The organism is Paenibacillus sp. cl130 (assembly GCF_900116035.1).
Taxonomy (GTDB): Bacteria; Bacillota; Bacilli; order Paenibacillales; family Paenibacillaceae; genus Paenibacillus; species Paenibacillus polymyxa_B.
This window is the reverse complement of sequence record NZ_FOYG01000013.1, coordinates 1-57,671: the sequence shown is the minus strand read 5'-3', so window position 1 is coordinate 57,671 and position 57,671 is coordinate 1. Positions and strand designations below refer to the sequence as shown.

The 57,671-nt window shown below is 44.9% G+C and carries 52 protein-coding genes and 2 pseudogenes (1 of these 54 running past the window's edge); 45 read left to right on the top strand and 9 right to left on the bottom strand.

Going from position 1 to position 57,671, the window contains the following annotated elements; all coding sequences use genetic code 11:
* From BM358_RS24920 to BM358_RS24890, 6 genes are all read left to right on the top strand, one after another.
* On the top strand, positions 1-80 hold the 3' end of the coding sequence (locus tag BM358_RS24920; protein WP_028542558.1) for a hypothetical protein. 271 nt of this gene lie to the left of the window's left edge; the window shows 80 of its 351 coding nt (coding positions 272-351); the start codon falls outside the window, past its left edge; it ends in the stop codon at positions 78-80.
* A 222-nt stretch (positions 81-302) separates the two neighbouring features.
* Entirely contained in the window at positions 303-671 is a 369-nt protein-coding gene (locus tag BM358_RS24915) for a hypothetical protein (RefSeq protein WP_028542557.1), read from the top strand.
* Between the two features lie 246 nt (positions 672-917).
* Complete coding sequence (locus BM358_RS24910) at positions 918-1,262, top strand: hypothetical protein (protein WP_028542556.1); 345 nt, start codon at positions 918-920, stop codon at positions 1,260-1,262.
* A 140-nt stretch (positions 1,263-1,402) separates the two neighbouring features.
* Positions 1,403-1,921: a hypothetical protein gene (locus BM358_RS24905; protein WP_028542555.1), complete on the top strand. Its 519-nt coding sequence runs from the start codon at positions 1,403-1,405 to the stop codon at positions 1,919-1,921.
* A gap of 361 nt (positions 1,922-2,282) precedes the next feature.
* The gene (locus tag BM358_RS24895; protein WP_049828487.1) at positions 2,283-2,672 is read left to right on the top strand and encodes a hypothetical protein; all 390 of its coding nucleotides are present in this window, start codon (positions 2,283-2,285) and stop codon (positions 2,670-2,672) included.
* A gap of 276 nt (positions 2,673-2,948) precedes the next feature.
* Positions 2,949-3,404 carry an NUDIX hydrolase gene (locus BM358_RS24890; protein ID WP_028542553.1) on the top strand — a complete coding sequence of 152 codons (456 nt, stop codon included), beginning with the start codon at positions 2,949-2,951 and terminating at the stop codon, positions 3,402-3,404.
* Between the two features lie 234 nt (positions 3,405-3,638).
* On the opposite strand, the pseudogene BM358_RS24885 reads toward BM358_RS24890, so the two are convergent.
* Positions 3,639-4,387: pseudogene (locus BM358_RS24885) on the bottom strand (SDR family oxidoreductase).
* 239 nt (positions 4,388-4,626) lie between these two features.
* Between BM358_RS24885 and BM358_RS24880 the strand changes: the two are divergent.
* The 7 genes from BM358_RS24880 (at position 4,627) to BM358_RS24850 (ending at position 9,143) form a co-directional block, all read left to right on the top strand.
* Positions 4,627-5,196 carry a TetR/AcrR family transcriptional regulator gene (locus BM358_RS24880; protein WP_028542552.1) on the top strand — a complete coding sequence of 190 codons (570 nt, stop codon included), beginning with the start codon at positions 4,627-4,629 and terminating at the stop codon, positions 5,194-5,196.
* A gap of 409 nt (positions 5,197-5,605) precedes the next feature.
* Positions 5,606-6,055 carry a GNAT family N-acetyltransferase gene (locus BM358_RS24875; protein ID WP_028542551.1) on the top strand — a complete coding sequence of 150 codons (450 nt, stop codon included), beginning with the start codon at positions 5,606-5,608 and terminating at the stop codon, positions 6,053-6,055.
* Positions 6,056-6,144: 89 nt separating this feature from the next.
* The gene (locus BM358_RS24870; protein ID WP_028542550.1) at positions 6,145-6,558 is read left to right on the top strand and encodes a GNAT family N-acetyltransferase; all 414 of its coding nucleotides are present in this window, start codon (positions 6,145-6,147) and stop codon (positions 6,556-6,558) included.
* A gap of 180 nt (positions 6,559-6,738) precedes the next feature.
* Positions 6,739-7,236, top strand: coding sequence for a GNAT family N-acetyltransferase (locus BM358_RS24865; RefSeq protein WP_028542549.1), 498 nt, complete (start codon positions 6,739-6,741; stop codon positions 7,234-7,236).
* Positions 7,237-7,467: 231 nt separating this feature from the next.
* Positions 7,468-7,863 (top strand): GNAT family N-acetyltransferase, encoded by a 396-nt coding sequence (locus BM358_RS24860; RefSeq protein ID WP_197032089.1) that lies wholly within the window; start codon positions 7,468-7,470, stop codon positions 7,861-7,863.
* A 176-nt stretch (positions 7,864-8,039) separates the two neighbouring features.
* Complete coding sequence (locus tag BM358_RS24855) at positions 8,040-8,495, top strand: DinB family protein (RefSeq protein ID WP_028542548.1); 456 nt, start codon at positions 8,040-8,042, stop codon at positions 8,493-8,495.
* 21 nt (positions 8,496-8,516) lie between these two features.
* Positions 8,517-9,143, top strand: a complete 627-nt coding sequence (locus BM358_RS24850) for a class I SAM-dependent methyltransferase (RefSeq protein WP_028542547.1) — start codon at positions 8,517-8,519, stop codon at positions 9,141-9,143.
* Positions 9,144-9,304: 161 nt separating this feature from the next.
* Here the strand turns inward: BM358_RS24850 and BM358_RS24845 are convergent, their stop codons facing one another.
* Both BM358_RS24845 and BM358_RS24840 read right to left on the bottom strand, forming a co-directional pair.
* The gene (locus tag BM358_RS24845; protein WP_028542546.1) at positions 9,305-10,168 is read right to left on the bottom strand and encodes a sulfurtransferase; all 864 of its coding nucleotides are present in this window, start codon (positions 10,166-10,168) and stop codon (positions 9,305-9,307) included.
* 75 nt (positions 10,169-10,243) lie between these two features.
* Positions 10,244-11,188, bottom strand: a complete 945-nt coding sequence (locus tag BM358_RS24840; RefSeq protein WP_028542545.1) for a DMT family transporter — start codon at positions 11,186-11,188, stop codon at positions 10,244-10,246.
* Between the two features lie 232 nt (positions 11,189-11,420).
* On the opposite strand from BM358_RS24840, the gene BM358_RS24835 reads away from it, so the two are divergent.
* The 7 genes from BM358_RS24835 (at position 11,421) to BM358_RS24805 (ending at position 18,441) form a co-directional block, all read left to right on the top strand.
* The gene (locus BM358_RS24835) at positions 11,421-12,329 is read left to right on the top strand and encodes a hypothetical protein (protein WP_028542544.1); all 909 of its coding nucleotides are present in this window, start codon (positions 11,421-11,423) and stop codon (positions 12,327-12,329) included.
* 212 nt (positions 12,330-12,541) lie between these two features.
* A complete protein-coding gene (gene dapD / locus BM358_RS24830) occupies positions 12,542-13,255 on the top strand; it encodes a 2,3,4,5-tetrahydropyridine-2,6-dicarboxylate N-acetyltransferase (RefSeq protein WP_013311259.1) in 714 nt (237 codons plus the stop codon).
* Between the two features lie 181 nt (positions 13,256-13,436).
* Positions 13,437-14,573 carry an N-acetyldiaminopimelate deacetylase gene (locus tag BM358_RS24825; RefSeq protein ID WP_028542543.1) on the top strand — a complete coding sequence of 379 codons (1,137 nt, stop codon included), beginning with the start codon at positions 13,437-13,439 and terminating at the stop codon, positions 14,571-14,573.
* Between the two features lie 75 nt (positions 14,574-14,648).
* Positions 14,649-15,758, top strand: coding sequence for an ABC transporter ATP-binding protein (locus BM358_RS24820; RefSeq protein ID WP_028542542.1), 1,110 nt, complete (start codon positions 14,649-14,651; stop codon positions 15,756-15,758).
* Positions 15,748-16,560, top strand: a complete 813-nt coding sequence (locus BM358_RS24815; RefSeq protein ID WP_028542541.1) for an ABC transporter permease — start codon at positions 15,748-15,750, stop codon at positions 16,558-16,560. The genes BM358_RS24820 and BM358_RS24815 overlap by 11 nt, the downstream gene beginning before the upstream one ends.
* Complete coding sequence (locus BM358_RS24810; protein WP_013311255.1) at positions 16,550-17,371, top strand: ABC transporter permease; 822 nt, start codon at positions 16,550-16,552, stop codon at positions 17,369-17,371. Before BM358_RS24815 ends, BM358_RS24810 begins: the two co-directional genes overlap by 11 nt.
* Positions 17,368-18,441 (top strand): ABC transporter substrate-binding protein, encoded by a 1,074-nt coding sequence (locus BM358_RS24805; RefSeq protein WP_028542540.1) that lies wholly within the window; start codon positions 17,368-17,370, stop codon positions 18,439-18,441. Before BM358_RS24810 ends, BM358_RS24805 begins: the two co-directional genes overlap by 4 nt.
* Positions 18,442-18,970: 529 nt before the next feature.
* Here the strand turns inward: BM358_RS24805 and BM358_RS24800 are convergent.
* Entirely contained in the window at positions 18,971-20,125 is a 1,155-nt protein-coding gene (locus BM358_RS24800) for an aminotransferase A (protein ID WP_028542539.1), read from the bottom strand.
* 306 nt (positions 20,126-20,431) lie between these two features.
* On the opposite strand from BM358_RS24800, the gene BM358_RS24795 reads away from it, so the two are divergent.
* The 5 genes from BM358_RS24795 to BM358_RS24775 all read left to right on the top strand — a co-directional run bounded on the left by BM358_RS24795 (position 20,432) and on the right by BM358_RS24775 (position 27,343).
* A complete protein-coding gene (locus BM358_RS24795) occupies positions 20,432-23,815 on the top strand; it encodes an S-layer homology domain-containing protein (RefSeq protein ID WP_049828486.1) in 3,384 nt (1,127 codons plus the stop codon).
* A gap of 115 nt (positions 23,816-23,930) precedes the next feature.
* On the top strand, positions 23,931-24,332 hold the full coding sequence (locus BM358_RS24790; protein WP_023989581.1) for a VOC family protein: 402 nt from the start codon (positions 23,931-23,933) through the stop codon (positions 24,330-24,332).
* A gap of 109 nt (positions 24,333-24,441) precedes the next feature.
* Entirely contained in the window at positions 24,442-24,972 is a 531-nt protein-coding gene (locus BM358_RS24785; RefSeq protein ID WP_028542538.1) for a GNAT family N-acetyltransferase, read from the top strand.
* 199 nt (positions 24,973-25,171) lie between these two features.
* A complete protein-coding gene (gene aspA, locus BM358_RS24780) occupies positions 25,172-26,581 on the top strand; it encodes an aspartate ammonia-lyase (RefSeq protein ID WP_013311251.1) in 1,410 nt (469 codons plus the stop codon).
* Positions 26,582-26,755: 174 nt separating this feature from the next.
* Complete coding sequence (locus tag BM358_RS24775; RefSeq protein WP_028542537.1) at positions 26,756-27,343, top strand: restriction endonuclease; 588 nt, start codon at positions 26,756-26,758, stop codon at positions 27,341-27,343.
* Positions 27,344-27,438: 95 nt separating this feature from the next.
* Here BM358_RS24775 and BM358_RS24770 read toward each other — a convergent pair whose 3' ends face one another.
* Entirely contained in the window at positions 27,439-30,615 is a 3,177-nt protein-coding gene (locus BM358_RS24770) for a bifunctional cytochrome P450/NADPH--P450 reductase (RefSeq protein WP_028542536.1), read from the bottom strand.
* 284 nt (positions 30,616-30,899) lie between these two features.
* On the opposite strand from BM358_RS24770, the gene BM358_RS24765 reads away from it, so the two are divergent.
* From BM358_RS24765 to BM358_RS24740, 6 genes are all read left to right on the top strand, one after another.
* Positions 30,900-31,904, top strand: a complete 1,005-nt coding sequence (locus BM358_RS24765; RefSeq protein WP_028542535.1) for a BMP family lipoprotein — start codon at positions 30,900-30,902, stop codon at positions 31,902-31,904.
* 27 nt (positions 31,905-31,931) lie between these two features.
* A complete protein-coding gene (locus BM358_RS24760; RefSeq protein WP_028542534.1) occupies positions 31,932-33,596 on the top strand; it encodes a methyl-accepting chemotaxis protein in 1,665 nt (554 codons plus the stop codon).
* Positions 33,597-33,802: 206 nt separating this feature from the next.
* On the top strand, positions 33,803-36,244 hold the full coding sequence (locus BM358_RS24755; RefSeq protein WP_028542533.1) for an AraC family transcriptional regulator: 2,442 nt from the start codon (positions 33,803-33,805) through the stop codon (positions 36,242-36,244).
* Between the two features lie 129 nt (positions 36,245-36,373).
* Positions 36,374-37,381: a tripartite tricarboxylate transporter substrate binding protein gene (locus tag BM358_RS24750; protein ID WP_023989574.1), complete on the top strand. Its 1,008-nt coding sequence runs from the start codon at positions 36,374-36,376 to the stop codon at positions 37,379-37,381.
* A 48-nt stretch (positions 37,382-37,429) separates the two neighbouring features.
* Positions 37,430-38,431 carry a 2-keto-3-deoxygluconate transporter gene (gene kdgT, locus BM358_RS24745; RefSeq protein WP_028542532.1) on the top strand — a complete coding sequence of 334 codons (1,002 nt, stop codon included), beginning with the start codon at positions 37,430-37,432 and terminating at the stop codon, positions 38,429-38,431.
* A 140-nt stretch (positions 38,432-38,571) separates the two neighbouring features.
* Positions 38,572-38,925: a hypothetical protein gene (locus BM358_RS24740; protein ID WP_013311244.1), complete on the top strand. Its 354-nt coding sequence runs from the start codon at positions 38,572-38,574 to the stop codon at positions 38,923-38,925.
* 83 nt (positions 38,926-39,008) lie between these two features.
* Here the strand turns inward: BM358_RS24740 and BM358_RS24735 are convergent, their stop codons facing one another.
* Together BM358_RS24735 and fdhF are read right to left on the bottom strand one after the other, a co-directional pair.
* A complete protein-coding gene (locus BM358_RS24735; protein ID WP_028542531.1) occupies positions 39,009-39,491 on the bottom strand; it encodes a helical membrane plugin domain-containing protein in 483 nt (160 codons plus the stop codon).
* Between the two features lie 12 nt (positions 39,492-39,503).
* Positions 39,504-42,446 (bottom strand): formate dehydrogenase subunit alpha, encoded by a 2,943-nt coding sequence (gene fdhF, locus BM358_RS24730; protein WP_028542530.1) that lies wholly within the window; start codon positions 42,444-42,446, stop codon positions 39,504-39,506.
* A 640-nt stretch (positions 42,447-43,086) separates the two neighbouring features.
* Between fdhF and moaA the strand changes: the two genes are divergently transcribed.
* From moaA to BM358_RS24690, 8 genes are all read left to right on the top strand, one after another.
* Positions 43,087-44,100 carry a GTP 3',8-cyclase MoaA gene (moaA, locus tag BM358_RS24725; protein ID WP_023989570.1) on the top strand — a complete coding sequence of 338 codons (1,014 nt, stop codon included), beginning with the start codon at positions 43,087-43,089 and terminating at the stop codon, positions 44,098-44,100.
* Positions 44,101-44,140: 40 nt separating this feature from the next.
* Positions 44,141-44,953, top strand: coding sequence for a formate dehydrogenase accessory sulfurtransferase FdhD (fdhD, locus tag BM358_RS24720; RefSeq protein ID WP_023989569.1), 813 nt, complete (start codon positions 44,141-44,143; stop codon positions 44,951-44,953).
* Positions 44,954-45,086: 133 nt separating this feature from the next.
* On the top strand, positions 45,087-45,335 hold the full coding sequence (locus BM358_RS24715) for a MoaD/ThiS family protein (protein ID WP_028542528.1): 249 nt from the start codon (positions 45,087-45,089) through the stop codon (positions 45,333-45,335).
* A 55-nt stretch (positions 45,336-45,390) separates the two neighbouring features.
* On the top strand, positions 45,391-46,122 hold the full coding sequence (locus BM358_RS24710) for a molybdenum cofactor biosynthesis protein MoaE (RefSeq protein WP_028542527.1): 732 nt from the start codon (positions 45,391-45,393) through the stop codon (positions 46,120-46,122).
* Positions 46,123-46,184: 62 nt separating this feature from the next.
* A complete protein-coding gene (locus BM358_RS24705; protein ID WP_028542526.1) occupies positions 46,185-47,264 on the top strand; it encodes a thiazole biosynthesis adenylyltransferase ThiF in 1,080 nt (359 codons plus the stop codon).
* A gap of 103 nt (positions 47,265-47,367) precedes the next feature.
* Positions 47,368-48,189 (top strand): molybdate ABC transporter substrate-binding protein, encoded by an 822-nt coding sequence (gene modA, locus BM358_RS24700; RefSeq protein WP_023989565.1) that lies wholly within the window; start codon positions 47,368-47,370, stop codon positions 48,187-48,189.
* Between the two features lie 27 nt (positions 48,190-48,216).
* Positions 48,217-48,882 carry a molybdate ABC transporter permease subunit gene (modB, locus tag BM358_RS24695; RefSeq protein WP_028542525.1) on the top strand — a complete coding sequence of 222 codons (666 nt, stop codon included), beginning with the start codon at positions 48,217-48,219 and terminating at the stop codon, positions 48,880-48,882.
* Positions 48,883-49,110: 228 nt separating this feature from the next.
* Positions 49,111-50,646: a choice-of-anchor Q domain-containing protein gene (locus BM358_RS24690; protein ID WP_028542524.1), complete on the top strand. Its 1,536-nt coding sequence runs from the start codon at positions 49,111-49,113 to the stop codon at positions 50,644-50,646.
* A 234-nt stretch (positions 50,647-50,880) separates the two neighbouring features.
* Here BM358_RS24690 and BM358_RS24685 read toward each other — a convergent pair whose 3' ends face one another.
* Positions 50,881-52,191: an amidohydrolase family protein gene (locus tag BM358_RS24685; RefSeq protein WP_023989563.1), complete on the bottom strand. Its 1,311-nt coding sequence runs from the start codon at positions 52,189-52,191 to the stop codon at positions 50,881-50,883.
* 156 nt (positions 52,192-52,347) lie between these two features.
* On the opposite strand from BM358_RS24685, the gene BM358_RS24680 reads away from it, so the two are divergent.
* Both BM358_RS24680 and BM358_RS24675 read left to right on the top strand, forming a co-directional pair.
* Positions 52,348-52,776: a MarR family winged helix-turn-helix transcriptional regulator gene (locus tag BM358_RS24680; RefSeq protein WP_023989562.1), complete on the top strand. Its 429-nt coding sequence runs from the start codon at positions 52,348-52,350 to the stop codon at positions 52,774-52,776.
* Positions 52,777-52,895: 119 nt separating this feature from the next.
* On the top strand, positions 52,896-53,243 hold the full coding sequence (locus BM358_RS24675) for a Na-translocating system protein MpsC family protein (protein ID WP_013311231.1): 348 nt from the start codon (positions 52,896-52,898) through the stop codon (positions 53,241-53,243).
* A gap of 104 nt (positions 53,244-53,347) precedes the next feature.
* Here the strand turns inward: BM358_RS24675 and BM358_RS24670 are convergent, their stop codons facing one another.
* A complete protein-coding gene (locus tag BM358_RS24670; RefSeq protein ID WP_028542523.1) occupies positions 53,348-53,776 on the bottom strand; it encodes a DUF4395 domain-containing protein in 429 nt (142 codons plus the stop codon).
* 247 nt (positions 53,777-54,023) lie between these two features.
* On the opposite strand from BM358_RS24670, the gene BM358_RS24665 reads away from it, so the two are divergent.
* From BM358_RS24665 to BM358_RS24650, 4 genes and pseudogenes are all read left to right on the top strand, one after another.
* Positions 54,024-54,761, top strand: coding sequence for a tRNA(His) guanylyltransferase Thg1 family protein (locus BM358_RS24665; protein WP_028542522.1), 738 nt, complete (start codon positions 54,024-54,026; stop codon positions 54,759-54,761).
* A gap of 2 nt (positions 54,762-54,763) precedes the next feature.
* Positions 54,764-55,216 (top strand): AAA family ATPase, encoded by a 453-nt coding sequence (locus BM358_RS24660; protein ID WP_028542521.1) that lies wholly within the window; start codon positions 54,764-54,766, stop codon positions 55,214-55,216.
* A gap of 10 nt (positions 55,217-55,226) precedes the next feature.
* A pseudogene (locus BM358_RS24655) lies at positions 55,227-56,056 on the top strand (siderophore biosynthesis protein).
* Between the two features lie 166 nt (positions 56,057-56,222).
* Positions 56,223-57,583 (top strand): IS1182 family transposase gene (locus BM358_RS24650; protein ID WP_091002014.1). Its coding sequence is split into 2 segments (ribosomal slippage): positions 56,223-56,790 and positions 56,790-57,583, totalling 1,362 coding nucleotides; the frame shifts between segments, so codons are not numbered across the junction.
* Positions 57,584-57,671: the final 88 nt, after the last annotated feature.

Here is a 57,671-nt window from a genome sequence, read left to right as displayed (position 1 = left end):
TTATAGACAAGGCAGCAAGACTAGCTGGATTAGAAATTGAGGAAGATCAAGATATTACAGAAGAATGGAGAGAATGGTGATGGTGAATTAAACAGGATTTCTAAGTAGATTCAATGAATTCATGGTACCTTTGTATAACATCACATCCAAGCATCGTCGCATTCGCTCCTCGGTTCGGCAGAAGTTGAGAAGCCATGAAGTAGAATCAGCCGAACATATCCGGCATACGCCGGACGTCTTGAATTCAGAAACGTTACGTGAAATCAGCTAGGTATAAAAGATTATATTTAGGAGCAAGTACTATGGAGCGAATTTACAAGCATATCAAGGAATACACAGATCAGGAAACAAAAGATATTTTAACTCGTCAAGAAGTAGAAGAACTTATATATTTACCACTTTCAGTTGGAATGTATCATCACAATTGGAAGTTTGCTCAAGATATATGTCTTAAATCAGCGCAACATGATAATCCAAATGTAAGAGCGAATTCTGTATTGGGATTAGCACATATAGCAAGAACTAAAAAACAGTTAGATAAAAGACTAGTAAAACCAATCATTTTGAAAGAATTAAAAAATAATATAGAACATAAAGGAATAATATTAGATGCTATAAGTGATATAAATTTATTCATGAAGTGGGAACTAGCAAGGAAGCATAATTATTAGTTGGCTCGAAGAAGAATTGACCTCATATAACATCGCATCTACGCTGCGGGCGTTGCCCTTGATTCACTAGAAGTGGAAAGCAGAGAAGCCGGGATCAACTCACAACCCTGCGAAGCTAAGTCCGTTGGAACCGGCACTTTGCGCCTTAAGCCTCTCGGATTCGTAGATACAAGAAGGTTATGTGAAAGGGAAGCAAAAATTAGTTTTTAAAACAGCTAAAAAAATCCAAAAGGGGGGAATAGCACAATGAAGTTTAGTCATAATAAATTATCCTGTGACACCGAGATTTATTACAAAGATAAGGACATAATAGTTAGATATTTCGATAGCTCCAAAGAACAAGAAGAAGATGACATAATAAATTTAGTTATAGTTGACCCTGGGTATGGCTATCTTTGTTTGAAATATAAAGGAGATGCAGCACTCTTAAGTGGATTTCTAGATGAAGATGTTTTCTCATCAGATGACTATATAGATGCAGCAATTAGTTTTATTGAAGTCTTAAGTCCAAATTCAAAGTATGTTTATACCCCATATCATATTACACTCTTTAAACAAACCGGTTTTATTGAATACAATGGAGAATACTAAAATAGACTGTAGAAAATTCGAAGAAGACATCCCCATCATATAACATAATATTCAAGTTGCGTCTCCTTCGGAGCCTAGGTCTGCGAGTTGGGTTTCATGCATACAGGAATGTTATTAGAAAGACTATGAGGAGGGAAAAAATGAAGCTATTTCATGGAGAACAAGTCTTAATTAAAGAAAACAATCTCTTACAGCCACAAATACATACTCCTCTTGGAATAATTGAATTTTCACTCACAGTCTCTGATCACTTCTATCATCCAGAACAAAGTTATAAACTCAAAAATGGTGGGTCATTATATAAATATTATTATGATTCATTTGATTGTGAGCTAGTTGTCTGTAGACCCAAGCTCAATCTCGCTTTACATCTGACAGTAGAAGAATGTTGGGGAGCAGTATTTAGAATAAAGCCTCATGCGAACACTCAAATAAGTACGTGCAGCTTTTCTGCTTCTTGGAAGGAGGGTTACAGTTGGACAGATTATGGATCTAATACTGGGGAAGATCTTGAAGCTGTCGAATACGAGAATCAGGTATACCGTTTACACTTGGGGACACAAGACGGGGATATGTTAATGGCAAGAAGAAATCAAGGAGATATGATTCCTAAATCGCTATGTTTAAACTTGACTTTGAAAAGCACGGTTTTATCCTAAGTTCTGATAAAGGCATTAAAATTCCTATGATACTAATTGATTCTAATGAGATATGTCAAGTACATTTTTTAGTTGCTTGGAATAAGAATATCAAAGAGGATGTTTCAACGTGGTTGGCTGTGGACCAGTTCTCAAATAAAATATTAAAGGGAGAAGAAATTTTGTAAATATCCTCAAAGTTGTCATAGTCCATCTGATAACATAGTGTCACACATCGGCATACGCCCTCGGCCCGGCAGAAGGATTTCGGAAAAGGAGATCACTGTAGGACACCTGAGCATTCGCTGGGATCGTGAATGTAGAATCGTTAGATGAAAGCCCCCGAATAAATAAAACCATCTAAAAAGGATGAAAAGAAAAAGTGATAAAATCTATTAGTATTGATGAATGGATTGGGACCACATTCAATGAAGAAATAGTTATGAATCCTACGTGGGCAGACACTTTAAGTTTTTTGAAAAAACTCGATGGAGATAAATTTACATTAGTTTTTTTTGAGGTATCAGATACAGATTCAGCATTGGTTGGAGGCGGACCGGAATATTTTATAGTGTCTATTACAATTGATGGTAATATATATACTCTTATGAACGATAAACAGGGAAACGGTGAAATTCATCTGGTTGCTGGTGGCCAGTTAGGCAATTATTGCGATAACATTTGTATAGAATTAATTCCTATGCTTGAAGTAATAAAGTATTTTTATGAAACTGGAAAACTACTCGAAACACATAAATGGAAACGAGAATAATAATTACTTAACTCGAAAAAAGTCAACGTTATCTAACATAGCATTCAACTCATCTGGCCGGGACAAGCCCGACCCTTAGCCCGGAAGATGCATTTCGGAAGGGCGGATTCACCGGAAACATTCAACCGGCTAAGTGGCAGAGCCACCCAGACTACGTACCTTATCCATTGACGAAAGTAGATTTTAGAAGTGAATCCGTCATATAACGTTAAATTCAAGCAGTGGCTCCTAACGGAGCCTTGGTCTGTTAAAGGATCTCAAAGGGGCGTGAAGATATTGAATTACATAAAAGAATTAAGAGAGTTAGTAGGTACCCGACCTATAATTATGGCAGGAGCATGTGTGATTCTCATAGATGATGAGGGACGATTATTATTGCAGCAAAGAACTGACAATGGTCTATGGGGATTACCAGGAGGTTCAATGGAGCCTGGTGAGAATATGAAGGAGGTTGCAAGCCGGGAACTTTTTGAAGAGGTAGGCTTAGAAGCCGAAGAGTTAGAATTACTTGATATATTTTCAGGCCCGGAACTCTACTATCGATATCCGCATGGAGATGAAGTATATAACGTAGTTGCAGCTTATATATGTAAAGAATACAGTGGAATAATTAAAGGTGATGAAGCTGAAGTACAAGATATACGATTTTTTGATTTAAACAAGATACCCAACCAAATAAGTCCTCCCGACCTACCGATAATAACAAGATTTTTAAATGAAGTAAGATCATGAAAACATTTTTTTAGTAAATTGAGAATGTCCCCGACATCACCTAACAAAGGGCTGTTTGAACTGCGGGAATATTGTGAAATCAACATAATTATTTAAGAGGTAAACATGGGTGTGACCGCTTGGCGTGTATTCTTGCTTCACGAGCAAGTTGCAATAAAAATGAACATGAAGTAGACGGAACTGAGTGTTTACTTCATGTTCGCCTAAATTTTTGAGAATTGAATTACAGATGGATCAATGGATCTTTGGAGGTTCGGAATTCATCGTATCGTTAAGCTGGGTCACAAAAACATTTTCGTTCGGACCAGGGTTATTTCGAAATATTTTCGCTTCTTCCACTAGAACTTCGTCTGTATCCGTGCCAAGTATCTTTATTGTTGCATCAATGAATGAAGTAAGTGGCATCGCCCGTGGTTCATCGTTGTTGCTTTGAACCCATGGGGGCACAATTTCTATTACTTTTACCGATGTGTCTTTAAGCATGTACCTTTGGGACAGCGTATAGGTATGAAGTGCTGCTTTCGTCGCGGAGTATACAGCAGTTGTTGCTAATGGTACATATCCGAGTATTGAAGTCGTGTTGATGACAACCGCTTCTTCTTTGGACTTCAAATGCTCGATGAATGCAGAAGTCAACCGAATGGGACCTAGCAAGTTTGTAGTGACAGTCGAAATTAAAACATCTTCATCGATCACGCCCGCCGCGTCATCGGACTGTATGATGCCAGCGTTGTTAATCAAGACATTAACATCCGGGTATTCTCGATTAACTGCTTGGCGGCCGCCTCTATGCGGGCAGGATCTTGTACATTCAATTCCACTGCGGACATGCCGGGATTCGCTTTGATCGTCTCCTCCAGACGCTCTTTACGTCGACCGGAGATAATAACTTTGTTTCCAAGATTGTGGAGAGCTTCTGCTAACGCACGTCCAATTCCCGAACCGCCGCCTGTAATAAAAATCGTGTTTCCTGTAAGTTTCAATTTTTAAACCCTCCTAATTCATTGTAAATTAAATTATCCAAAGATTGTAAAACAATAGCTTTCATAAGTATGGCTCCTCTAAAATTGAACATATGTTGAATCATCAACATAAATTTTATAAAGTGAATGTATCAGAGCGGTATATGGGGTTCAATGGTTAAAACAAGCGTGGTTGTTGATTTTTCAACAGAGGACTTCGAAATGTTCATTTTTTCGGATGGTGCAAAGGGGAGAAGGATATGGACAGGCGTATTCAAAAATCGAGGCAAGCCATTATTGATGCTTTTATGAGGCTGATGTCAGAAAAGGAATCCGAGAGAATTACGATCAATCAAATTGCGGAGGAAGCGAATGTCAATCGCGGAACGGTTTATTTGCATTTCGCTGACAAGTACGATCTGCGTGATCAATGCATGGAAGCTCAAATTAACGAGTTACTACGCAATTTTATGTCTGAAGATAACTTCTTTCATCTCCCTTCCAAAACCGCATTACTGCGTACGTTTGAATATTTGGAGCAGCATGCTTCATTCTATTCTAGAATGCTGACGAACAAGGGAAGTACGATTTTTCGGAACCAAATGGAGACAATGTTTTGGCAAAGTCTGAGCGAGCATCTGGATTCGATCAACCTCGATCAGGAAATGAACAGGGACATTACGGTGCAATTTTTAATTTCAGCGGCAGTGGGGGTATTGGAATGGTGGATTACCCATTCGATGCCATATCCGGCATCGGTCATGGTTGAACAATTTTGGAATTTGCTGAACCGTGGTGTCGAGGGACACGAACGAACATCGTCCATTTGAGTCTCTAATTTAGAGGCTTTATACACAAACGTTATCAGAAATTCTTGAATTACTAAAACATAATAATAAGATTTCAAAAGTACTAAAAACTATAGTATAAAGAACACGAAAGATCTGGAGGTCATTTTATGGATATACTCTTTGCCAATTGGAATTAATATAATTCGAAAAGATGCATATGAACTAATAATCAAACTACAAAATGGAAAAAGACCATATAAGAAAATTCGCTGATAAAAAAATTTGCCCATTGATTTTGAATGCATAGTGAAGAAGTTCGGTAACTTCTGATAACATAATATTCAAGCATAAGAATCCTCACGGAGCCTTAGCCTGTTGGGATGGAGTTCGAGGAGGCATTTCAGCAGACAACCCCGGAAAAAATAAAAAGACAATGGAGGTATGTTTGGTGCTGACATTAGAAAAAGCTAGAAAAAATGATGCACAAAAACTTGCTGAAATACAAAAGGCCAGTTTTGAGGATGAATCAAAGCATTTTAAGAATAACGAAACCGTTGGGCCAATAGGATATGACTCCATAAGTTGGCAAGAAGAGATGATGCAAAATTGCGAATATTTCAAGGTACTCTTTAATGGAGAAATAATCGGGGGTGCTATGATATTTGTAGAATGTAATCAAGTGCATAATCTAGGAAGAATCTTTATTGATCCAAATTTTAAAAATCAAGGAATCGGAACGAAGGTGATGGAGAAAATTGAAAGTAAATTTCCAGACAGCACTGAATGGTGGCTGGATACTCCTAGCTGGAGTGTGAAGAATCATCACTTCTATTCAAAGTGTGGGTTTACTAAGGTTAGAGAAGAAGGTGACTTATACATTTTTAAAAAGACTTTATAAACTTATGTAATGTACAAACGTTATGAGACATCAGTGCTGAGTGTTACCAAGAAGCTATTCAATGAAAAGAGTGAAAGGGAGGATTTACAATGCAGATTGATTTTGCGATTGAATCAGATTATGAGTATATCGCGTTAAGAGACAAGCACATACATAAGACACTTATAAGACCAAAAATAAAAGAAAATGAAATTCTAATAATTAGAGAATCCAATCAAGAAATAGGTTGGATGAGATACGGATTTTTTTGGGACAACACACCATTTATGAATATGATATGGATAGATGAGGAGTATAGAGGAACAGGTATTGGTAAAAAGGTTGTCCAGTATTGGGAAGAATTAATGAAACAAAAAGGATTTGAAATGGTCATGACCTCAACGCAGTCGAATGAAGGAGCTCAACATTTTTATAGAAAGCTTGGATATAGAGATGCTGGATGTTTAATGCTTGAGAACGAACCTCTGGAAATAATACTGACAAAGGAGTTGAACAAAAATTAACGTTGAGGAAATCAATGAAGGAAGTGACATTTAAAATATAATATTCAAGCTGCGTTCACAATGGAGCCTAGGTCTGGGAGTTGAAATTCGAAGAGGATTTCAGCAGACAACCCCTTTGGGGTTCATGAATACAGAAACGTTATGCGAAACCTTTGAGAATCTAGAAATGAGGTAACTTCAATGATGCAATACAGAATCCGACCAATAATAGAAGATGATGTGTTTTTTTTATGGGAGATGTTATATGAATCATTATTTGTCCCAGAAGGTCAAGAGCCATTCGATAAAGCGATAATAAAAGACCCTTATATATCAAAGTATATTGAAGGTTGGGGAAGAGAGGGGGATTTTGGATTTATAGCAATGAACCATGAGGGTGAACCCGTCGGATCAATAACAGTTCGATATTTTAACGAGGATAATAAGGGATTTGGATTTATTGATAATGATGTACCCGAACTAGGAATGGCTTTGTTAAAAGAATACAGGGGAAGAAAAATCGGAATGGCCTTAATGGATGAATTATTTAAAGAAGCTAGGAAGAGGAATATAAAAAAATTATCCCTCAGTGTTGATCCGAGCAATGCAGCCGCAATGAAACTCTACGAGAGATTCGGATTTAAAGAAGTTGGGAAAGTTGATTCATCAATCACGATGGTTGTCGATTTGAGAAGTTAAAATACAGTAGTAATAAGACTATTTTAAGGAACTCAAAAGAAATCAAGGGTATCGCCTAACATCATATCCAAGCAGCGGCTCCTTACGGATTCTGAGTGCACCCAAACAATCTAAAACTCGGGAGTCAAGGGTTGAAAAATGTATGTAGAAAAATTCTCAATGGAGAGGGATTAAATGATCGTTAAAAGTAATTCAGGCAAAGGCTAAATAAACGTATCAGAGGCGATAATTATGATAGATTTAGAGTCAGAAAGATTACTTATAAGAAATTTTCGATCTGATGATTGGAATGACCTACATGATTACTTATCAATAGAAGAAGTATTGAAGTATGAACCTGGGGAAGTTTGTAATGAGGAAGATTGTAAGCAGATGACATTGGAACGATCGCAAAGCAATATTTTTATGGCAGTTGTATTAAGAGAAAACAATAAAATGATAGGACACATTTATTTTAATCAAACCGTACCGTTTGAGTTTTTAACATGGGAAATAGGATACATATTCAACCCAAGATACTATGGAAATGGATATGCTACTGAGGCAAGTAGAAGAGTATTGCAATATGGATTTGAAGAGTTAAAGGCTCATCGGATTATTGCAATGTGTAATCCAGAAAACGCCTGATCGTGGAGATTATTGGAGCGCTTGTTGATGCGAAAAGAAGGTCACCATATCAAGAAAGCATTTTTCCATAAAACGGAAGAAGGACAACCCATTTGGCATAATGCATATCAATATGCGATTTTGGCAGATGAATGGCAAAGGAGCAATGAATAATTTGAAAAAAGGAGCGTGATACCATGAATGAGAAGTCACGGTTACTAGAGGAGTTCAAAGAATGGATCAGTTTTGTTTCTGAGATTCGTGAAATGGATTGGCAAATAACGATTGCTGAAGGTAAATGGTCAGTTCAGGATATCGTAAGTCATATACTACTGTGGGATAAATACTTTTTTGAAGCAGCAATAAGTCCCATATTAAACAATACACCTTTGACATTAACACATATGGATTTTGAACAATTTAATCAGGATGCTATTGAATATGGAAAAACAAAAACGAAAGAAGAATTAATTAAATTGACTATTCAGTACCGTAACATGATATTGGAGAGTATAGAAAGTTTTGAAGACGACAAGTTTACTAAAGAATATGCTGACGGGAAGTTTACTGTAATATCATATTTAAGAGATTTTATCTGGCATGATCAACATCATATCAGACAGATTGATGAGCTTAAAAGAAGAGCTATGTGAGTATATAGGCGGGTGAATCATATGGGGGATTATTGGAACAAAAGATTTACTGAAGAAGGGATGATTTGGGGTTGTGAACCAAGTCAAACTGTAACCCAAGCTATAGATTTGTTCAAAAAGAATAATGTACATGATATTTTGGTTCCTGGTGCTGGATATGGAAGAAATACAAAGGCGTTCTCTTCTTATTTTCAGGTTGATGGAATTGAGATATCTAGTTCAGCTATAAATCTAGCAAAAGAATGGGACTTAAAAACGAATTTTATTCAAGAATCGGTATTAGAGTTTAGTACATGCCAAAGATATGATGGAATATATTGTTATGATTTATTGCATTTATTTTTGTTAGAAGACCGAAAAAAACTGATACAGAATTGCGTGAAGCATTTGAAGGAATTGGGAGTAATGTATTTCACATGTTTTTCTAATTGTGATTTTAATAATGGTGTGGGTAGGGAAATTGAAGAAGGAACATACGAATACAAGAAGGGTAAATATGCTCACTTCTTTACTGAAGAAGATTTAAAAGGACATTTTAATGATTTGAATATATTAGAAACGGGTTCCATAAGAGAGACTCTAATATATGCAGAAAAACAACAGAAAAAATATGAATTAAGATATATATTTGTTCAAAAGATTGGATAGCTATTCTAAGAAGCAAGCAACTTCTTCTACATCGTTTTATTGCTTCACTCAGCTCAAGTTGATTTTTTGTGTACTTTTGAACAAAGCAAATACACTGCCGTAAGCCTAATCGCTAGGACAGTGTATTTGTATTTAGAACCTGTATATCCGTTGAAAACTTTTTATTCCTCCCCGGTCGCCACCGGATTCTCCTCATAGCTGATCCAGTCGCTCCAGCTTCCCGGATATAAACGGACCTTACTAAATCCAGCTTCATTCAAGGCGAGTACGTTGGGACAGGCGGATACGCCAGAACCGCAATACACGATAATTTCTGCGTTTGGATCAAGGTCGGCAAAGTGCTGCTGCAATTGTTCCGCATTTTTAAAGCTGCCTTTTTCGTCCAATACTTCTTTCCAAAAGTAATTCACCGCACCGGGGATATGCCCCGCAGCTTGATCTATGGGCTCTTCCAGTCCCAGGTAGCGCGGCCGCTCTCTGGAGTCGATCAGTATAGGTGAAAAACCGATATAGGAGCCAACAGGAGCAGAATCTTCGGATATATGTTGTACTTCTTTCATACTTGTGAGCATTTGCGGCTGTACATTCGGTGTGAATGTACTTGGAATGCGAATTGGCTGGTCTGACGTAACGGGGAACTTCGCTTCTTTCCAAGCGCTGTAGCCCTCTTCCAGCACATATACCTGCTCATGCCCGAGATAGCGCAGAAGCCACCAGAAGCGGGAGGCCATCATACCCCCTTGGTCATCATAAGCGACGATGCGTGAAGATGCGTTGATTCCGGCACGACTCAGACGTGCGGCAAGTGTATCCGCATCAGGTAATGGATGGCGACCACCATGCTCACCAAGAGGAGCAGTAAGGTCTTCTTCCAAATCGAAGTGAACCGCCCCTGGAATATGGTCTTCATTAAATTGAGTCCGTCCAGCCCCAGCTTGTCCGAGCAGGGAACGGCAGTCAGCAATGATCATGTCCGGCTCATACAATCGGGCCAGCAGCCAGCGTTTGGATACGATGGATTTCATAGAGGATTCCGCCTTCCTTTATTTAACAGTAAATTTAATCCATTGAGTATAGCTTATAAAAATGGGGTAAATAAGTTATGAGCTGGCCTTCAGGGGATGCTCAGTGTCGGGCAACTCACTTTGGTGGATGACTTTCTTTTTAAAATCCGCTCCGTATCGGATAAAAATCCATACCCCGAACAGGATGAAAAAGCCTGCACCAAATTGTAAAGTAGACAGCCTTTCCCCGAGCAGCACCCAAGCTAGCAGGGAAGAAATAACGGGTTCGCCGAGTACCGCCATCGACACCGCGGTGGCGTTAATGTATTTGAGTAGCCAGTTAAACAGGTAATGTCCGAACAGCGTAGGCACAATGGCAAGCAGCAGGAACAGTCCCCATTCCCGTGGAGCGTATCCGGTAAAAGGAATGGCATTGACCACATTATACAGCGCAAGTGAGGTGGCTGCGATGGCGAAAACCCAAAAATTATACACAAACGCGCTCAAATGCTCGCGCAGATGCTTGCCCATCAGCATATGGATGGACACGGCTACCATACCCAAGAAGGACAGTGCGTCCCCGAGCAGGGCTTGTCCCGAGACATGGAAGTCTCCAGCTCCGATGGCCAGTGAGCCGATAAAAGCCATACCCATTCCGATGAGCATAGCGCGATTCGTGCCCGTCCGGAAAAACAAAAAAGAACCGAGCATGACAAGGATCGGCTCCAATGTCATAATAACGGTAGAGCTTGCAACGGTGGTCAGTCGCAGTGAGCCCATCCAGAGCAAGAAATGCAGCCCCAGCGCAATGCCGGACCAGAGGATCAGCATCCACTGCTTGCGGGTCAGGCTAAACAGCTCAGTGCGGTATTTCCAGACTAAGGGCAGCATGATCAGATTGGTTAGGTACAAACGGTACATAGCGATGACGGACACCTCGGCTTCAGACCATCTTACGAAGATCGAGGAGAACGAAATAGCGATAATACCTACGATGTACAAAAATTCAAAGGAAAACGACGGTTTGTGTGCTTGATTCATGTGGCAGCTCCATCCGTATGGCAGAAAGTAAATACGTCTATGTTCCTTCCATCGGTATCTCAAAAAATAGGTTTAATACAGCTCATTATACCGTACCTGACATTCCCGTGGTATTAGGATTTTGCAAAATCCTGAGAATATTATAAACGGGAGCAGGAGGTAGGATTTTAAGTGAGATGCTGCGTAGAACTTTTGCTGCACAAGCTCGTCTATCATAGTGGAGGTGGATTTTATGAAAAAACAAAACACATTTTCAATCATACTACTGACTGTAGTCGCAGTGCTGGCTCTGTCAGCCTGTGGAACGAAACCGCAAACCAATAACAACGCACCTCAAGGGGCAGACCAACCGCAAACGCAACAGCAGCCGCAAGTTAAACCGGAGCCAATCGCTGAGCCGGAGGTTAAAAAAGGCACAGGTGTATACAATGGAGCTGCTGACCCGCATACGGTAGAGATTGAAACCAATGGCGAAGCCCAATCCTTCCAATTGGGGGAGGGACTGGACACGGTAATAGCTGGACTTAAAGAAGGCGATACAGTAGCTTTTGAATACAACGAAAAAACAGTAGAGGGCGACGCGACGGCGAAGCAACTGACTTTAACGAAAATACAAAAAACAGAGGCTGCAACAGATAGCAGTCAAAACGGAAGTTCCAGTCAAGCAGTAGGTGGGGAACGCTCGAAAACTCAAGCTTTTGAGCTTACCCTTGAAGGAAAAAAGGAAAAGCAGACAGCAACATTGGCAAAAGGAGAGGGATATTCACTGTATGTGTTTGATCCGATGTCCCTGTTTCCCGATCAAAACCGTGTTGCCTTGGCTGTAGATGATAACTATTATGCTGAAATTACAAAGCTGCCCTCCGATTTTAATCTGGATGAACTTCAAAAAGAAGGCGAAAAGGATCTAGCTTCCATCGGCAAGGTGCAAAAGCTGGACAAAACAGCCGTACCTGAAGCGTTATCCAGTAGCCGTCTGTTCTTACAAGCGAGCAGTTCGAAGATGACGCAGCAATATATTGTTGTAGAAAATAAAACAGGCGGTTTCATCGTGAAAGTGAACATTCCACAAGGTGAACCTGCTGAAGGATTCGAATCCTTCATTTATACATCGCTGGAGAGCCTGCAAGCTAATAAATAACCCTACTTTGGTGTGGGATGGTCGGCGGCTTACAATTATGAATTTAAGGCAGTTTTGCCGCTGAAAATAGTTATTTTAAGGGCTAGGTTAGAGCTATAAGGGTCTAATCTATAATTGCGAGACCTGCACTTTTGTGCTATAAAGGATGAGAGAATAAGATCATTCCGGCTTGCGAAGTCGTATGAAGCGATGAAGGAGTTGTTAGATTTACTATGTCCATCGAAATGAATACACAAGAAGTCATCAACGTGATTAAAAACAGCAAGAAAAAGACGCCTGTTAAAGTATATGTAAAAGGAGCTTTGGCTTCCGCATCTTTTGGCGAGAATGTTCAAGCTTTTATTTCTGGAGACAGTGGTGTTGTATTTGGGGATTGGGCTGATATCAAGCCTGTACTGGATAGCGCAAACGCGAAAGAAGAAGACTACGTGGTGGAAAATGACCGCCGTAACTCTGCTGTTCCTATGCTCGATCTGAAAGGCATCAATGCCCGCATTGAGCCAGGCGCATATATTCGTGACATGGTTGGCATCGGTAACAATGCAGTCATCATGATGGGTGCAGTGATTAACATCGGTGTCACCATTGGTGAAGGCACGATGATTGATATGAATGCTGTGCTGGGCGGTCGTGTTAAAGTAGGTAACATGTGTCACATCGGTGCAGGCGTTGTCCTGGCGGGTGTCATTGAACCACCATCTGCACAGCCAGTTGTAGTAGAAGACGATGTATTGATCGGTGCGAATTCGGTTGTATTGGAAGGCGTGCGAATTGGTAAAGGTGCAGTTGTTGCAGCCGGAGCTGTCGTAACTGAAGATGTACCTGAATACTCCGTAGTGGCGGGTACACCTGCACGTGTGATCAAACAGGTCGACGATAAGACCAAATCTAAAACTGAGATTTTGAAAGAACTGCGCGTTCTGTAAGAAGGCAAAAGTTTTTTATGTACCAAAGGTGAACGATTCCTTGTCAGAAGCATGATGCACTGACAGCATAACTTAGGGACGAAGCACAACGGACAAGGCTCGGCGGCTGCGCCGGGCTTTTGTCCTTTTGTTCTTTTGCCAGATAAGAGCTGATGAGCTATAAAGAGGAGGCGTAGCGGTAATGAGTACGGTCGACTATCGTTCTTTTGTCCAAATACGAAGAGATTTACACCAAATTCCCGAGCCGGGTTTTGAGGAATACAAAACACAACAATATTTGCTGGATTATTTGGAAACGCTCCCTCAGGAGCGGTTGGAAATTCGTACATGGCGTACGGGCGTGTTGGTGTTCATTCATGGAACAGCTCCTGAACGCCGCTATGGATATCGTTGTGATATGGATGGTTTGCCGATTGAAGAAGAGACAGGTTACGATTTCCGTTCGACTCATCCCGGCTATATGCATGCTTGTGGACACGATTTACATATGACGATTGGATTGGGAATTGTTACTCACTTTGCAAGCCATCCGATTAAGGATGACCTGGTTGTGTTGTTTCAACCGGCTGAGGAAGGGCCGGGCGGAGCCTTGCCTATGCGGGACAGCACGGAGCTGGCAGACTGGATACCCGATGAAATTGTCGCGCTGCACGTTGCACCTGAATATCCTGTCGGTACAATTGCGACTCGCCCGGGCATCCTATTTGCCAATACGTCGGAGCTTTTCATCGACCTGAAGGGTATGGGCGGGCATGCTGCGTATCCACACAAGGCGAATGATATGGTAGTAGCTGCTTGCCAACTGGTGGGACAATTACAGACGGTTGTAGCCCGTAATGTGAATCCACTCGATGCAGCGGTCATTACCGTGGGTAAGGTTAGCGGAGGCACGAAGCAAAATATTATAGCGGAAACCGCCCGTTTGGAGGGTACGATTCGAACGTTGTCAGCCGATACAATGATGCTGGTTAAATCACGGATTGAAGCGCTGGTACGCGGTGTTGAAGCTGGATTTGAATGCCATGCAGAGATTCACTATGGCTCAAACTATTTGCAAGTGTACAATGAAGCTCAGGTGACCGAGGAATTTATGAACTGGGTCAGTAACCGGCAGGATGTGCAGCTTATTGAATGCGGAGAAGCGATGACCGGAGAAGACTTCGGGTATTTTCTGGAGCGAATTCCCGGTCTAATGTTCTGGCTTGGTGTTGATACGCCTTATGGTTTGCATCATGCGAAGCTGGAGCCTGCGGAGGAAGCGATTGGTGTAGCCATTCGTGTGCTGACAGACTATTTTACATGGAAGTCACAAGGGTAAATGATACGCCCTGAATAATTATGTTTAATGAGAAGAATGAAATGGAATGAAGTCGAATTTTTGAAGGAGGGTGTTATGGGAGAGCAAACCATCATCCGATTTGAACGGGTGACCAAGCAATATGACAACGATCCCCCAGTGCTGGCGGACGTCAGCTTTGAGATTGAGCGTGGTAAATTTTATACACTGCTGGGTCCTTCCGGCTGTGGTAAAACAACGATTCTGCGTATGATTGCAGGTTTTGCGGAGCCGACAGAAGGCTCTATTTATTTAAATGGAAAACTCATTAATCGTGTTCCAGCCAATGAGCGGCAGGTCAATACGGTTTTTCAAGATTATGCGCTATTTCCGCATCTGAATGTGTTTGAAAATGTAGCCTTTGGTCTGCGCATCAAAAAGATGAACAAAAAGGACATTCAGGAGAAGGTGACACAGGCGTTGTCCTTTGTCAATCTGGAAGGCTACGGTGAGCGAGAAATTTCTGAGATGTCCGGGGGACAGCGTCAGCGTGTAGCCATCGCACGGGCTATCGTCAATGAGCCTGATGTTCTGTTGTTGGATGAACCGTTGTCTGCACTGGATTTAAAGCTGCGTACAGAAATGCAGTACATTTTGCGCGAAATGCAGCAGCGCCTTGGAATTACCTTTATTTTCGTTACGCATGATCAGGAGGAAGCGCTGGCCATGTCGGACGAAATTTTTGTCATGAACAAAGGTAAGATTGAGCAGAGTGGTACGCCTAATGATATTTATGATGAGCCGATTAATCGGTTTGTTGCTGATTTCATCGGCGAATCCAATATTGTCCCAGGACGGATGATTGCGGATTACCAAGTGGAATTTAACGGTCGACAGTTTGAATGTGTTGACGGAGGATTACGTCCGAACGAGCCCATTGAAATTGTGATCCGGCCAGAGGACTTGGAGATTACGAGTGTGGCTGAAGGCAAGCTACGTGTAAAAGTGGATACCCAATTGTTCCGAGGTGTTCACTATGAAATAAGCTGCTATGATGATTCGGGTCAGGAGTGGCTCGTACATTCTACCAAAAAGGCGGAGCTGGGCAGTGAAATCGGTCTGCGATTTGACCCGGAAGCGATCCATGTGATGCGGTTCGGGGAAACAGAGGAAGAATTTGATCGGCGTCTGGAAGCCTATGAAGAGGTGGATCAGCATGTCCGGTAATACAAGAGCAGCGTATCTGCTGCCTTACTATTTATGGATTGTGCTGTTCGTGGCAGCTCCGGTTGTACTTGTGTTTTACTATTCATTATTTGATGTGGATGGTCATCTCACCTTCAACAACTACGCTCAGTTTCTGACACCTGTTTATTTGAGCATGACGCTTAGCTCGTTCTGGTATGCATTTCTGATCACTGTATTTTCACTGTTAGTTGCTTACCCGGCAGCATATTTGCTCACACGCACCAAGCATAAGCAGCTGTGGCTGTTGCTCATTATTTTGCCGACCTGGATTAACCTGTTACTCAAAACGTATGCTTTTATCGGGATCTTTGGTACCTATGGCCCGGTGAATGCGGTGTTAGGTATGGTTGGGTTGGGAGGTCAGCAATTATTGTTTACCAGCTCCAGCTTTGTGTTTGTGTCGGTTTATATTTTTGTGCCTTTTATGATTTTGCCCATCTATAACGCGTTGGAAGGTTTAAACCCTTCATTGCTGGACGCAGCCCGTGATTTGGGAGCCTCCAGGTGGACCGCGTTTCGCAGGGTTATTTTCCCGTTAACGCTTGCGGGTGTGCGATCCGGTTGCATGGCTGTGTTTATTCCAGCGTTGTCGCTGTTTATGATTACCCGCCTGATTGCAGGTAACCGTGTGATTACACTGGGGACAGCGATAGAGCAGCATTTTCTGGTTACTCAGGATTGGGGTATGGGCTCTACGGTTGCCGTGTTCCTGATTTTGGCGATGGGGATCATTATGCTGCTCACCTCGGGAACGAAACGGAGGGTGCGGCATGGTAAATAAAAACCGATTCGGGAATATTTATTTGGTGATTGTTTTTCTCGTGTTGTACGCACCTATTTTGTATTTGATGTACTATTCCTTCAACAGTGGCGGGACGATGCATGAGTTTGAAGGTTTTACACTTCAATATTACAAAGAGGTGTTTGCAGACACTCGCTTGATCATTATTGTCATTAACACCTTGGTGATTGCTCTGCTGTCGTCTGCGTTAGCTACGATTATTGGCATCATGGGTGCGCTGGCTATTCATCAGATGCAGAACCGTCGAGTCAAGAATACGCTGCTGTCGCTCAATAATGTATTGATCGTGAACCCGGACGTCATTATTGGCGCTTCCTTCCTCATTTTGTTCACGATGGTCGGGATTAAGCTGGGTTTCTACTCCGTTTTATTATCCCATATTGCATTTAGTGTGCCGATTGCGGTCATTATGATTTTGCCGCGGTTGCAGGAAATGAGTCCATCTCTGGTCGATGCCGCGCGTGATTTGGGTGCCAGCCGAATGGATGTGCTGACCAAGGTGATTCTACCCTTTATCAAGCCAGGGATTTATGCGGGCTTCTTTATGGCGTTAACATACTCGCTGGATGATTTTGCGGTGACCTTTTTTGTGACAGGTAGTGGCTATTCGACCTTATCGGTGGAAATATACTCACGTGCCCGTCAAGGGGTTTCCTTGTCCATCAATGCGCTATCCACGCTCATTTTCCTGTTTACTGTGCTGCTGGTGGTGGGTTACTACTTTATTATGCGCAAGGCGAATCGTAACGGTAAAAAAGAGCCTGCGGCAGAAATGGGGGTGCCTAGATGAAGTCACTTGTGCGCGTGTTTCTGTCCATCTTCATCATCTCGTTTGGGCTGATGGGGGTGGCCGCATGGCTTAATTCCAGTCAAGGCTACTCCGGTGGCAACACACTGACGGTGTACAACTGGGGAGACTACATTGATCCTGAGCTGTTGGAACGGTTTCAGAAGGAGACGGGGATTACTGTCATTTATCAGACCTTTGACTCCAATGAGGCGATGCTGACGAAAATCGAGCAGGGAGGAACTTCGTTTGACGTAGCGGTTCCCTCGGAATATGCTTTGGCTAAAATGAAGCAGGAGCACTTGTTGCTCCCGTTGGACCACAGCAAGCTGCCGAATTTGAAGCATGTGGATTCTCATTTTCTAAACCTTTCGTTTGACCCGAATAATGAATACTCGGTACCGTATTTTTGGGGTACAGTCGGGATTGTGTTTAACCCTGAGCTGACGAAAGGCATTGATTTTCATAGCTGGAACGGTCTGTGGAATCCAAAGCTACGTAATAACCTACTGTTGGTTGATGGTGCGAGGGAAGTCGTAGGGATGTCACTGAACAGCCTTCACTATTCCTTGAACGATACGAATGAGGCACATTTACAGCAGGCTTTGACGAAGTTGGAGAAATTAGCGCCCAATGTCAAGGCGGTTGTCGGTGACGAGATTAAAATGCTGCTGGCAAACGAGGAAGCTGCTGCCGGGGTTGTATGGTCCGGTGATGCGTCTGAAATCATGGATGAGAACGAGAAGCTCGATTACATCGTGCCGGATGAAGGCTCCAACTTGTGGTTTGATAATATGGTTATTCCAAAAACTGCTACGCATGTGGATGCGGCCCATAAGTTCATCAATTTCATGATGCAGCCCGATGTAGCCGCTCAAAATGCCGAGTTTGTAGGATACTCCACACCCAACGAGGATGGAAAGAAGTTGTTGCCTGAAGATATCTCTGGCGACGAGCGTTTTTACCCTCCGTCCGAAATTACAGATAAGCTTGAAGTATACAACAATCTAGGCAAGCGTATGCTCGCTCATTACAATGAATTGTTCCTGCAATTCAAAATGCATTTAAAGTAGGGGAGTGGCGTTGAGATTAGGGGTTGGTGCTTTAAAGGTCGCTGCGGTGGCGGATGGTGCTTACCATCGCTGTTAAATTCCGATTTTTATGATTGAATATTTAAAGGTGAAAATCGGAATTTAAAGGCGACCGCTCCGCTTGTCCAGCACCATTCCGCCCCCTCCGCTGCACCGTGCTTAAAGGTACGCACCCATGAATCCCTACGCCGATAGCCGGTGGGAGTAGTGGAAGAGCGAAAAGGCCTCTGAGCCACCTGTACGGGTGGCTCAGAGGCCTTTTTTATGTTTACTCACCGTGTAAAGCGGGTGAGTATTTTTTTACCCCTGCGTCTCCCACACACGTTAGAGAATTGTGGGATTTTAAGGCGGGCAGTGAGCGAAGCGGGCCATTTGAATCTGGAGAAGCGGTAGTGTTCGCTTTTGCTGTGGGATTCTTACCTATAAATGTTTTATCCAATTCAAGAATCCCACCGCAACGGCGATCGGAAGATCAAATGGACTGCGTAGCGCCTCCTCCCGCCTTAACTCCCTATAACCCTTTAACAAACCTCTCTATTTTATCCAACCCTTGCTCCAGCACATCCTGCCCGTAAGCATAAGACAAGCGAATGTATCCTTCGCCATAGGAAGAAAAGGCATCTCCAGGTACGACAGCCACTCCATGCTCTTCCAGCAGCTTCAAGGTAAAATCCATAGAGCTTAATCCAAAATGCGCGATGGAAGGGAAAAGGTAAAAGGCTCCCTCGGGTTTCTCCAGCGGGATACCCATGTCTGTCAGCCTTCCATGTACATAATCACGACGCTTGCGGTATTCCTCACGCATCGGAAGTGCATCATCGACACCAGTGGTCAAGGCTTCCAGGGCAGCATATTGGCTAATCGAGCTGGCACAGGTTACGTTGTACTGATGGACTTTGACCATGTGCTGTGTAATTTCAGCGGGTGCAAGTGTAAAACCAATGCGCCATCCCGTCATGGAATGTGATTTGGACAGACCGTTAATGACGATGGTGCGCTCACGCATACCTGGCAGAGTTGCAATGGACACGTGGGGGGTATCGTAAATCAGTTCACTGTATATTTCATCCGAAATGATAAACAGATCGCGTTCCTTGAGTAAATCCGCGACTGCTTCCAGTTCTTGGTGACTCATCACCCGTCCGGTCGGATTCGAAGGATAGCCGAGAATGACTGCTTTTGTCCGCTCAGTCAGATAAGGCTCCAGTACCTCTGCCGTTAGCTTGAATCCGCTGTTGCGGGTGTCAGCCAACACTGGAATGCCACCTGACAAACGGATCAATGGCTCATATCCTGGGTAAATCGGCACTGGCAGAATGACTTCATCGCCGGGTGACAAAATCGTGCGTAAGGTAATATCCAGCGCTTCACTGGCTCCGTTCGTTACGATAACCTCATCCTGTCCACGGTAATTTAGGCCGTATTTACGAGCTACAAACGCCGCTGCGGCTTCTCGTAATTCCGGCAGTCCCGGATTAGGTGTATAGGAGGTGCGTCCTTCGTTAATCGCCCGATGGGCAGCTTCCATAATATGCGCAGGGGTAGGGAAGTCCGGCTGTCCGATCGTTAATGACAGGGTTCCGGGTAATGCGGCAACTTTGTTGGCGATTTTGCGGATGCCGCTGATTTGAATGTTTTTAACCTGATCGTTAAGCAAATGCTCCATAGCTTATGTGCCACCTTTTTCTGTATTAGAACAAGTTTACAATAATTTGATCTGAATATGCTACGGCAAGAAGAATTCATTTTTATATGATGGTTTTGCAAAAATCCAATAAGCGACTTCCAATGAACAATATATAGACCGAAGTGGTCTAGTGCGTCTATATATTGCACTTTGGAGCGACTGGAATCGAATTTTGCAAAATCCTTACATAATTAAGGTACTAAATTGACTAATTTATGGTATCTTAAAAGAAGAATATATTTGTAAGCGTAATCATAGTAAAAATGGGGAGGGGAGTATCTTTTGATGAAACAAGAATACATAGTAAAAATATTACCCACGAAATTAAAAAGGTTCGGAATCACATGGCTCAGTGTCATACTGGTGCTTTCGGCTGGAGGGCCGGTAGGGTTGTCCAGTGGAAAAGCTTCGGCAGAGCCTGCATCTTTTGCAGGAAAAGAGGTGCAACCTTCACCCGTAACTGTAGGGGCAAGTGTATATGCAGATGTCTATTTTCCTAAAAAGCTTCGCATCCACGATATACAGGGGGTAGCACACCGTTCTCCATATGAAGGACAAAAAGTAGCGGATATTGAAGGCGTTGTCACAATGGTGAAGGGGAGCAGCTTCTATATCCAAGAGATGGATGATCAAGTGGATCAGGATGAAAAAACATCCGAGGCCATTCTAGTGTACAAGCCTAGTCACGGTGCACAGGTAGGGGATGAGGTAAGGGTTAGCGGTTCGGTGAAGGAATACACGGAAAGAACATATGGAAGTAAGCCAATCGACTTGACGACCACAGAAATTGTGGCTTCTTCGGTTAAGGTAATTGCCAATGACCGTCCATTGCCATCTCCAATTTTGCTAGGTGAACAGGGACGTGTGATGCCGACATCTGTTGTGGATCATGACGGAATGACGGTGTTTGATCCACAGGAGGATGGCTTGGACTTTTTCGAAAGCCTGGAAGGCATGCGTGTAGAGTTGAAGGATGCCACTGTGATTGGTCCTTATGGTTATGAAATTCCAGTCCGAATTGATAACGGTCCAAACACAGGTGAGGTTGTAACGGAGGCAGGCGGACTCATGCTGACAGAAAGAAGTCTGAACCCGCAACGGATTCTGATTGATGCGAAGCCTTCGACATCGTTGAAGACAGGCGATCGTTTTGCGGGTCCTATCACAGGTGTGGTGAGCTATAGCTTTAGCAATTATAAGCTGCTGCCAGAGCGTATGCCGGATGTTGTACCTGGCGGCCTCCAGCCAGCCAACACGCGTTTGTTACGCGATGATCGTAAGCTGACAGTAGCTTCTTTTAATGTGGAAAACTTCGATCCCGGTGATGGAAAACGAATAGATCAGCTGGGGCAGGCTATTGCCGTAAATTTGAATCATCCGGATATCATAGGATTGCTGGAAGTGCAGGATAATAACGGTGAGAAAGACGATGGCACCACAGACGCTTCCGAAAGCTTCCGAGTGCTCATAGAGGCGATTCGTGCTCATGGAGGCCCGGAGTACGCTTTTACAGATATTGCCCCTGAAAATAATAAGGATGGCGGTGCCCCCGGTGGCAACATCCGTGTTGGCTTCTTGTACAATCCGCAACGTGTTACGCTGACCGACAAGCCCAAGGGGGATTCAGTTACGTCTGTCACTTATGGAGTGCAGGGACTCTCTCTCAACCCGGGTCGGATTGATCCCCTGAATGCGTCATTTGAAGACTCGCGCAAGCCGTTGGCCGCTGAATTTGAGTTTCAAGGCCAGCAGGTGATTGTGGTCGCTAACCATTTTAATTCCAAAGGGGGCGATCAAGCGCCATTTGGAGGAATTCAGCCACCTGTGCGAAGCAGCGAAATACAGCGTGCGAAGATTGCAACGATTGTGAATGGCTTTGTAAAGTCGGTACTGCAAGTGAACCCTAAGGCCAATATAGTGGTGCTCGGTGACCTGAATGATTTTCAATTTTCGGAAACGCTGGCTTTGCTACGGGGGCAGGGATTGACCAATCTGATTGACAACTTGGATGAAAAGGAACGGTACTCCTATATTTATGAAGGTAACTCGCAAACATTGGATCATATGCTGGTCAGCCCGTCACTGAGCAAAACATCCGTGCTGGATATCGTTCATATGAATGCAGACTTTAGTGCGGCGGACGGGCGGGTAAGCGATCATGATCCGTTGGTTGCGCAAATAGATTTGCCGCGCAAAACGGAAGAACCACCAACAGATGGTGGGAGTGGCCGAAATGACGATGACGATGACGATGAGGATCAGCAGGATAACGTTGGAAACGCCAACGCTGGGAATAGCAGTAGCAGTAACATGAATGGAACGGTAAATGGGCAGGGTCAGACTGCCAGCAGTGAACCCAATGGAAGCAGCCTGTCTGGTACAAATGTGGTGCAAGTCAAGTCTGTAATGATCGGAGTGGAGCAAAACGGACTGAAAAAGGCAGTTGCTCAAGTAACAGCTGCTGAAATACAAAAGGCCATTCAAAATGGCGCGAAGGGTACGCTTGTGATCCGTGCAGGGGAGCAAGTAGAAGCGAGGACGTACGAGGTTCATTTAAACGGTGAAGCTTTGGGAGCCGTCTTGAACGACCGTATTCGTACTCTTCGAGTGGAAACGCCACAGGGTGGATATGAAGTAGCAACAAGTCGTTTGTCTCTTCAGAAACTGGCTGATACCTGGCAGGTGCCTGTAAAACAAATTTCCTTGAATGTTTCCGTCGCTTTGAACGAAGAATTGGCTAAACGCTTGGATGTTCCGACAGGGCGCAAACTGTTACAGGCTTTGGATATCACAGCTGAACTGAGAAGTGAGGATGGACGGAAACAGCTTTTGGCAGGTAACGGAGACTCTGGTAGTGGGTATGAACGTTATCTGTTACGTGTTCCTGCAACGGTCGATGCAGACCAGCTTGCTGTAGTGAAGGTATCGACCAACCAAGCCGGACAGCTGTCCTATCAACCTGTTCCTTTTCACGCTGCGAGTGAGGAAATAACCGTGTATGGACGTTCGGGAGGGACTTACGCTGTGCTTGATGGCGGGGCTTCTGGTGAAGTCAGATCGTTCATAGATATATCCGGTCATTGGGCGCAGCAGGATATTACACGGCTGGCGACTCGCCTGCTTGTGACGGGGACCGATTCGACAGCGTCTACAGCTAGTGCGACTCGTGAAAGTGACTTAGCGAACATGCATTTTGAGCCTGAAGGCCAGGTGCGACGCTCTGAACTGGCAGCGATGCTGGTTCGTGTGCTTGGACTGGAGCGTACAGATCGCACGCTGACGAGCTTTGACGACGTTCTAACCGAATCGTGGTATGCGGATTCCGTACGTACCGCAGCAGCAGCCGGGCTGATCAACGGCTATGCTGACGGAAGCTTCCGACCTGATACACCGGTATCGAGGGAGGAACTGGCTGTGATCACAGAGAGAGCCTTGCGCTTCGCTGGGAACACAGAAGAACATACAGGAGAAGTGAGTGAGAGTATATCCGTATCATTATCGGATGCGCAGGAGATCTCTACATGGGCAGCTCCGGCTGTGAAGACTTTGTCTGGACTAGGTATTATGAAGGGAGACGAGAAAGGCTGTTTTGGCCCGGATACATCTGTGACGAGGGCAGAAGCAGCGGCTGTATTATCACGCACACTGGATAAGCTACATTGGGAATAGGAGACTTCACTACACAAATGTCAGATTGATTGACTTTATACGATAGTTAAGTTATCTTTTGTGGAGAGGTAGTATGATAAAGTAGAATGAATGACGAATGAAGAGGTGAAATGTCGTGGGAGTAACAGCTAAACAAATTTTTGTGAATTTACCAGTTAAAAACCTGCAACAGTCCATTGATTTTTTCACTACCATCGGATTTGAATTCAGCGCTCAGTTCACTGATGAACATGCAACCTGTATGGTTGTTAGTGAGCATATTTTTGTCATGTTATTGGTTGAAGAACGTTTTAAAGCGTTCACGACAAAAGAAATTTCAGATGCTACAAAAAGTACAGAAGCGATTGTTGCCTTATCGGTAGAGAGCCGAGAAAAGGTGGACGAGATCGTCCACAAGGCTTTGGAAGCAGGCGGTAAGCCCTCGAACGAACCTCAAGATCATGGTTTTATGTATGGATGGAGCTTTCAGGATTTGGATGGTCATCTGTGGGAGTTCTTTTATATGGCAGAGCAGTAATGGAAATAAGAATGATGAAGTAAACGAAGTATTATGGAAAGTAAGCTATCCTCAAAAGATAGTTTGCTTTCTTTATTGTATGTTATCGAACTCACCGGGAGGAATCACAATGTCTAACGAAATGAGAGTCTACCCTGTTCAAGCTCTGAGCGAAGCCCTGGCAGATTCACTGAGTCGACTGTTAATCGACGTGGTTGCAGACGGTGCATCTATAGGTTTCTTACCCCCATTAGGTTATGAGGAAGCAGCAACTTATTGGAACAATGTACTTGAGGACGGTGTAGTTCTGTGGATTGCTGAGAAGGACGGAGTACCTGTAGGGACGGTGCAGCTTCATTTGGCTCAAAAAGCTAACGCTATTCATCGTGCGGAAATTGCAAAGCTTATGGTGCATCCGTCCGGACGCAGACTGGGGATCGCACGACAGTTAATGAAGGTAGCGGAAGAAGAGGCACTAAGTCAGGATAGAACGTTACTGGTGCTCGATACGCGGGTGGGTGACCCCTCCAATGGACTATACGAATCGATCGGGTTCGTAGAAGCTGGTGTTATTCCGGGTTATGCTCAATCAGCCGATGGTCAGCTGCACGCCACTCGATATTATTATAAGCCATTAAATCTGTATTCTAGTCATAGCTGAGCATTTACTGAATAATTGTGGTATATACGGGTAATCATAACTTGTCATAGGATTACATAGTTTTTTCCGCGTTTATTCGACTGGAAAAGCACGGGAATAGAAACGTATAATAAAGAGGGGATCAGAAAAGGTCTTTTTATGTCAATTTGGGTGTACTGAATTGAAGAACGTAGCAAACACAGCGGAGGAATCAGAGAATATGAGGTTGGAGCATGATTTTTTAGGTACCAAGGAAGTGCCATCAGATGCCTATTACGGTGTACAAACGCTGAGAGCAAAAGAAAATTTTCCAATTACAGGCCAAAGACTGCACCCTGAGTTGATTAAAGCCATGGCGATCGTGAAAAAGGGAGCAGCGACGGTAAATATGGAACTAACCCGTTTACATCGCCCCAAAGCAGAGGCCATTATTCAGGCTGCTGATGAGATTATACAAGGACAGTTGCATGATCATTTCATCGTCGATCCGATTCAGGGCGGCGCAGGCACGTCCATTAATATGAATACAAATGAAGTGATTGCGAACCGCGCGTTGGAGCTGATTGGCAAGCAACGCGGAGATTATCAGGAGATCAGTCCTAATAATCATGTTAATATGGCGCAATCGACGAACGATGCTTTTCCTACTGCCGTACACTTGGCTGTATTAAGTATGATTGATAAGCTGTTAGCCACCATGAGTGAGCTTCAGGAAGCATTTTCCCGGAAGGCAAATGAGTTTGATAGTGTGATTAAAATGGGCCGGACTCACTTGCAGGATGCAGTGCCCATACGATTAGGGCAGGAGTTTCAGGCTTATGCGCGTGTGCTGGGTCGTGATATCGGACGCGTCCGTGCGACCAAGCAGCACCTGCTAACGATTAATATGGGTGCAACTGCGGTGGGTACTGGCCTGAATGCAGACCGTCGTTATATTCAGCGTGTCGCAGAGGTACTGGCAGAAGTCAGTGGCTTCCCTGTGGAAGCTGACGAAAATCTTGTAGATGCTACACAAAATACGGATGCTTATACTGAAGTGTCTGCTGCCTTGAAAATTTGTATGATGAATATGTCTAAGGTGGCAAATGACATCCGGTTAATGGCTTCCGGACCTCGTGCAGGTCTAGGAGAACTGAGTCTGCCTGCTCGTCAGCCAGGGTCATCCATTATGCCGGGCAAGGTAAATCCGGTGATGTGTGAGGTTATTAACCAAATTGCTTTCCAAGTCATTGGTAATGATCATACAATCTGCTTGGCTTCTGAGGCTGGTCAGCTCGAGCTGAATGTGATGGAGCCTGTACTGGTCTACAATCTGCTGCAATCGCTGGAAATTATGAAGCAGGGCTTCCACGTCTTCCGCATTCATTGTGTGGAAGGAATTGAAGCGAATGTGGAGCGTTGTCGTGAATATGTAGAGAACAGTGTAGGCATTATTACAGCGCTTAATCCGCATCTTGGATATGAGGTGGTATCACGTATTGCTCGCGAAGCAATTACGACTGGGAAATCGGTGCGTGAGTTGTGCTTGCTGTACAATGTACTGACCGAGGAGGAGCTGGACATTATATTGGACCCGTACCAAATGACTCAGCCTGGTATTGCCGGAGAATCTTTGCTGAATCGCGAATAATGATGCGGAGTATGGAGTTTAGACAGCTTTGAGGCAAGACGAAGATAGCCCCGTCGAATCTGGCGGGGCTATTGTTATGTGATAACACAGATGTAATACGGGAGCCAGCGTGCATAGGGGAGTGTCCTGTCAAGGATGATATGGCTACGCTTATGGTAGAAAAGGGAGAGTTGGATGTTGCTAGAGAAATTATTGGCATACAAGGAATTAGGAATAGGACTCATTGTACTTTTAGTGTTGTTTGCGCTCATCATCAGAGGACTGATACGTAGTCGCAGAAATCGGATTTTACGTGATCTGGACCCACGCAAAATTGGAATTCAGGATATAGATCGTATGGAGGATGGCTCGGAATTTGAGCTTTATTTGCAACGGTTATTATCCGCGCTTGGCTATAAGGACATCTATAAAACAACCAGTAGCCGGGATTTTGGAGCGGATCTGGTTTTTACAGACCGTGAAGGCGTCAGAGTTGTCATACAGGCCAAACGTTATGGGGTACAACATCCGGTAGGCCTGGGAGCAGTGCAGGAGATCTATACCTCTATGCGTTATTATGCAGCTGACAAGTCCCTCGTCATCACCTCCGGCCGGTATACGGAATCCTGTAAAACACTTGCTGCTGTCAACGGGGTTAAATTATTAGACCGCAACGACTTGATCGACATGATTGATTTATTCAAGACGAAACGCCGCGAGGAAGTCATGGATCTCATAGAAAGTAAAACCGAAGTGATTGCTTCCAAATGGAGTGAAAGATAATCATAAAAGGGACTGAATTACTGGTGACGAGATCGAAGCCCAGTAATCAGTCCCTTTTATTTTTTAACATAATGCTTGCTCTTATATTGTTAACATTAGATGCCTGTCCAGACATCCTTAGCATAGCGTTTCTCCTGTTGGAGACGATCCAACCATTGCTGTGCTTCTTCTTTACTGGTATGGTGTGCTTCCGCGTAAGCAGCACAAAGGGTGTCTTCTACACCGGGAGCCATCCGGCTACCATCACCGCATACATACAGATGCGCTCCTTCATCAAGCAAGTGAATCAGAGTGTCCGCATCTTCCTTCATGACATGCTGCACGTATCTTTTGGGTTGATCGGGCAGACGTGAAAAGGCTGTATGAAGCGTAACGATTCCCTCCTGCTCCCAGGCTTGCAGCTCTTGCTTGTACAGATAGTCAAGCTTCGGATTACGGCAGCCATAGTATAGATGAGCCTCGCCGAGCTGCTCTCCTCTCTCCTTAAGTACATAGCGTGTCTGTAGGAATCCGCGGAATGGTGCCACTCCAGTACCCGGACCGATCATGATGACAGGCACGGCTGGATCTTCCGGTAAACGGAAGCCCGACTGAGGCTTACGCACAAAAATGACAATAGGATCATCTGGTTGGAGCTGTGCCAAATAATTAGAGGCAATTCCTAGGTATTCGCCCTGTCCGCTACGGGCTGGTCCACGCACGACGCCCACTGTTATACTCACCGAATTCGCCAATTCAAGAGGTGAACTGGAGATGCTATAGTAGCGGGGCTTGAGTGGCGGTAAGAGCGCAATAAAGTTTTCAAATGGCAGCTCGCAGGCTGGATACTTCTCCAGAATATCCAGCATCGTGATGCGCTTCTGCCGTATCTCTTGCTCGAAGGATGTGTCCTCCAGCAAAGCTTCAATTTCTTTCTTGTGCGGTGGACACACTGTAAAGGATGCCAGTTGCCGTAGCTGGGCTCTCGTTGCCGGTTCTTGCAGTTCCACACTGAGAGTGAGCAAATCTCCTATGCTGACAGGCCGATCTAAGGGGAGATGCGCCGCATCCCGGTCACTGCCTCTCAATACGATGTAATCCTGTTCCTGTAATTTAAAGCGTTGCATCACCCTTTTGACCAGCGAAGCAGGATTACGCGGCAACACACCAAGGTGGTCACCTTCGCGATAGGACAATCCGGTCGGTAATTTGAGCTCCAGATGTCGTGTACTGCGTTCACTTTCAGCAGCAAGCAGCTCACGATTCGCCGTAACGACGGCGGTGACTGCTCCGTAGTTGTCTGCAAGAGGTGTACTGAGTATGGCGCTGACGAACTCTATGCTCAGGCTGTTGCTGTCCTGTGGTTCTGTATCATTGTGCTCTACCCCGAAAGCATTCAACAAATCCGGCCATAAGCCGTGGTTCCAGACTTCCCAATCCTTCTCGAAGTCACCGCTGGCATCGCCCTCACCCCGGTCATACAGTCGCTTCGCCCCTTTGGCATACATCAGCTCGTCGATCAGCCTTGGAATACGCTGATACGTGCTGGCCCAATTGCGGTCACCGCAGCCGAATACAGCATACCTTACGCCTGCCAGTTGCCCTTCGCCTGCCTGCTCCAACCATTGTACAAAGGCATCAGCATTATCCGGCGGATGCCCGTTATAAGATGCGGTCGTAATAAGTACCACGCCTTCTTTAGGCAAATTGTCCACACGATCATTCAGAGTTGCTATGCTACTGTTGAAACCCCAATTTCGACCTAAATCGGCTAGTTCACCTGCAAGTCCCTCAGCTGTACCCAGATTCGAGCCGTACAAAGACAGCAAAGAAGTATCATGCTTTTCGGCATGGGGGGGTGCAACCTTTTGTTCCTCTTGTTCATGAAGTTCTTGAGCGGCACCTGGCAGCATGACGGCAGTCTGTGTGCTGCGCGGGCGTACTTGAATGGTGAAGCCCTCCGGCTTGAGTGTGAGCGTTTCTTTGACTTTCAACTCATAATGAGTATGATCAATCAGCTCAAAATGTTTCAGTACCATACCCAGCACAAGAGTGGCCTCCTGTAAGGCAAACTGCTGTCCAATACAGGCGCGTTGACCGTTGCCAAACGGTTTGTAGGCATCTTGCGGAATGGCGGATGGGTCCTCGAAGCGTTCCGGTCGAAATTCCTCAACATCTTCGCCCCAAGCCTCGGTATCACGGTGCAGTTTTGGAATGAGTACATTGACGCTGTCACCTTTTTTAAGTGGGTAGGTTCCGTCGAGCAACGTATTTTCTTTGGCAAAGAGAGAGAAGGCGGGCGCTGTCGGCCATAGTCGCAGAGCTTCATTCAGTATCATCCTTATGTACTTGAGTTCACGAACCTGAGTATAAGAAGGCAGCGAATCGGTGAGCACGCGATCCACTTCTTCATAAGTCTTGGTTAGCGTTCGCGGATTCTTAAGCAAATAGTAAATGGCAAAGGATAAAAGCCCACTGGTCGTTTCATGACCGGCGATGAGGAAGGTGATGATCTGATAGCGGATATTTTCATCATCCAGCGTCTCACCAGTTTCTGGATCTTTGCCTTCCAGCATACGTGCCAGTAAATCCTCTTCTCCTTGGTTGCCAAGGGTTTTGCGTTCTTGAATAATGCTGTCTACCCGAGAAAACATCGTTTCGATATCGTTTTTAAACTGCTTTTTCTTCGATAACATCAGCTTGTTTTGCAGATTAAGGCGTTGCAGCTGACCCATCGCTTCATCTAATGCGCGTGTCATGCTGGTCACGAACGGATGGGGCTGATCGCGGTAGAAGCTGTTAAAACGATAATTAAAGCCGCATAATCCGATGGTATCCAAAGTCAGCCGGGTCATATCTTCCGGTACCTCTACACTTTCATCGGGATTAAGCCGAGACCATTTCTGTATCAGCTGAACAGCAAGATCAAGCATCATATTGTGGTAACCCTTCATAGCCCTCTGACTGAAGCTTGGTAGCAAAATTTGGTGGGCCTTGCGCCAGTTCGGTTCCTCAGTCCAGCTTGTGAATAGTCCGTCTCCTGCAAAAGCTCGTACTTTTTGTAATGGAGCCCACACTTGTTTGTCGAAACGGGATTCATCACAAGCATCTGCGACCAGCTTATGACCGGAAATATAAATGTTCGTTCCTTCAGGCAGATCCATGCGAAAAATTGGACCGTACTCATAAGAAAGCTTAACCAAAGACTGGACAGGGGCATGTGTATCGATCAAGGGCAGATTACCTAAGGGACCATAAGTTTTGGGCTGTGGAATTAAATCTGTCGAAGTCATTTTTAATGTTGCTCCTTTCGGATTGAAATAGAGTGATGGTTTCAGAGTACCTATGTTTTCCAAATTACACTTTATTCTTACGATATAAACGAAAATAAGTGAATTTGGACAGTTCGTATAATAAAAGAAGCATAAAAATATACATTTTTTACATATAGAGAAAAATAATCTCATTTATTATGTTCTATTTACAATGAATTTACAGAAACTCTTATGAAAAAATATGCTTTTATAACCGATATAAAGATGTTGGGGATTTCCAAATTATGCTGAGGTGATATGTCATGAAGAAGCGAGCAAAATTGTTGAATTTTAGGTGGATTCCCATTGTCACAGTCTTTGCATTATTGCTAAGTGCATGTGGGCAGTCGGCAGCACAAACCAAGGCTCAGCCCATTAAGGTGGGAATCGTACTGTCAGATATTGGTCTGGGTGACCAATCTTACAGCGACGCGGCTTTTCGAGGTTTGGTCAAGGCAAGGGATGAGGGGAAGATTGTTTTTGAATACCGGGAAATAACTGAGACCAAGACGTATGATGCGGCTTTTGAGCAGCTTGCTCAAGAAAAAGCAGACTTAATCATTGGGCTGGGTTACATGGTGAAGGACAGTTTAGAATCTATTGCCAAAAAATATCCAGACCGTAAATTTTTAATCGTGGATGAGAAATCAGATTTACCGAATGTGGCCTCTATTAGCTTCAAAGCAGAAGAGGGCAGTTTTATGGCTGGGGTCGTTGCGGGTTTGACGAGTCGAACCGAACAGGTAGGTTTTCTCGGAGGTGCGGAATCTCCTTTGTTGAAAAAATTTGAAATTGGGTATCGCGCAGGGGTGCAATCAGTCAAGCCTAATGCCAAAGTTACTGCAACGTATGCAGGAGATTTTGGAAAGCCGGAACTGGGTACGGAAATTGCAGATGACATGATTAATCAGGATCAGATTGATGTTATATTTGCAGCCGCAGGTCTTACGGGTGTAGGTGCGCTACAGGAAGCGCAAAAGCAGCAAAAATTAGCCATCGGGGTCGATAGTGACCAGTTTTTTATTGCGGAAAAAGCGGTAGTGACCTCGATGTTTAAAAATGTAGACATTGCAATTTATACAGCAATCAAAGGCTTTGCAGATCATCAAAGAAAATTTACGGAGAAGGATATGGTGTTTGGTCTTGCAGAAGATGGTGTAGGTTTGGCGCCTATTCGTGTCGTGACACTGAGTCCGGATCAGCAAAAGTTGTTGGATGATTTAAAGGAAAAAATCAAATCCGGCACACTGACTGTTCCCACCCAATAAATTTTCGCAAACGGAGGATGAAGGCTGATGAAACTGCAAGGTAAACTGGTACTGAACGCGATGATTTCCTTGATCGCTTGCCTGGCTTTAGTGGCATATATCATTTTTGAATTAATTCGTATTAACTCGCAAAGTAGTAATCTGGTTCCGGCTATGTTGAATGTACAGCAGCTCAATGCCTATTTAATTCAGTCAGGGCAGGCACTGCAAAATTATTCAGCTTCCATGACGGAGAGCAACAAAGCCGATGTGCAAAATCAACTGACTCAGTCTGAAAAGACGATTGCTTTGCTTTCACAGGGCATGTTGCAAACCGAAGCGCAGCAAAAGCGACTGAATACGATTAAAACAAAATTCAGCCAATTGAAAGTAGCAACGGAGAAAGCCATGAGTACCCAAAACAGCCCGGAGTCCAAGCGGGAGGCCATGCGTGCCCAAGGGATTCAGAACGATGTATTTATGCTGGATCTGCTGACCAAGGCACGTTATGACCAATACACAGAAGATTTGACCAAGAGCATTCGTTTTACATGGCAATTGGCCTTGGCAGGTGCAGTTATACTTCTGGTGGCGGTTGGGCTATATAATACATATACATCCAGGCAGCTTGCCCTTAGAACACGCAAATTAACGGATGCCGCAAAGCAAATTGCTGAGGGAAATCTGACAGTGCAGCTTGCCCAAACCAAGGGACGCGATGAGCTGGACGAGCTCAATGAATCTTTCCGGGTGATGATCGGGAACTTGCGCAGCATTGTACTCTCCATTGATCAGGCGGGTAATCGTGTCGATCTGATGGCTCGGGATATTGATCAGCATAATGAGGCCATGAAGGAAATTGTGACACAAGTCAGCACGTCAACAGAGGAACTGGCAATAGGCAGTCAGAAAATTGCTGAGGATCTGTCGTCGACAGTTGGCGTTGTGGACGAGATGCAGCAGAAGTTTGAATCGAATCTACTGGAAACCACACAATCGACCGCGTATAGTGAGGATGCTTTGCGTGTCATTGAGCAGGGTACGCGGGTCATGAGCGATCAACTGCGTATTGTTGCAGAAAATCGTTCAGCCATGTCCGAAGTGGAGCAGACGGTCAAGGAGCTGGAGGCTAATGCAGCCGAGATTACAACCATGACTGGATACGTATCCGAAATTGCCAGCCAAACATCGCTGTTGTCCTTGAATGCTTCTATTGAAGCTGCACGTGCAGGTGAAGCAGGAAAAGGTTTTGCTGTTGTTGCCAATGAAGTGAAAAAGCTGGCGAATCAATCAGAGTCTGCTGTAAAGAAAATTTATACTGCTGTTGACAGTATCACGCAGGCTATGGATAAGGTGAAGACTTCTGTGGCGCAAAGTCAGGAGCTGTTCCGTGAGCAGGAGAAGGCAACCTCCTCAACCGGAGAATCGTTTACAGAGATTAGTGGCAAAGTGCAGCAAATTGCCGGCCAAGTCAGCAAGTTATCAACGGACATGAATGTATCGCGAGAACTGAGCGTACAGGTACAGCAAGCTATCGAAAATATCAGCGCAATCACTCAGCAATCCGCCGCAGGCAGTGAAGAGATTACGGCTTCCACGGTAGAGCAGAAGCGTTCATTTGAGGAATCGGCTGAGAAGGTAAAAGAGCTTCGTCAGATTCGCGAGGAAATGCAGCGGGAGCTAGATCGTTTTCAGGTGGAAAAGACAAGCTAAAACCTGTGAAGCAAGTATCTGTTTTTGCTGAATAATGAATACAAGCAGTGCCAAAGAAGAAGTTCTACCTTGTACAGGGAGACCTCTTCTTTTTTATATGAATGTTGTTCCTTATATTAAGTTTGAATTACATAGGCAGGGAATTCCGACTCTTGCGTCAAATAGTAATAGGGAGAATATGTCACCATTATATGGGTCAGAGGAAGATGGACAACGAAGTCCGGAAGGATGAAGTTACGGGAATGCTGCGACTTAAGCTTCGATTGATACTGAAAAATAAACAGACAAGATTGATTCTACTGCTTACTCTGTGCGTGTCGCTTGTGATTAGCGTGATCGGCTTGCTATCGTATTCAGGATACCGTGAAGGTTTGGATACCGAGCTGAACACACCCAATATAGAATTATTGCAAATCAATCTGGATGTGACCAATCGGGCTTTTCGTGAGTCTGATAACAAGGCGCTGGACGCAGCCTATCATCCGGATGTAGAGGCTTTTGTACGTGTCCAAACGGATGGGAAATCGCTGGAAGACAACGTCTCCGTCATAGATCGGCTTCACAAATACTTGAAAACCCTTTCTTCGCACGAAGAAATTTATTCGGTTGAAGTTATTTCTTTGGACAATCATGCTCTCGTATCCAGCAATTATGGTTACATGCCTGATTGGAAGCAGGCACCGGATACCACATGGGTTCCCTGGATTCAGGACATTCAAAAAAAGCCGTTGTTGATTAAGCGGAGATGGTACGGCACCGATCGTGAGCAGGGGACAGTAGAGCTGCTTTCGCTGGCCAGGCCCATAGTAGAGGATGGTCAGGTCATGGGTGCGGTGCTAATCAATCTGGATTATGACCGTTTTTTCTCCAAACTCTATATTCATTTATCCAACTCACAATACGTGTATGATCTGGAGGGCGAGTTAATCTATCCCAAGCTGAGATCGTCCTTACCCTTAAATGATATGGGCAGGATTTTGAAAGAACTGGATGTGAGTCCCTATGCTTATGTGGAGATAGGGGACATGGAATATATGGCCAACCAAACCTTTTCAGATGTAACGGGCTGGCGTCTAGTATCGCTCGTTCCGATGGACAAGCTGCTGAAAAATGTAAAGCTGGCGCGCAATATGATGCTGTGGCTGGCCTTTATCTCCATACTGGCTGGGTGCTCAGCAGTTTACTATTACAATTATGCAGCTTTTCGCCCCATGAAAAAAATTAATAGCCTATTAAATTCGGGCAATAAGGGAACGCGCCAAGGAGGATTGTATGACCTGGAACCTGTGATTAGCAAACTGGTTGGAGAGTTTCACCGCAAATCATTGGTGGTAGAGCGAAGCCTGCCGGAGCTGCGTTCCAAATATATGGAAGATGTCATCCAGCGTAGAATGGGCATACAGGAAATGCGTATGAAATGGGAACAGTATTTTTCTGATTGGGACGGCCATTCTTTGTTTGTCATGATCGTGTCCATCGACCGGTATTCTGCGTGGGCTGCAAGCTTTCCAGAAGAAGATAAAATGCTGCTCAAGTATGCGCTGAACAATATTTTGCTAGAGATGCTCGAACCTTACTGGAAAGCAGTATGCTCGCCGGAGGAGGAAAGTGGTTTTATTGTGCTGTTACAGTTCAGTGAGAGTTCGAATGAAGTTGGTACAGAGACTGATCTCCAAGAGAGCATTTTGCTTCAGAAAAGTGTGGATAGGCTGATTCAGGTTGTCGGTGAGTATCTTCCTTTGACTATTTCTATAGGGATTGGTCATATGGTCACGGATATTCAAGAGGCACGGGCGTCTTTTATAAAAGGAAAAGAGGCCCTTAATTTGCGTTTGTATGAGGGGTATGGAAGTTCATATACGAATATAGACAGCAGCATAAGTGTGAAAAAGGATAACACAGTGGATGAACAGTCAAAGGAGCAGATTCAGGATTCAACATTGCTGGACAATCGGCGTGTGGAAATGATTCGTGCCCTGGAGTCACAGGAACCTGGTGCAAGTGTAAAGTTAATCAGCCACTGGGTAGAAGAACTTCGACTCCACAGAACATCCCCAGCCCAGGTTTACTTGTTTGTTCATGAATTGCTGGAAGATTTGCTAAAATGGTGTACCACTCAGAGTGTGACGCCGCCGGATCAGCTTGCTGATTACCACTGGAATCAGATTCTGACACTAGACCTTCAAGACATTGAGGTATTGCTGGTCATTATGTTGACTGATATCGAAGAAAAATGGCACGGTCGCATTCAGTCCAAAGATTTTGTGCGTGTACAAGAGATGATCGAATATATGGAACATAATTTGCATTTGAACATCGGGCTTCAGGAAATTGCGGATCATGTTCACATGAGCGTGTCCTCGGTGAGCAGCATGTTCAAGGAAGAAACGGGGACCACCGTTTACGATTATTTGACTGGATTACGCGTAAAAAAGGCATGCACATTACTATGTGAAACCCATTTGAAAATCGGTGAAATTGCAGAACAGGTCGGATACCGAAATGAGAACAGCTTTATTCGGGTATTCCGCAAGCACAAACAAGTGACCCCAGGGAAATTCAGACAAATCAGCAAATCTTCCAATGAATATGCAGATCGGTCAAAAGGCCGATACTTTGGCGAAATAGAAGATAAATACGAAGATTAAGCGATAGCTGTAGCCCTCCACGTTGCGGTACATTGACTTCATGTAAACGCAAACAACAAGACCGAAAACGTTGGAGGTGAAAACGGGCGCATGACGGGCCCAGTTCATTTTTGGAGAAGAGGAAACATAATGAAGAAAAAGCCATGGCAAAAATATGTGCTGGTTGCGGCGGGAGTAGCTATGCTTTCTGCCTTGAGTATCAGTGAATATGTGGATCACCGCACCCTGCAGGATCACAGCCGTATATTTCCTACGAAGCCAATAACACTCGTCGTTCCTTATGCGGCTGGAGGCGGTACAGATATTACCGCGAGAGCGTTGGCGAAAGCCGCCGAAAAGCATCTCGGTCAGCCGATAATCGTCGTTAATCGAACGGGAGGAGGCGGTTCTGTCGGGCTGATGGAAGGGGCTGAGGCGCAGGCGGACGGTTATACCGTAACGTATCTGGTCGCTGAGCTGACTACGTTGCCTCATTTGGGACTGCTACCGCTCACCTATGAGCGATTTAAGCCGCTGCTTCAAACCAATATGGACCCTTCCGCCATTACGGTCCGGGCGGATGCACCATGGAAGACAGCGGAGGCATTTCTGGAGGATGCTGGGGCCCATCCCGGCAAGCTCAAAATGGGGAATGCAGGCACGGGGAGCATATGGCACCTTGCTGCCGCAATGCTGGAGCAGAAAAGCGGAGTCCGCTTTACCCATATCCCTTATGAGGGAGCAGGCCCAGCCGTCTCCGCTTTAATGAGCGGATTCGTGGATGCTGTACCCGTCAGTCCCGCAGAAGTGAAGAAATACGTGGACGAAGGGAAACTTCGCATACTGGCGATCCAGGCAGACACTATTTCGGAAGCGTTTCCAAAAGTGCCGACACTACAGCAAGCCACTGGGCTGCGTGTACATTTTATTGGCACTTGGAGAGGGCTGGCTGTACCCAAGGATACACCGGATGAAGTTGCTCAAACGCTGACGGATGCACTGATCAAGGGGACGAAAGACGAGGAATTCAGGGAGGAAATGCGTAAGCATGGGTTGGGATTGCGTGTCCAGGATGCAGAGGCATTCGCGCAGCAACTGAAGGAGAGTCATGATACCTTCGCAAGACTGATTCCCGAGCTCGGCTTGAGCCGCAAGTAATACGGCCTTGTTTTTGCATTGGCAAAAACGAAAGGGTTGAACGAAGTAATGAAAATCAAACAAAACATTGATAAAATTCCAGGGGGCATTATGCTGGTGCCGCTGTTTATTGGCGCACTTTTTCATACATTTACTCCATGGGCAGGCGACTATTTTGGATCTTTTACCAAGGGGCTGATGACAGGTACGGTACCCATTTTAGCAGTGTGGTTTTTTTGTATGGGTGCTTCTATAGATGTGCGAGCGACGGGTACTGTATTGCGTAAATCAGGAACGCTCGTATTGACTAAAATCGCGGTCGCGTGGGTAGTGGCGATCATTGCATCCAGATTGCTGCCTGTTGGTGGTGTAGAAAGTGGACTATTTGCAGGTTTGTCAGTGCTGGCGCTGATCTCGGCTATGGATATGACGAACGGCGGGTTATACGCCTCCATTATGCAGCAGTATGGCTCCAAGGAAGAGGCAGGAGCATTTGTACTGATGTCACTGGAATCGGGTCCGTTGGTGACCATGATTATTTTAGGTAGCACCGGGCTGGCCGTTTTTGAACCGCAGACATTTGTGGGGGCGGTATTACCATTTTTGGTCGGCTTTATGTTGGGCAATCTGGATCATGATTTCCGAAAATATTTTGGGAACGCAACGCAAGCTTTGATTCCATTTTTCGGTTTTGCACTTGGTTGTTCCATTGACCTGAGTGTCATTGTCCAGACAGGTATGCTTGGTATCTTATTGGGTATTTTTGTAATTATCGTTACAGGTATTCCACTGATTTTGGCGGACAAATATATCGGTGGTGGCAACGGTACAGCAGGAATTGCAGCCTCTAGTACAGCAGGAGCAGCAGTAGCCAATCCAGTCATTGTCGCCAATATCAAGCCTGAGTTCCTGCCTGTTGCGCAATCTGCAACGGCCTTAGTTGCTGCTTCGGTCATTGTGACCTCGATTTTGGTACCTATTCTGACGGCATACTGGGCCAATTATATGAAGCGTAAGGGGAAATCCCAAGAAGCGGGGCCTGTAAATCCAGGGGCGAATATACCTAAATAAAGTTTGGATGATAATGATCTCAACTTATGGACCTTTCCATTACCCGGGAAATGCTTTTGCAGTTATACCTTCAATCCTAACATTACAAAACTTGTCCTAAAACGCTTCTGCAAACATACATATGTAAGCAGAGGAGCGTGATGGGATTGGAAAACAAGGTACGTCGCTATTACCAGTTAAAGCAAAAGCAAAAAGAAATTGAAGGTGAACTGACTGATTTGCGTAATGACATTACCGCTCATTGTGCACAGCAGGAAGTATCAGATTGGGAAATTGGCAACTACCGAGTCAAGATTATACAGCAGCACCGCAAGGAATACGATCATACAAAGCTGTATGATTCACTGCCTGATCCGCAGCTATGGCGCTTGTTTTCCAAGCCGGATACGTCGAAGATTGCCAGTTTGCTTAAGCTCAAGGTCATCGCAGAGGAGCAAATAAAAGATGCTGTTTCTCTTAAAACGGTGACGCTATTGCAGGTGGATAAAAAATAAATAAAAAGAGCTGCCCCCGTTTTCGGAGCCAGCTCTTTTTATTGTCTGTTGTTTACTAGTCTTCCATCTTCACGCTCTATGAATTATTTATCAGACAAACTTTTTCCCACTCCTTTGAGAAAATGAATACCAAATCCCATTGCCCGGTTTACATCTGGATCATTCATCGCCTTCATAAGATCGCGCAGACGAGTCTTTTTATTCTGCTTTAGATGTTCTTCGGCTTCGTTCAGGCCATTGGTAACGCTATTTGTCAGCTTTTTCATCAGCTCGGGGTCTACCTCAGACAGCATCCCTGCTGCTCCCATGAGATTATTGATGATGTTCGTCACAGGCTTACGCGTCGCTTGTCCTACAGCGATTTTGGCGATGCTTTCTTTGGCTTTTAGCATAGACTGAGCTGCTTCGAGAAGACCACTGTCGTGCAGCTCGCGTACGATTTCAAGCGTCTTCTGCAATGCCGCCCCATTGTCCGCCAGATCAGCAGTAAGCTGATCCAGCGATTGTTTTTGCCGTTCTTCTTCTGTCAGAACGTGTTTTCTCACAATTGAAATAGGCTTAGCCACGGCTTGACCTCCTTATTTTTGATCCACCAAATCGACGTAACCGGGACGGTTCCACTTACGGTCCACTTCAACCCCATTTTGCGGATGACGTTTTTTGTAACGCGGATTGATACGTGGTAGTGGATTTTGACCGTCTACCTCCAAAATTTGCATCCGTACTTTGGCTTGTTTATAGGCCGGTGTACGGGTGACCACATCGAACGCTCCACCAGTTAACAGATTGACCGCACCATCATGGCTGGTAGAGTGCATTGGCACATAAATTTCAGTTCCCTGCACCCGGTCTGTCACCAGAACACGTAGCTTGACCGCACCATAAGGGGATTCCAGTCGAACCAGCGATCCATTAGTGATTCCGCGCTCCTCAGCCAATTCAGGTGACACTTCCACAAATACTTTTGGAAGTTTGAGCTGAATACCCGCTGATTTGGTCGTCATATTTCCTTCATGAAACTGTTCGAGCAGTCGACCATTATTTAAGGTCAAATCGAATTCAACGGGGTACTCTTTCGGTGGTACATATTCGAAAAGTCCCAAACGCGCTTTTTTATCCGGAAAGTTAAAGCCGTTGCTGTGCAGCAACGGTGTATTGCTACCATCCGGCGATCCCCAGTGGAAGCTGTTCCAGCCTTCCAATACGTCATAATTACATTGGGAGAAAAATGGAGTGAGCGACGCCATTTCCTCAAAAATTTCACTTGGATGGCTGTAATCCCAATCAAATCCCATATGCTTGGCAAATTGGCTGAAAATCCACCAATCTGGTTTGCTGTCTCCTAGAGGGCGGAGTGCTTCATATAGACGCTGAACACGACGTTCGGTGTTCGTAAAGGTTCCGTCTTTTTCGAGTGAAGGTACGGCTGGCAAAATAACGTCAGCGAATTCAGCTGTCTTGCTCAGAAATACATCCTGAACGACAAGGAAATCCAAGTTCGCCAGCATTTCTTGGGTATGGTTGGAGTCGGCATCCACCCATGCCATCTCTTCTCCAGCGATATACATCGCTTTGAGCTTACCTGTTTCAATGGCTTCCAGCATCTGAATGTTGTCCAGTCCGCGTTGACCTGGAATTTGTACGCCGTAGGCCGCTTCAAACTTGGCACGAATGACATCGTTCGTCACGGGCTGATAGCCCGGGAAAATATCCGGCATCGTACCCATATCGGCAGCACCCTGCACATTGTTATGTCCGCGAAGCGGATATGCGCCTGCACCCGGACGCATAAAGTTTCCAGTCACCAGCAGCAGGTTGGCAATTGCAATCGAAGTGTAAGAGCCTGCGATGTTTTGCGTCACACCCATGCCCCAACAAATGGCAGTGCCGTCGGCTTCGTGAATCAAAGTCGCTACCTCAATCAGTGTCTCTTTGGAAATACCAGTTTCCTGTTCGGCAAATTCCAGGGTGAAACGCTCTAGCAACTTCAAATATTCAGGATAGAAGTTTACATGCTCTTCAATGAATTTTGCATCATGCCAGTTTTGCTCAATGATGTATTTGGCTACAGCGGATAACCATACATAATCAGTACCTTGCTTCGGACGAATGAACAGATCTGCGCGTTCTGCCATTTCATGCTTGCGCAGGTCGACCGAGATCAACTTTTGACCGTGCAGCTTATGCGCACGTTTGATACGAGTAGCCAGCACTGGATGTCCTTCTCCCGGCGCGCAACCGACCAGCATGACCAAACCTGCTTTGGCAATGTCTTTAATCGTACCGCTGTCCCCACCGATGCCTCCGGTGTATTGCAGCCCCCATGACGCAGGAGATTGGCAATACCGTGAGCAATTATCGACGTTATTCGTTTGGAAGACCTGACGAGCCAACTTCTGCATCAAATAGTTTTCTTCATTGGTAAATTTGGACGAAGAAATAAAGCCGAGTGCTTCGCCACCGTAAGTTTCTTGAATAGCTCCCATTTTGCTGGCCATCAGGCTCAAGGCTTCTTCCCAGGTAGCTTCCACAAATTCGTCCCCTTGACGAATTAAAGGGGAGGTCAAACGCTGATCGCTGTTCACAAAATCCCAGCCAAATTTCCCTTTTACGCATGTCGAGATACCGTTAACAGGTCCCTCAGAGGTAGGTTGTACCTTCAAAATTTTGCGGCCTTTGGTCCAAACCTCAAAGCTGCAACCTACACCGCAAAACGTACAGACGGTTTTCGTTTTTTTCGTACGGGTTTCACGCATCGCTGCTTCGGCTTCGGAAATAGCAAAAATCCCACTATAGCCCGGCTCCACTTCCTTTATTAAATCCACCATCGGATTTAATAAATCCTTGTTCATGCCACTCATGAAGCCTGCTTCTCCCAGCATGGATTTCTCCATCAAGGCATTGCATGGGCAGACGGTTACACACTGACCACAGCTAACGCAGGAGGAATCGTTAATCGCAACCCTGTCATCCCATATGACGCGAGGGCGTTCAGCTTCCCAGTCGAGGGACAGCGTTTCATTGACCTGAAGGTTTTGGCATACCTCTACGCATTGGCCGCATGCAATACATTGATTGGGGTCATATCGGTAGAAAGGATGAGACATATCTACTTCTGTCGGGCCAACTTTCGGTTGATACGGATATTTTTGATGTTCAATTTCCATAAGCTCTGCTGTATTATGCAAAGTACAATTACCGTTGTTGTTATCGCACACTGTGCAGTAGAGGAGATGATTTTCCAGCAATCGGTCCATAGCCTCGGTTTGAGCTGCTTTCGCGCGATCCGAATGTAAATGAATATTCATTCCATCGGAAGCCAGTGTCGAGCAGGAACGCATAAGCTTTCCGTCCACTTCCACGATACATGTGTCACAGGTACGAATCGGATCGACTTCGGGAACGTAACACAGCTGGGGATGGGCGATGTTGTTTTCGTTAATCACTTCAAGAATCGTTGCGCTGTTCTTCGTTTTCAGTTCCTGTCCGTTTAATGTAATTTTGATCGCACTATCAGTCACCGTTCAGGCTCCTTTCAGATTTTAAATTTAAAAATTAGGAATAAAAAAACTCCACCATAAACACAAGTGCTCGTGTTCCAGCACTTGTGTTTATGGTGGAGTAGTGACCAAGCTCTAGGTCCTGGAGGCCAATCCGCCATTTGAATATGTATTAATAACAGACAGTACGCACCGTCTGTATATCAATAACTTCTGAATAACTTAGATATGTCATTTTCTGCATTTCATCTCGTGTAACTATAACGTAAAATTTAAGATAGTTCAACGGTACATTATTAATTTTTTAATTGATAATGATTATCGTCTGAGAAATCGAAAAATCATTGACAAACGTTCCAGGATTGCTAACAATAGGAATGTAATCTATTTCAGAGCAATCGTAAATGGAGTGTACGTGGGAATCGCGTATATTTTATTTGTCGCAGCGCTTGTTAGTTTGATTTTTCTATATCACATGATGTGGGATTCGTAAAATCCTGATGTAGATAAATTAACCGGCATTTAGCAGATTCTTCGATATTCATAAGCGAAGAAGTTGTTGTGATGCCGGTTTTTTGGTTCAGTATAAAATGAATGGAAATACCGTCCCAATTTAGAGTGTAAAGAGTTTTATTAATGAAGACGGATTGAGGTGAACAGGATGGCGAACCGGAGCGACGATCAATGGAATCGTCCGTTACGGGACTTAAGAATATCCGTCATAGACCGATGTAATTTTCGGTGCCGATATTGTATGCCGGAAGAAATATTTGGCCATGACTATCCGTTTTTGCCAAAAGAAAAAATATTGACCTTTGAGGAAATTACGCGCCTTTCCCGTATTTTTGTCTCGCTGGGTGTTACGAAGCTGCGCATTACTGGTGGTGAGCCGTTGCTGAGGAAAAATTTATCCTCGCTTATTCATTCGTTAACTCAACTCGATGGGGTTGAGGATATTGCAATGACGACAAACGGCGTATTTTTGCCTAAATATGCTGTAGCACTGCGAGAGGCGGGACTAAAGAGAGTGACGGTTAGTCTGGATTCGCTCGATGATGATCGGTTCCGCCAAATGAACGGGGGCAGAAGCAGTGTAAAGGCGGTGCTGGATGGTATTGAGGCTGCGGCTCAAGCAGGGATGCAGGTGAAAATAAACATGGTCGTGCAAAAGGGCTTTAACGATCAGGATATTGTTCCCATGGCCGACTATTTCCAAAAGAAAAAGCATATTTTACGTTTTGTTGAGTTTATGGATGTAGGCAACACCAATGGCTGGAAATTGGATCAGGTCGTTTCCAAGCAGCAGATCATCGAAGCCATTCACGAGCATATGCCGTTAGAGCCTGTCCCACCCCAGTACAAAGGTGAGGTGGCGACGCGCTACAGGTATCAGGACAGAGACGGGGAAATCGGCATTATTTCGTCTGTTACGGACGCCTTCTGCTCCACATGTACACGAGCGAGAATTTCTGCTGAAGGCTCCTTGTACACGTGCCTGTTTGCCTCGCAAGGGTACAAGCTTCGCGCGATGCTGCGTTCCGAACAGTCCGATGACGAGATTAGAGCTTACATTGAGCGTGTTTGGAGAGAACGTACCGATCGCTATTCAGAGGAACGGCTGAATCATACACAGCAAGCAACATCTAAAATTGAAATGTCACACATCGGCGGGTGAGCCGAAGAGCCAGCCTGTCAGAAACAAGGGAGTGGAGCACATGGAAAAGCCAGCTGAGGTAAAACGTGAGATTCTACGTTATCGTGACGGTCAGATCAAGCGTTTTGAAGACACTGTGGTGACGGAGCATCCAGTGACCATCAAAATCAATCAGCAGGAATTTGCTACCATGGTTTGTACACCGGAGTATGTGGAGGATATGGCGGTAGGTTTTTTGGCCTCTGAAGGCGTCATTCAACGGTACGATGATATCGAAGATATTTGGGTTCAGGAAAAAGAAGGTTTTGTTCATATTAAAACCCGTCGAATGAATGAGTTTTATCAAAACTTTCATTCCAAACGGTACATTACCTCCTGCTGCGGTAAAAGTAGACAGGGCTTTTATTTTATGAATGATGCCAAAGTGGCAAAAAGAATGAATGACACCCATGTTACGCTGTCCTTTGACGATTGCTTCCGCTTGATGAATTTAATGCAAAGCTCGGCACTTACGTTCCAACAGACCGGTGGTGTTCATAATGCAGCGTTGTGCGATAAAGACGGCATGATCCTGTCCAGAATAGATATCGGCCGACACAATGCGCTGGATAAAATCTATGGACATTGCTTAAAACATGATATTGTATTGCAAGACAAAATCATAGTATTCAGCGGACGCATTTCGTCTGAAATTTTGTTGAAGGTTGCGAAGATTGGCTGTGAAGTTGTTTTGTCCAAGTCAGCTCCCACAGAGCTTGCACTTGAGTTGGCTGAGGATCTGGGAATTACGACCGTCGGCTTTATACGCAGTCGTTCTCTGAATGTGTATACGCATACTGAACGGATTGATGAACTGGTCGAATCTAAAATATAATATAAAAATCTTCAATGTACACCGTCATAGTTAACCAGCATGGAATAAAACCTTTCGGGGTATTCATTCATGTTGGTTTTTCTTGGTACATATGTGGTGGACATTCACTGTACTGAAAAGGAGGGCATGTTAAATGAACTATCATATTCAAGTATTTGCCGGACTTGCGGAACAGATGGGAGGGCCTATAATTATGGTGCCTACTGAGCAAGAAACGATGACCGTTGCCGCGTTAAAAGACTTGCTATCCGAGTGTTTCCCTGAATCGGCAGCTCAGTTGCAGGGTTCTTTTGTTGCCAGAAATCAAGCCTACGCCGCTCCTGAGGACCTCGTGAGTATATATGATGAGATTGCGATTATTCCTCCGGTTTCAGGAGGGTAAATTCTATTATATAGATAGATGAATTCGATAGAATAGGTGCAAGGGGGCAGATCATATGCAATACCGTATTCAGCTATTCGCAGGTATGGCGGAGCAACTTGGTGATGTGATCACAGTAGAACTTTCACAGGAAACGGTGACCATGGCAGACATTCGAAAAAGGCTGAATGAGCTGTACCCGGAAGTGACTTCACAACTGCCAGGTTCTTTTTTTACCCATCATAAAAAGCTGGCTTCTCCAGATGAACTTGTGCTTCCATCAGATGCAATTGCTCTTCATCAGTCAGCACCCGGGATGGAGACGGTCGTTTCAAAATGTGGTTTATTTGCCATTACGTACGACCCGATTGATGCCGATGAAGTAACCTCAAAGGTGCTCGACCCTTCTCATGGCGCCTCGCTGACCTTTAATGGTACGACTCGGGAATTCACGCAAGGTCAGCGAACGGTGCTGCTTGAATATGAGGCGTATGTCCCGATGGCCATGAACACGATGAAGCAGATTGGTGACGAAATTGCAGAGCGTTGGCCTTCTACACGTACTGCGATTACACATCGGCTTGGCACGGTCAGAATTGGAGAGACGAGTGTGGTGATTGCTGTCTCTGCTGCACACCGCGATACTTGCTACGAAGCCAGCCGCCATGCCATTGAACAGTTAAAGCAAATCGTACCGATTTGGAAAAAGGAAGTGTGGGAGGACGGCTCAGAATGGAAGGGGCATCAGCTGGGTGGCTGGAATCCTCAAAATACCCCAAAGCTTTCGAATAAGGACGAGGACATCTGAGCTTTTAGCTTGTCTGATCAACTTGTAGCTATCAATGGATAAGTATGGAGGGTAAACCAACGATGTCAGAAATGGACAAAATCCAGAAAATAGAAGTTGCTGCACAAGCACATGCGCATGCGTCTCATGCCCGTTATTCTAGACAGGAATTATTCTCGAAAATTGGACCGACAGGCCAGCAAAATATCCGTAGTAAGCACGTGCTGATGGTGGGGGCCGGCGCACTGGGCACTGCCAATGCTGACATGCTGGTGCGAGCGGGCATCGGACGGCTGACGTTGGTAGACCGCGATTATGTAGATTGGAGCAATTTGCAGCGCCAACAGCTCTATGACGAAGCGGATGCCCGTGATCAGATCCCCAAGGCAGTGGCCGCGCAGAAGCGATTGCAGCAAATCAATTCGGACGTGGACATTCGTGCGCTAGTCCGGGACGTCTCGCTAGATGAAATCGACGATATCGCAGCAGGGGTGGATCTCATCGTAGATGCCACCGACAATTTCGATACACGTCTGCTTATGAACGATTATGCGGTCAAGCATCGAATCCCTTGGATTTACGGGGCGTGTGTGGGCAGCTATGGGACAACCTTTACCATCGTGCCAGGGCAGACACCGTGCCTGCATTGCCTGCTCGGAACCGTACCGCTCGGCGGTGCGACCTGTGATACGGTCGGTGTGATTAGCCCGGCTGTACAGATGGTGGCGGCTTATCAAAGCGCCGAGGCATTGAAGCTGCTCACCGGGAACGAATCAGCCTTACAGGGTAAGCTGATTTCCTTCGATCTGTGGAACAATCAGTATCAGGCGATCCAAATCAGCGCCATGAAGAAAGCCGATTGTCCAACATGTGGTGAGTACCCTGTGTATCCTTTTTTACAATCGGAGCATCAGGCTAAAACGGCTGTCTTGTGCGGACGAGATACGGTTCAAATCCGCCCGGCCCCGGGTACTGTACGTGATCTGAATGAAGCGGCACGTTTGTTATCCCGTCAGGGGGGCAAAGTGGAGCATAATCCATACCTGGTATCCGTTGTTATCGGAACGCATCGAATTGTTCTTTTTCAGGATGGACGCGTCTTAATTCATGGCACGAAGGACATCGCTGAGGCGAGATCGATTTATCACAAATATTTGGGTTGACCCAATAGATTCGAACCGTTATGAGATGTACAATGTTTTCTTATTTTCGCCATCACATTTTCGTCATCTCATTTTGGAATTTATAGGATAGGGGAAGAACAAATTGAAAAAGAAATTTGGGTACATATTCACGTTCGTTGGATTGTTGGCATGGGTTCTGGCGGGGTGCTCGTCTCCGGCTGCTGTACAGTCGGCACAGTCTGCACCCAAGACAGAACTAGTCGTATCTGCCGCTGCAAGTCTTCAAGATAGTCTGAATACGCTCAAGGACCAGTATGAGAAACAGCACCCAGATATCAAACTTACCTTTAACTACGCTTCATCTGGTACATTACAAAAACAAATTGAACAAGGCGCACCCGCTGACGTATTTATTTCGGCGGGCATGAAGCAAATGAAGGCATTAACGGATGCTTCATTGGTGGAAAAGGATAACGTGTTGCTTCAAAATAAACTGGTTGTGGTTGTTCCACAAGATAAGGCGAAAAGCACAGATAACAAAAGCATTACGCTCAATGACTTGATGGGTCCTTCTTACCTGAAAGTGGCTGTTGGGGAGCCTACTACCGTTCCCGCCGGACAGTATTCCAAAGAATCGTTAACGAAGGCTGGACTATGGGACAAGCTGGAACCTAAGATGGTATTCGCCAAGGACGTAAGACAGGTATTAAATTATGTTGAAACAGGCAACGCCGATGCAGGACTCGTCTATCTGACGGATGCCAAATCATCTGATAAAACGGTCATAGCACTGGAAGTGCCTGAGGAATTGCATGCACCCATCCTGTATCCTGAAGGCATTGTAAAAGCAACCAAACACAGCCAGGAAGCAGGCGAGTTTCTTAATTTTCTACGGACAGATGAAGCTATGAGTGTGTTCAGTAAAGATGGATTTTCAGCCCCTACAGAAATGGCGGGAAAATAGAATTCACAGATAAAGGAGGGGGTTCCGTTGGATTGGTCAGCTTTTCTTCCTCCGGTTATCGTATCTGTTAAAGTTGCTGTCGTCGCCAGCATCATCGTCTTTTTATTAGCTACTGTGGTAGCGCGGATGATGGCGAACTGCACGCCGCGGAGGGGAACCAGCGTGATCGAGACCGTCCTACTTCTTCCGCTCGTTTTGCCTCCCACTGTTGTCGGCTTTATTTTGCTCATCTTGCTGGGAAGGAAAAGCTGGATCGGCACAGCCTTCGAAAGCCTGTTCCAGCAGACGATTGTATTTACATGGGGAGCTGCAGTGGTGGCGGCCGTAGTTGTTGCTTTTCCACTGGCTTACCGTACCATTAAAGCAGGTTTTGAAGCTGTAGACCCTGAGGTAGAGCAGGCTGCACGTGCGCAAGGTGCCAACGAATGGCAAGTGTTTCGCCACATTACGATGCCCCTTGCCTACCGACCGCTCATTTCAGGATACATTCTCGGATTTGCCCGAGGGTTAGGGGAATTTGGCGCTACGCTGATGCTTGCAGGTAATATTCCTGAACAGACCCAAACCCTGCCTACAGCGATTTACACCGCGTCCGAGGTCGGAAATATGACACTCTCTTGGAGCTGGGTAGCTGTCATCATTTTATTCTCTTTTATCATGTTGATGCTTTCAAATCGACTGGTAAAGGATTAGCTCTTTTGGAGTAAGAACATGCGCAGTCTGCCGATAGGGTAGGCTGTGTTTTATTTGTCTTGAGAAAATAAAACTCTTAGACTTCTTCATTCACTCTCCAACTCTTGGCATTCGAGGTACTGGAGACTCGCGGAAGGTCGAGGCGGTACTCCGTTTGCAGGCGTAACAGATTCGGTGAATTTTTGTGGTATAATTTACAAAAAAATAAGCAAAGGGAGATGGGGAACCATGAAGAAATTCGGGCAAATGTTTCTGGTAGGTTTAGCCATGGTTTTCGGGCTTGGTCTGGTGGCCGGAAATGTGCAACCTCCCGCTGCTTCCGCGGCCGGTACAGAATATTATGTGTCCACGAGCGGCAGCGACTCTAATGCCGGAACGAACGATGCGCCGTGGAAGACGTTGCAGCACGCGGCTGACGTGGCTCCTGCGGGCAGCACGGTTTACGTCCGAGGCGGCGTGTACAAGCAGAAATTAAAGATTACCCGCTCTGGCTCCGCTTCGCAGGGTCCAATTGTGTTCACCAACTATGGGACAGAGACCGCCATTATTGATGGCAGCGGACTTTCGGTCAGCGGGAACGAAGGGCTGATCGAACTGGCCGATGTCAATCACGTTACCGTTCAGGGGTTTGAAATCCGTAATTTTACCACTGCTTCCAAGAACACGGTGCCCGTAGGTATTTATGTCCACGGTTCGGGCGGCTTCATTAATCTGTCCAACAACAAAATCCATGACATCAAAAACACGGTCACCCCGACCGGCAAAGATCGGCTGGGCCGGGACGCTCACGGTATCGCTGTTTATGGCACGAAAGCTCCGGCTTCGATTCACGACCTTACGATCAGCGGTAATGAGCTGTACAATCTCGTGCTGGGCTCCAGCGAATCGCTCGTTTTAAACGGCAACGTGGACGGCTTTGCGGTGACCGACAACCGCATTCACGATAATGACAACATCGGGATTGATCTGATCGGTTTTGAGGGAACTGCGCCGAATACTGCTTACGATCAGGCGCGAAACGGGCTAGTGAAGGGCAACCGGGTGTACAATAATTCTGTTCAAAATAACCCATCTTACAAGAGCGATGACAACTCGGCCGGTGGTATTTATGTGGATGGAGGCAAGGACAGTATTATCGAGCAGAACTACAGCTACAACAACGACATCGGCGTCGAAATGGCCTCCGAGCATGCCGGCAAAGCCACCAGCAGTATTACAGTCCGCAGCAACGTGATATATAACAACCGGCTGACTGGTATTGCCATGGGCGGTTACAATGAGGAGCGCGGCTCAACGGTAAACTGCAAGATCGTGAACAATACGCTATACAAGAACGATACATTTGACGACGGAAGCGGCCAGCTTTTGGTTCAGTACGATACGCGAAACAATGTGATCAAAAACAATATTTTCGTGGCCAGCTCCACAGATATGCTGATCTCCAATGGATACACCAAAAATTCCGGCAATGTTGTGGATTATAACTTATACTTTGCTCCGAGCGGCAGTTCGGAAGCTAACTGGATCTGGAAAAATAAAGAGTATACGGGATTCTCTGCGTACAAATCGGGGACCGGCAACGATACGCATTCTCTGTTTGCCGATCCTAAATTCGTGAATGCCGCGAACAGCGACTTCCATTTGCAGTCTTCGTCACCGGCGATCGATGCCGGGAACACGGACCGTGCCATCATTGGAACACTGGATATTGACGGGAAGCCCAGAGTACAGGGAGCCGCGGTGAACATCGGTGCCTACGAGTAAGTCCTATATTTTATGACTAGTGCATAGCGAAACTATGTGGGGCCGCTGCTTGTACGTTTTTACAATGTTCCTTGCAATTAAAACACCTTCAAAGAGAATCCCCATGTCGTAAGATATGAGGATAAACTTTGGAGGTGTTTTTGCGTTGGCAACAAGATTAAGCTATCCTCGGAAAGTAAAAATGGAAGTCGTACAAATGAGATTAGATGGTTGTTTCTGTTCGAGAGGCTCTGATTAACATAGTTGTTGTACACCTTTGAACCATACGGACTTGATCGACAAGGTATCCGAGATGTTGGTTGTCGGATCACCGTTTACTAGTATAAGGTCAGCGAGCGCACCTTCGGTAATACAGCCGCGATCGTAAAGCCCAAAGCAACGGGCCGGTTTCGCAGTAGCCGACTGAAGCGCTTCTATGGGAGTAAATCCGGCCTCAACCAGCAATTGCATTTCATGATGAACGCTGGCTCCATGAGCAAGACCGCCAAGATTGGGAACAGGAACGGGGGCGACATCCGTCCCGACCAGAATATCCACACCGGCACGGTGAAGATCCATCACATTTTTAAAGCTATTCTCCAAATTGCCTTGCGGGAAAGTATGGAAGCTTGAGTTCAAAATATCGATCCATTCTGGACTTAATTTGGAATAAACACGTGAATCATTCGCCAATTCTGATGCCGGATTTCCCAGAATGGATGAGTTCAATACTAAGCACGGTATAACAAATGCGCCTGAATCCGCTATGGATTTCACCAACTCGGATGTGCATTCGGGCCTGTCGAGAAATAAGTGACCCAATCCGTCGACTCCCATATCGATGGCGGTTTGCGAAGAATCAGCCGTCAAGACGTGGGCTATGACAATTTTATCGAATTTATGGGCTTCTGCCACGGCTGCTTTTAAAATCTCGTCGCTTAAAATAGGTAGTCCAGGGGCACCCAAGACCGTCCCTTCTTCAATCATGATTTTAATATAGTCGGCGCCACTCTCCACCTGGGTATGCACATGTTTGATCGCTTCTTCCACTGTCGTCACTTGGGGCACCTCTTCGTGATCGTGAGCGTAGGCGGCTAGCATAGCTTCCCGGTCTTCCTTAGGTAACTTCTCCAATTCCTTTAATACGAACTCCGGAATTTCATCCTCATCCTGCAATAATTCATCCGGATGACCACCTGGAGCAGTGATCGCTGTGCCGGCAGAACGGACTTCGGCGACGTCATTCACGTTTTTCAACTGGATCTTGCGCCCTCTTTCTGTAAAACTGCCGTTCATTTCGAGTTCTGTCGTGACGCCGAATTTTAAAGCATCTCGTAACCCACCGATTGAAGTGTGGACATGCGCATCAATCAGGCCGGGCAATAATGTCGCATTTTCCCCATCGATGATCGTTGCATGTGTCGGAAGGTCTCCGCCTACCGAAATAATGGTTTCCCCATGGATGACAACATTTCTGGGCTCAATAACTTTTTCACCATCGAAAATACGTACATTCGTAATCGCTGTAACTTTTTCTACCGTAGAGCTTTGAGTTACATTCTTCATGTCGTTCCTCCTTAGTGTTCAATCTTAAACACTTAGAATTCTAACTATTAGTTTTATAACTGTCAATAAACTAATTTTCATTTGACAAACAGTTTAGAGATTTATATAGTTTATTTACTGACAATTAGACTTCTAATAATTTGAGGAGATATGATTATGAAAACCCAAAAGGATACGGTTTATCTGGATTTGTTTCAGATTATTGGTCTTAAGTTAAAGAAAAGAGCGGACGAGAGCATAAAAGAGTTGGGATTAAATGCTCAACAAGGAAAAATGATTAAATATATCTACGAGAATCAAGAAAATGATTTAATTCAGAAGGATCTTGCCGATCGGTTTCATCTGCGCGGAGCCAGCATTACAAGCATACTTCAAGGTCTTGAGCAAAAAGGATTCATCGAGCGCAAAATCCCGGCCAATAATGAACGGCAAAAAAATATTTATGTTTTACCAAAAGCCATTGAATTGATTGAAGCTTTTAGTGACTCTTTCCAAAAGGTGGAGGACGAAATTGTTCAAGCCCTGACCGAAGAGGAGAAGCGAATTTTAGAGGAAATGTTAATCAAAATTAATGAACGCTTATAATTGCAGATAAAATCATGTTCCAAAAATCACTTTCGCTAGTCTCTGTTTTATATGATAGGAATCGGTTATGATGGAAATAGTAATAGGGATTTTAGTAGATTTTAGGAGAGCGGTGCGATATGAGAAGGGAAACGGGTTTTAACGAAATTATTCGAAAAGTACGTAAAGAGCTGTTTGGGAAAGGCCCGGAACGCATACATACGACCTTTGTAGATAATATGGCCATCACGATGCTGTATGGAAATTTAACCCCATCTGAAAAGTTTCTTGCACAAGAAGAATCCGGGAAAGAGATGGTGCATGCAGCCCGAACCAAAATGGTTCAAAAAATATATCCCACACACTTCAATAAAGAACTGGAGGATTACATGGATTCCCGGCTGCTGCACCTCTTTTCAGATATTAAAGTGGAGGAAGATATAGCCATCTCCGTTTTTGTATTTGAAGATAATATTACTGCAAAATAAAAAGAAGGCGGAACCGACATAGCATCCATATTGTCGGAGAGTTCGGCTGCACCTTCGATTTAATTAACGATGTCCTAATGGAATGAAAAGAGAGCTGTTTCTGTTTACACGTTTTTTCTTCTTCGATATTGATATTGGGACCATTGGTAGAGAACAAAACATCCTATGCAAAAACCAAGGATAGCCACCAAGGCCGCCACCAGGACCATGGCCGAGAATACATAAGCGACAATACTCCACTGGAGCATAAATCCTACCCAAGCGACCAACAGAAAAAAGACGGCAAGAAGCTGATTAAACCTTTGCTGCTCTCGGTCCTCCTGCACATACGAGGAGGGGCTTTTCTTCAAGAAATGCTTGGCTATCCGCATTACTGGATTGAAGTTAAAAAGGACGCCGAGCAACCCCGCGATAAGAGGAATAACTAGCACCCCATATCCCCCTGTAATCCAAGTAAAAACTACAGATAAAACAATTACCCATTGATTAGCCCTGACTAACGGACGCGGAATGGAAGATGGATTTTGGCTCATATATATCATCCTTTTCATATCGGAATAAAGTAAAAACTGAAATTATTATAGCCTAACATTTGGAGAATAGATACCAAGAAAAAATGAAAGACTCTGCAAGTCCATCTGCTAAGTTTTTTTGTCTTTCTTAATTCCTAGCGATGTATCAGCCAATTTGTTACAATTCTTATATATGTCAATTGGGGAAGATAGACATTGTTTTACTCTATGCGCAAATCACGGAGCATGAAAGGAACCTACATAGTTTATGAAAAGAAATGATTTTGGAAATAGGATGAAGGAATATGAAAATGCCTATAGATTAAGCCTACCACGCCGTTTACCCGTAATCATCAGAATTGATGGTGCGCATTTTCATACCTTTACACGTGGGATGACGAAACCTTTTGATGAGAAACTAATTTTTGCATTATGGGAGACGTGTAAATATTTGGCCTATAACATTATGGGATGTAAACTGGTGTATCATCAGAGCGATGAAATTTCACTGCTTCTTACGAATTATGACAAATTAACGACGCAATCCTGGTTTGAAAATAATCTTCAAAAGATGGTGTCCATATCTGCTTCTCTGGCTACAGCCAAATTTAATGAGGAAATCCAAAAGGTTTACCCAGGTCAGCCTTTAGCCACTTTTGATGCGAGAGCATGGGTCTTGCCCCAGGATGAGGTTACAAACTACTTTCTATGGAGACAACAAGATGCTACTAAAAATAGCATTTCTATGGTAGCTCAAGCCCATTTCAGGCATTCAGAATTAGAAGGGTTGAACGGAAATCAGCTCCAAGACAAGCTTTTTGTGGAAAAAGGGATAAACTGGAACGAACTTCCGGTCTGGCAAAAGCGGGGAATTTGCATTACCAAACAACAGTACAACAAAGGCGAAGCCGTCAGAAGCAAGTGGGATGTTGATCATGAGACACCGATTTTTTCACAGAATAGAGATTATATTAACCAATATGTATACTTGGACAAGGATGTGTAGATTTGGAGTGTGTCATTTTTATAGGAATTCAGGCTTCGGGCAAGTCGACATTTTATAAAGAACATTTCTTCAAAACACATATGCGAATAAACCTTGATATGCTTAAAACACGGAATAGGGAAAATATTTATCTACATGCCTCCATCGAAACAATGCAGCGCTTTGTTGTAGATAATACAAATGCCACTGTTATAGAACGGAAGAAATATATAGATACTTGTATAAATAAGGGATTTAAAATTATTGGCTACTATTTTGAGCCCGATTTTGCAGAATCTATTAAGCGTAATGAGCAGCGCACAGGCAAAGAGTATATTCCTGAAATCGGTATTAAAAGTGTAATGAGTAAACTAGAGATCCCAAGCTACGAAGAAGGATTTGATGAACTCTATAGTGTGATTTCCAATGAAGGAACGTTTCAGATCAGAAGGCTGCCGGAAAACCATTCAATATAGGGGGAGTACCATGAACATACCTGAGAGATTCATCAAACGTTTTCCAGCATACGAGGACGTATTTGCCAGCGATCTTGAACATCATCGCAAGCACTTTCTGCCGATTTGCTCGATTAATCTTCAGTTTTTATTCCCGGAGCAGGACGAGTGGCTGCATTTTGTTTCCGTAAAAGAAATACACGAAGGCTGTGTGGGTGAAAATACTCAGCAATTTCATACCTCATATACCAAGGAAGATATGCTGGGTTTCGATGTAATTGACGGCAAATACAAATTTGAAGCGGACTGGAATTATTTTAGCCTTCATCAGAAAGAGCAATTGGAAGCCACCTATGAAGCGCTGAAATCTACCGGGGATAAAGCGTACCTACGTATGAAGAGAGAAGTTATGGCGTTGGACGGACTGGAACAGGTGTATATGGCTAATGAACAAGACTACCAAGCTCGCAAAGCATTTTCCTGGAAAACAAAAAAATTTATCCATATTCCTCCTTTGGGGAGGCCCAAAAGCCTGTGGAAGAGCTCACCCGTGATTTTGAGGAAAAGCAATCCAGCGGTTGGGGGCTGAGTTTCCCTGAAGTTAATGGAATTTTGGATGATATCGCTTTTCAGTCTGACAAGGCTCAAAGTTACATCAAGGAATATGACGAATCTCTGGAAGAGATGCTCCAATTCGAGCAAACCAACCTGCTTCATGTACCTAAATGTCCCAATGGTGAGACTTTTGCCTATATCGGTTCCATTACCGGGTATTATTTTCAAGCGTGTGGGGCGGATACCGTCTATTTATTTTACGACCAAGAATTAAGTAAAGCGGTAATTTGCTTCGAATATTCATAAGTGAGGATTTTGCAAAATCCTGAAGTATAAAAAAACTCCCATAAAGGGAGTTTTTTCAGGCTGTCGAGAAAGTCTCGACAGCTATTTTTATGTTGATTTTGTTTAAGACGACAGCGCGTTAATGTTGTATAATATAGGTAACTATTGTAGAACGGACGGTGTTGGTATGCTGCGATCTTATCGAGACAAACAACAATCCTTTGAATTGGTTTCCCTGGAAGAACTGGTGCCGCAAGATCATTTGCTTCGCAAAGTGGATACATATATAGACTTCTCCTTTATTCATGAGAAGGTAAGCCCGCTGTATTGTGCGGACAATGGGCGTCCTGCCATTGATCCTACCGTATTGTTTAAAATGATCTTTCTCGGTTATTTCTATGGCATTCGCTCAGAACGGCAACTCGAGCGAGAAATCCAGACGAACTTGGCTTATCGTTGGTTCCTGGGGCTGGGCTTAACCGATAAAGTACCGGACCATACGACGATTAGCTGGAATCGCCGCACTCGCTTTAAAGACACCACGATCTTTCAAGATATCTTCGATGAAATTGTGTTGCAGGCGATCTCTCACCGAATGGTGGGCGGGCGTGTTCTCATGACCGATTCCACCCACCTCAAGGCCAATGCTAACAAACATCAGTACACCAAAGAGGAAGTATTGCAGAATACCAAAGAGTATATGGACGAGCTTAACGAAGCGGTGAAGGAGGACCGGAGAAACCACGGAAAAAAGCATTAAAATCTCGAGAGGAAGTGAACGAAGAAAAAGAAATAAAAGTAAGCAAAACCGACCCGGACAGCGGCTATATGATCCGTGATGGCAAGCCCGAAGGCTTCTTCTATCTGGACCACCGAACGGTGGATATGAAGTACAATCTCATTACCGATGTGCATGTGACACCGGGAAATGTACATGATTCCATCCCCTATTTGTCCCGTTTGGACCGCCAAAGAGAACGTTTTGGTTTTCAAGTAGAAGCCGTGGCGCTAGACTCCGGTTATTTAACGACGCCGATTTGTCGAGGTTTACAAAACCGAAAGATTTTTGCCGTGATTGCTCACCGAAGATTCCATCCCAGACAAGGACTGTTTCCAAAATGGAAGTTTGAATACGATGCCAAACGCAATGTGTATAGATGCCCGGCCCAACAGGAACTGCCCTACCGAACGACGGACCGTAAGGGATACAGGCAGTATGCCTCTGACCCAGCTCAGTGCCAGCATTGCCCGCTACTGGGCCAGTGTACCCAGTCTCAAAACCACCGCAAAGTGGTGACTCGACATGTCTGGGAAGACAGCAAAGAGTGGGTGCGAAGCAACCGGCTGAGCCCATCCGGGAAACAGCTATACCGCAAACGAAAAGAGACGATTGAGCGAAGCTTCGCGGATGCCAAAGAGCTCCATGGGTTTCGCTATTGCCGTTTGCGCGGACTTCCGAACGTCAGGGAACAAGCCCTCATGACGGCAGCCGTGCAGAACATGAAGAAGATGGCGATCCACCTGGATCGCCTAGAAAAACAGGGGTAACACCCCGTTTTTCCAGATACCAGACCATTATGGTGTAAGGAAAAAGAAACCCACGTCTCAAAAAGACGGGGTTTCTCGACAATCTGAA

Coding starts and splice junctions, on each gene's coding strand:
- BM358_RS24915 (WP_028542557.1), top strand. CDS start 303: ATGGAGCGAATTTACAAGCATATCAAGGAATACACAGATCAGGAAACA.
- BM358_RS24910 (WP_028542556.1), top strand. CDS start 918: ATGAAGTTTAGTCATAATAAATTATCCTGTGACACCGAGATTTATTAC.
- BM358_RS24905 (WP_028542555.1), top strand. CDS start 1,403: ATGAAGCTATTTCATGGAGAACAAGTCTTAATTAAAGAAAACAATCTC.
- BM358_RS24880 (WP_028542552.1), top strand. CDS start 4,627: ATGGACAGGCGTATTCAAAAATCGAGGCAAGCCATTATTGATGCTTTT.
- BM358_RS24870 (WP_028542550.1), top strand. CDS start 6,145: ATGCAGATTGATTTTGCGATTGAATCAGATTATGAGTATATCGCGTTA.
- BM358_RS24865 (WP_028542549.1), top strand. CDS start 6,739: ATGATGCAATACAGAATCCGACCAATAATAGAAGATGATGTGTTTTTT.
- BM358_RS24860 (WP_197032089.1), top strand. CDS start 7,468: ATGATAGATTTAGAGTCAGAAAGATTACTTATAAGAAATTTTCGATCT.
- BM358_RS24855 (WP_028542548.1), top strand. CDS start 8,040: ATGAATGAGAAGTCACGGTTACTAGAGGAGTTCAAAGAATGGATCAGT.
- BM358_RS24850 (WP_028542547.1), top strand. CDS start 8,517: ATGGGGGATTATTGGAACAAAAGATTTACTGAAGAAGGGATGATTTGG.
- BM358_RS24845 (WP_028542546.1), bottom strand. CDS start 10,168: ATGAAATCCATCGTATCCAAACGCTGGCTGCTGGCCCGATTGTATGAG.
- BM358_RS24840 (WP_028542545.1), bottom strand. CDS start 11,188: ATGAATCAAGCACACAAACCGTCGTTTTCCTTTGAATTTTTGTACATC.
- BM358_RS24835 (WP_028542544.1), top strand. CDS start 11,421: ATGAAAAAACAAAACACATTTTCAATCATACTACTGACTGTAGTCGCA.
- dapD (WP_013311259.1), top strand. CDS start 12,542: ATGTCCATCGAAATGAATACACAAGAAGTCATCAACGTGATTAAAAAC.
- BM358_RS24825 (WP_028542543.1), top strand. CDS start 13,437: ATGAGTACGGTCGACTATCGTTCTTTTGTCCAAATACGAAGAGATTTA.
- BM358_RS24820 (WP_028542542.1), top strand. CDS start 14,649: ATGGGAGAGCAAACCATCATCCGATTTGAACGGGTGACCAAGCAATAT.
- BM358_RS24815 (WP_028542541.1), top strand. CDS start 15,748: ATGTCCGGTAATACAAGAGCAGCGTATCTGCTGCCTTACTATTTATGG.
- BM358_RS24810 (WP_013311255.1), top strand. CDS start 16,550: ATGGTAAATAAAAACCGATTCGGGAATATTTATTTGGTGATTGTTTTT.
- BM358_RS24805 (WP_028542540.1), top strand. CDS start 17,368: ATGAAGTCACTTGTGCGCGTGTTTCTGTCCATCTTCATCATCTCGTTT.
- BM358_RS24800 (WP_028542539.1), bottom strand. CDS start 20,125: ATGGAGCATTTGCTTAACGATCAGGTTAAAAACATTCAAATCAGCGGC.
- BM358_RS24795 (WP_049828486.1), top strand. CDS start 20,432: ATGAAACAAGAATACATAGTAAAAATATTACCCACGAAATTAAAAAGG.
- BM358_RS24785 (WP_028542538.1), top strand. CDS start 24,442: ATGTCTAACGAAATGAGAGTCTACCCTGTTCAAGCTCTGAGCGAAGCC.
- aspA (WP_013311251.1), top strand. CDS start 25,172: ATGAGGTTGGAGCATGATTTTTTAGGTACCAAGGAAGTGCCATCAGAT.
- BM358_RS24775 (WP_028542537.1), top strand. CDS start 26,756: ATGTTGCTAGAGAAATTATTGGCATACAAGGAATTAGGAATAGGACTC.
- BM358_RS24770 (WP_028542536.1), bottom strand. CDS start 30,615: ATGACTTCGACAGATTTAATTCCACAGCCCAAAACTTATGGTCCCTTA.
- BM358_RS24765 (WP_028542535.1), top strand. CDS start 30,900: ATGAAGAAGCGAGCAAAATTGTTGAATTTTAGGTGGATTCCCATTGTC.
- BM358_RS24760 (WP_028542534.1), top strand. CDS start 31,932: ATGAAACTGCAAGGTAAACTGGTACTGAACGCGATGATTTCCTTGATC.
- BM358_RS24755 (WP_028542533.1), top strand. CDS start 33,803: ATGGACAACGAAGTCCGGAAGGATGAAGTTACGGGAATGCTGCGACTT.
- BM358_RS24750 (WP_023989574.1), top strand. CDS start 36,374: ATGAAGAAAAAGCCATGGCAAAAATATGTGCTGGTTGCGGCGGGAGTA.
- kdgT (WP_028542532.1), top strand. CDS start 37,430: ATGAAAATCAAACAAAACATTGATAAAATTCCAGGGGGCATTATGCTG.
- BM358_RS24740 (WP_013311244.1), top strand. CDS start 38,572: ATGGGATTGGAAAACAAGGTACGTCGCTATTACCAGTTAAAGCAAAAG.
- moaA (WP_023989570.1), top strand. CDS start 43,087: ATGGCGAACCGGAGCGACGATCAATGGAATCGTCCGTTACGGGACTTA.
- fdhD (WP_023989569.1), top strand. CDS start 44,141: ATGGAAAAGCCAGCTGAGGTAAAACGTGAGATTCTACGTTATCGTGAC.
- BM358_RS24715 (WP_028542528.1), top strand. CDS start 45,087: ATGAACTATCATATTCAAGTATTTGCCGGACTTGCGGAACAGATGGGA.
- BM358_RS24710 (WP_028542527.1), top strand. CDS start 45,391: ATGCAATACCGTATTCAGCTATTCGCAGGTATGGCGGAGCAACTTGGT.
- BM358_RS24705 (WP_028542526.1), top strand. CDS start 46,185: ATGTCAGAAATGGACAAAATCCAGAAAATAGAAGTTGCTGCACAAGCA.
- BM358_RS24690 (WP_028542524.1), top strand. CDS start 49,111: ATGAAGAAATTCGGGCAAATGTTTCTGGTAGGTTTAGCCATGGTTTTC.
- BM358_RS24685 (WP_023989563.1), bottom strand. CDS start 52,191: ATGAAGAATGTAACTCAAAGCTCTACGGTAGAAAAAGTTACAGCGATT.
- BM358_RS24680 (WP_023989562.1), top strand. CDS start 52,348: ATGAAAACCCAAAAGGATACGGTTTATCTGGATTTGTTTCAGATTATT.
- BM358_RS24675 (WP_013311231.1), top strand. CDS start 52,896: ATGAGAAGGGAAACGGGTTTTAACGAAATTATTCGAAAAGTACGTAAA.
- BM358_RS24670 (WP_028542523.1), bottom strand. CDS start 53,776: ATGAGCCAAAATCCATCTTCCATTCCGCGTCCGTTAGTCAGGGCTAAT.
- BM358_RS24665 (WP_028542522.1), top strand. CDS start 54,024: ATGAAAAGAAATGATTTTGGAAATAGGATGAAGGAATATGAAAATGCC.